The organism is Acidisoma silvae (assembly GCF_020618775.1).
GTDB lineage: Bacteria > Pseudomonadota > Alphaproteobacteria > Acetobacterales > Acetobacteraceae > Acidisoma > Acidisoma silvae.
On sequence record NZ_JAESVB010000023.1, the window covers coordinates 1 to 47,982 of the forward strand.

Annotated in this window: 37 protein-coding genes and 5 pseudogenes; 13 read left to right on the forward strand and 29 right to left on the reverse strand. The window is 58.5% G+C overall.

Annotation, left to right across the window (positions count from 1 at the left end; all coding sequences use genetic code 11):
- Nucleotides 1-646: 646 nt before the first annotated feature.
- The 16 genes from ASILVAE211_RS23020 to ASILVAE211_RS23095 all read right to left on the reverse strand — a co-directional run bounded on the left by ASILVAE211_RS23020 (nucleotide 647) and on the right by ASILVAE211_RS23095 (nucleotide 18,935).
- Nucleotides 647-1,288 (reverse strand): transposase, encoded by a 642-nt coding sequence (locus ASILVAE211_RS23020; protein ID WP_227323750.1) that lies wholly within the window; start codon nucleotides 1,286-1,288, stop codon nucleotides 647-649.
- A 152-nt stretch (nucleotides 1,289-1,440) separates the two neighbouring features.
- Nucleotides 1,441-2,250, reverse strand: coding sequence for an ISL3 family transposase (locus ASILVAE211_RS23025; RefSeq protein WP_319799633.1), 810 nt, complete (start codon nucleotides 2,248-2,250; stop codon nucleotides 1,441-1,443).
- Nucleotides 2,251-3,051: 801 nt separating this feature from the next.
- Nucleotides 3,052-4,587, reverse strand: a complete 1,536-nt coding sequence (locus ASILVAE211_RS23030) for a sugar ABC transporter ATP-binding protein (protein ID WP_227323715.1) — start codon at nucleotides 4,585-4,587, stop codon at nucleotides 3,052-3,054.
- A 26-nt stretch (nucleotides 4,588-4,613) separates the two neighbouring features.
- On the reverse strand, nucleotides 4,614-5,570 hold the full coding sequence (locus ASILVAE211_RS23035; RefSeq protein WP_227323716.1) for a sugar ABC transporter substrate-binding protein: 957 nt from the start codon (nucleotides 5,568-5,570) through the stop codon (nucleotides 4,614-4,616).
- A 28-nt stretch (nucleotides 5,571-5,598) separates the two neighbouring features.
- The gene (locus ASILVAE211_RS23040; protein WP_227323717.1) at nucleotides 5,599-6,621 is read right to left on the reverse strand and encodes an ABC transporter permease; all 1,023 of its coding nucleotides are present in this window, start codon (nucleotides 6,619-6,621) and stop codon (nucleotides 5,599-5,601) included.
- Complete coding sequence (locus tag ASILVAE211_RS23045; protein ID WP_227323718.1) at nucleotides 6,599-7,390, reverse strand: N-acyl homoserine lactonase family protein; 792 nt, start codon at nucleotides 7,388-7,390, stop codon at nucleotides 6,599-6,601. The genes ASILVAE211_RS23040 and ASILVAE211_RS23045 overlap by 23 nt, the downstream gene beginning before the upstream one ends.
- Nucleotides 7,391-7,413: 23 nt before the next feature.
- On the reverse strand, nucleotides 7,414-8,814 hold the full coding sequence (locus ASILVAE211_RS23050; protein ID WP_227323719.1) for an MFS transporter: 1,401 nt from the start codon (nucleotides 8,812-8,814) through the stop codon (nucleotides 7,414-7,416).
- A gap of 81 nt (nucleotides 8,815-8,895) precedes the next feature.
- The gene (locus tag ASILVAE211_RS23055) at nucleotides 8,896-9,621 is read right to left on the reverse strand and encodes an amidohydrolase family protein (RefSeq protein ID WP_227323720.1); all 726 of its coding nucleotides are present in this window, start codon (nucleotides 9,619-9,621) and stop codon (nucleotides 8,896-8,898) included.
- A gap of 23 nt (nucleotides 9,622-9,644) precedes the next feature.
- Entirely contained in the window at nucleotides 9,645-10,637 is a 993-nt protein-coding gene (locus tag ASILVAE211_RS23060) for an ABC transporter permease (protein ID WP_227323721.1), read from the reverse strand.
- A gap of 12 nt (nucleotides 10,638-10,649) precedes the next feature.
- Complete coding sequence (locus ASILVAE211_RS23065) at nucleotides 10,650-13,175, reverse strand: ATP-binding cassette domain-containing protein (protein WP_227323722.1); 2,526 nt, start codon at nucleotides 13,173-13,175, stop codon at nucleotides 10,650-10,652.
- A gap of 32 nt (nucleotides 13,176-13,207) precedes the next feature.
- Nucleotides 13,208-14,251 (reverse strand): substrate-binding domain-containing protein, encoded by a 1,044-nt coding sequence (locus ASILVAE211_RS23070; protein ID WP_227323723.1) that lies wholly within the window; start codon nucleotides 14,249-14,251, stop codon nucleotides 13,208-13,210.
- 43 nt (nucleotides 14,252-14,294) lie between these two features.
- The gene (locus tag ASILVAE211_RS23075) at nucleotides 14,295-15,215 is read right to left on the reverse strand and encodes an SMP-30/gluconolactonase/LRE family protein (protein ID WP_227323724.1); all 921 of its coding nucleotides are present in this window, start codon (nucleotides 15,213-15,215) and stop codon (nucleotides 14,295-14,297) included.
- 50 nt (nucleotides 15,216-15,265) lie between these two features.
- Nucleotides 15,266-16,048, reverse strand: a complete 783-nt coding sequence (locus ASILVAE211_RS23080; RefSeq protein WP_227323725.1) for a carbohydrate ABC transporter permease — start codon at nucleotides 16,046-16,048, stop codon at nucleotides 15,266-15,268.
- Nucleotides 16,045-16,938 carry a carbohydrate ABC transporter permease gene (locus tag ASILVAE211_RS23085; protein WP_227323726.1) on the reverse strand — a complete coding sequence of 298 codons (894 nt, stop codon included), beginning with the start codon at nucleotides 16,936-16,938 and terminating at the stop codon, nucleotides 16,045-16,047. Before ASILVAE211_RS23085 ends, ASILVAE211_RS23080 begins: the two co-directional genes overlap by 4 nt.
- Nucleotides 16,938-18,227: an ABC transporter substrate-binding protein gene (locus ASILVAE211_RS23090; RefSeq protein ID WP_227323727.1), complete on the reverse strand. Its 1,290-nt coding sequence runs from the start codon at nucleotides 18,225-18,227 to the stop codon at nucleotides 16,938-16,940. Before ASILVAE211_RS23090 ends, ASILVAE211_RS23085 begins: the two co-directional genes overlap by 1 nt.
- A gap of 51 nt (nucleotides 18,228-18,278) precedes the next feature.
- Entirely contained in the window at nucleotides 18,279-18,935 is a 657-nt protein-coding gene (locus ASILVAE211_RS23095; RefSeq protein ID WP_227323728.1) for an HD domain-containing protein, read from the reverse strand.
- A 212-nt stretch (nucleotides 18,936-19,147) separates the two neighbouring features.
- Here ASILVAE211_RS23095 and ASILVAE211_RS23100 point away from each other — a divergent pair, with 212 nt between their 5' ends.
- On the forward strand, nucleotides 19,148-20,056 hold the full coding sequence (locus tag ASILVAE211_RS23100) for a LysR family transcriptional regulator (RefSeq protein ID WP_227323729.1): 909 nt from the start codon (nucleotides 19,148-19,150) through the stop codon (nucleotides 20,054-20,056).
- 22 nt (nucleotides 20,057-20,078) lie between these two features.
- On the opposite strand, the gene ASILVAE211_RS23105 is transcribed toward ASILVAE211_RS23100, so the two are convergent.
- Nucleotides 20,079-20,975: a LysR family transcriptional regulator gene (locus tag ASILVAE211_RS23105; protein WP_227323730.1), complete on the reverse strand. Its 897-nt coding sequence runs from the start codon at nucleotides 20,973-20,975 to the stop codon at nucleotides 20,079-20,081.
- Nucleotides 20,976-21,099: 124 nt separating this feature from the next.
- On the opposite strand from ASILVAE211_RS23105, the gene ASILVAE211_RS23110 reads away from it, so the two are divergent.
- Together ASILVAE211_RS23110 and ASILVAE211_RS23115 are read left to right on the forward strand one after the other, a co-directional pair.
- On the forward strand, nucleotides 21,100-22,371 hold the full coding sequence (locus tag ASILVAE211_RS23110) for an MFS transporter (protein ID WP_227323731.1): 1,272 nt from the start codon (nucleotides 21,100-21,102) through the stop codon (nucleotides 22,369-22,371).
- Between the two features lie 52 nt (nucleotides 22,372-22,423).
- Nucleotides 22,424-23,194 carry an SDR family NAD(P)-dependent oxidoreductase gene (locus ASILVAE211_RS23115; RefSeq protein WP_227323732.1) on the forward strand — a complete coding sequence of 257 codons (771 nt, stop codon included), beginning with the start codon at nucleotides 22,424-22,426 and terminating at the stop codon, nucleotides 23,192-23,194.
- Nucleotides 23,195-24,197: 1,003 nt separating this feature from the next.
- Here the strand turns inward: ASILVAE211_RS23115 and ASILVAE211_RS26655 are convergent.
- The 4 genes and pseudogenes from ASILVAE211_RS26655 to ASILVAE211_RS23130 all read right to left on the reverse strand — a co-directional run.
- Nucleotides 24,198-24,395 (reverse strand): annotated as a pseudogene (locus ASILVAE211_RS26655) (IS3 family transposase); the annotation flags it as partial.
- A gap of 28 nt (nucleotides 24,396-24,423) precedes the next feature.
- Nucleotides 24,424-24,628 (reverse strand): annotated as a pseudogene (locus tag ASILVAE211_RS26660) (IS3 family transposase); the annotation flags it as partial.
- 36 nt (nucleotides 24,629-24,664) lie between these two features.
- Nucleotides 24,665-24,790: a hypothetical protein gene (locus ASILVAE211_RS26190; RefSeq protein ID WP_264479075.1), complete on the reverse strand. Its 126-nt coding sequence runs from the start codon at nucleotides 24,788-24,790 to the stop codon at nucleotides 24,665-24,667.
- 408 nt (nucleotides 24,791-25,198) lie between these two features.
- A complete protein-coding gene (locus tag ASILVAE211_RS23130; protein ID WP_227323733.1) occupies nucleotides 25,199-25,825 on the reverse strand; it encodes a helix-turn-helix transcriptional regulator in 627 nt (208 codons plus the stop codon).
- A gap of 1,244 nt (nucleotides 25,826-27,069) precedes the next feature.
- Between ASILVAE211_RS23130 and ASILVAE211_RS23135 the strand changes: the two genes are divergently transcribed.
- Nucleotides 27,070-27,297 carry a hypothetical protein gene (locus ASILVAE211_RS23135; protein WP_227323734.1) on the forward strand — a complete coding sequence of 76 codons (228 nt, stop codon included), beginning with the start codon at nucleotides 27,070-27,072 and terminating at the stop codon, nucleotides 27,295-27,297.
- Between the two features lie 2 nt (nucleotides 27,298-27,299).
- On the opposite strand, the gene ASILVAE211_RS23140 is transcribed toward ASILVAE211_RS23135, so the two are convergent.
- Nucleotides 27,300-27,671, reverse strand: coding sequence for a response regulator (locus tag ASILVAE211_RS23140; protein WP_227323735.1), 372 nt, complete (start codon nucleotides 27,669-27,671; stop codon nucleotides 27,300-27,302).
- Between the two features lie 213 nt (nucleotides 27,672-27,884).
- Between ASILVAE211_RS23140 and ASILVAE211_RS23145 the strand changes: the two genes are divergently transcribed.
- The gene (locus ASILVAE211_RS23145; protein ID WP_227323736.1) at nucleotides 27,885-28,286 is read left to right on the forward strand and encodes a transposase; all 402 of its coding nucleotides are present in this window, start codon (nucleotides 27,885-27,887) and stop codon (nucleotides 28,284-28,286) included.
- 145 nt (nucleotides 28,287-28,431) lie between these two features.
- Here ASILVAE211_RS23145 and ASILVAE211_RS23150 read toward each other — a convergent pair.
- The 4 genes and pseudogenes from ASILVAE211_RS23150 to ASILVAE211_RS23170 all read right to left on the reverse strand — a co-directional run.
- Nucleotides 28,432-29,546 (reverse strand): annotated as a pseudogene (locus ASILVAE211_RS23150) (MFS transporter); the annotation flags it as partial.
- An 89-nt stretch (nucleotides 29,547-29,635) separates the two neighbouring features.
- Entirely contained in the window at nucleotides 29,636-30,457 is an 822-nt protein-coding gene (gene xth, locus ASILVAE211_RS23160; RefSeq protein WP_227323739.1) for an exodeoxyribonuclease III, read from the reverse strand.
- A gap of 71 nt (nucleotides 30,458-30,528) precedes the next feature.
- Entirely contained in the window at nucleotides 30,529-31,551 is a 1,023-nt protein-coding gene (locus tag ASILVAE211_RS23165; RefSeq protein ID WP_227323740.1) for a zinc-dependent alcohol dehydrogenase, read from the reverse strand.
- Between the two features lie 170 nt (nucleotides 31,552-31,721).
- Complete coding sequence (locus ASILVAE211_RS23170; protein ID WP_227323741.1) at nucleotides 31,722-32,291, reverse strand: TetR/AcrR family transcriptional regulator; 570 nt, start codon at nucleotides 32,289-32,291, stop codon at nucleotides 31,722-31,724.
- Nucleotides 32,292-32,505: 214 nt separating this feature from the next.
- Here ASILVAE211_RS23170 and ASILVAE211_RS26420 point away from each other — a divergent pair, with 214 nt between their 5' ends.
- The 8 genes and pseudogenes from ASILVAE211_RS26420 to ASILVAE211_RS23210 all read left to right on the forward strand — a co-directional run bounded on the left by ASILVAE211_RS26420 (nucleotide 32,506) and on the right by ASILVAE211_RS23210 (nucleotide 45,559).
- Nucleotides 32,506-33,456 (forward strand): quinone oxidoreductase family protein, encoded by a 951-nt coding sequence (locus ASILVAE211_RS26420; protein WP_227323742.1) that lies wholly within the window; start codon nucleotides 32,506-32,508, stop codon nucleotides 33,454-33,456.
- Between the two features lie 98 nt (nucleotides 33,457-33,554).
- Nucleotides 33,555-34,193, forward strand: a complete 639-nt coding sequence (locus tag ASILVAE211_RS23180; RefSeq protein WP_227323743.1) for a nitroreductase family protein — start codon at nucleotides 33,555-33,557, stop codon at nucleotides 34,191-34,193.
- Between the two features lie 527 nt (nucleotides 34,194-34,720).
- Nucleotides 34,721-35,899: pseudogene (locus ASILVAE211_RS23185) on the forward strand (IS3 family transposase).
- Between the two features lie 93 nt (nucleotides 35,900-35,992).
- Nucleotides 35,993-36,181 carry a response regulator gene (locus tag ASILVAE211_RS23190; protein WP_227323744.1) on the forward strand — a complete coding sequence of 63 codons (189 nt, stop codon included), beginning with the start codon at nucleotides 35,993-35,995 and terminating at the stop codon, nucleotides 36,179-36,181.
- Between the two features lie 246 nt (nucleotides 36,182-36,427).
- Entirely contained in the window at nucleotides 36,428-36,958 is a 531-nt protein-coding gene (locus ASILVAE211_RS23195; protein WP_227323745.1) for a hypothetical protein, read from the forward strand.
- A 277-nt stretch (nucleotides 36,959-37,235) separates the two neighbouring features.
- Complete coding sequence (locus ASILVAE211_RS23200) at nucleotides 37,236-38,456, forward strand: IS256 family transposase (protein WP_227323746.1); 1,221 nt, start codon at nucleotides 37,236-37,238, stop codon at nucleotides 38,454-38,456.
- Between the two features lie 601 nt (nucleotides 38,457-39,057).
- The gene (locus ASILVAE211_RS23205; RefSeq protein ID WP_227323747.1) at nucleotides 39,058-39,258 is read left to right on the forward strand and encodes a hypothetical protein; all 201 of its coding nucleotides are present in this window, start codon (nucleotides 39,058-39,060) and stop codon (nucleotides 39,256-39,258) included.
- 166 nt (nucleotides 39,259-39,424) lie between these two features.
- A complete protein-coding gene (locus ASILVAE211_RS23210; protein WP_227323748.1) occupies nucleotides 39,425-45,559 on the forward strand; it encodes a Hint domain-containing protein in 6,135 nt (2,044 codons plus the stop codon).
- 25 nt (nucleotides 45,560-45,584) lie between these two features.
- On the opposite strand, the gene ASILVAE211_RS23215 is transcribed toward ASILVAE211_RS23210, so the two are convergent.
- The 3 genes and pseudogenes from ASILVAE211_RS23215 to ASILVAE211_RS23220 all read right to left on the reverse strand — a co-directional run.
- Entirely contained in the window at nucleotides 45,585-46,721 is a 1,137-nt protein-coding gene (locus ASILVAE211_RS23215) for a helix-turn-helix transcriptional regulator (RefSeq protein ID WP_227323749.1), read from the reverse strand.
- Nucleotides 46,722-46,960: 239 nt separating this feature from the next.
- Nucleotides 46,961-47,230: a LysR substrate-binding domain-containing protein gene (locus tag ASILVAE211_RS26570; protein WP_406566093.1), complete on the reverse strand. Its 270-nt coding sequence runs from the start codon at nucleotides 47,228-47,230 to the stop codon at nucleotides 46,961-46,963.
- 610 nt (nucleotides 47,231-47,840) lie between these two features.
- Nucleotides 47,841-47,982 (reverse strand): annotated as a pseudogene (locus tag ASILVAE211_RS23220) (IS110-like element ISEc32 family transposase); the annotation flags it as partial.

Genomic DNA, 47,982 nt, shown 5'->3' on the forward strand with positions numbered 1-47,982 from the left:
TCCGTCTGTCGTTGTAGGGTGTCCACCATGAGCCCTAGAGCTTGGTTCAGGAGCGCCTGCCCGCTCTCGAGCGCTTTGAGACGGGTGGCAATTTGGTCGACAGGACCAGTTAATGGCAAGGGTATCTCCGGAGATGACAGAACATCGTCTGCGGCTCGATCGGCACCGTAACGCGGCCCTGAAGGGGCCGCAACCAAGCACCCGCTAGGGTGCCTTGGTCTGTTACAGATAGACCCTTTTTTCAAAGACGGTAGGATTCGGATTTGAGTTAACGAACGAGTTATCAAATGAGTTAGCAGATGCGTTAACCGATGAGTTAACGAATGTCACAACAAATGAGTTAACGGCGATTAACTACGAGATTGACGAAAGGTTTATCGTGGCCAGGTTAAACCGAGCAGACGATACTTGCTCGTAGACGCTTTAGCCGCCACATTTTCTCGGCAATGCCGTTGAAACGCCAGCCGACACGCGATGAAATTGAAAGTCTCGCAAACGAGTTTCGCCCACTCTGGCGAAATGGCGATGTCGTGCGTCCTTGGCTTCGTCGACACGCCGAGACTTTGAAAGCACTCATCCTGATAGGTTGGTTGTTGATTTTCGCCGAGATCTAGGCTCTTCCGCATAAAGCGTGCAGATCGACTGGCTAGTTTGCATGAAGGATCCGGGCACGTAGGAGTTGGAATCCAGCGCGGCCATACATGGTGCGCTTGATCATCTTCAGCTTGTTAATCTGACCTTCGACCGGACTGGTGGTCCAAGGTGTGGCAAGCGCGTTCTTGATGGCACTGAGATCGCGCCGGAAGCCCATTGCGAATTTGGCCAACAGCGTTCGCTCGCCGATATCAAGTAGGCTGTTGAGGCTCGCTTTCGTCTTCTTGCGCAGAAGCAGGTCCATAGCCTTGACCCAGCGGGAAGTCGCAGCAAGCGCGGGTTCGGCCGCGAGGAACCTGGCCACACACTCGCGCTCCGTCACGGACTGACGCGTGGGAGAGGTCAGCAGCAGACGTGCTAGCCGTCTTCCCAGTGGCACAGATCGGTGTGACGCATCGGCATGTTCTTGTGCCAAGGCACGAGGCTTTTCGAACCATTGGTAGACAACGCTGCGCTGTCCATCAAAACCAAGGGCAACCAGTTCACGCCAAAGCGGAGAGATATTGCGGCATCCCTCTGCCGTTCGCCTGTGAAGATACGCGGCGTGGTCATCAACGATGCTGGATCTCTGCGCGTGCGTCCAATTTGGGGCGTGCCCTCGCTGTAGCCAACGCCGCACGGTCTTTCGCTCCATTCCAAGGTGGCGGCCGATCGCTTGGTGAGAAACACCGTGAGCCTTAAGGGTTTTAACTTCCTCAAATAGCTTGCCCCTGCGGATGGTCGCGGCTTGCGTGGCCGGTTGAGAGAGGGTTCGCGGTCTGCCCACTCGCCGGATTCCATCTCGCCCTATATCATCAGGTTGAGGGCGCGGATAAAGTTCGGCAGCGATGCGCTTAGCACGCCACTATGGCGATCAATCAAAGCGAGAAACGCGTCTGAAAGATTGCGCAGGATATGCAACCGATCCGAGACCTGGATTGCGCTCGGCGCGCCCTGGCGAATGCCATCGGCATAAGCGCCAGCCCGATCACGTGCAACGACCTCGACGCCAGGATTGTCGCGAAGCCAACATGCTAGCGTCTCAGAGTGGCGATCAGGCAGGAGATCGACCACTTTGTTTTGCTCGAGATCGACGAGGATGGTGCCGTAGCGGCGCCCACGACGCCACGCCCAGTCATCAACGCCCAGAACGCGCGGCGGCCCGTGGTCGCCGATAGCCGGCCGTGGGCAGGCAATTCTTCGACCCAGGGTGTCAGCACTAACCGGGCAGGATATGCGGTCGGCCATGCGCGCACCTGCAGAACCGCCGAGTGCAAAAGCGATATATCGCTGAAGATCGACAAGGCGACTTGTGTGCCTGCCGCGTCGGGCAGCCGCATCGTCGAGAGGCTCCGCAAATGTGCGACGCGCGCACGCCGTGTGCGAACACCGAAACCGTCGTGCTGAAACAGCCAAGATCGTCGGACGTCCCTGCCACGGCAGATCAGAGAGACTGCGCCGATAACGACTGTGGACCTGTTGCGATGGATTGCCGTAGTCTGGACAACACGCGGATCTTGCCCGCGATTCAACTTCAATCACGATACTGTCCGGACCAGTCGCCACTCGACAAAGCGCCAAGCCTTTAGGGATTTGGAGAGGGCGAGATATAGACACAGCTTGCGAGATCCGGAAACAGTGCGAATCCCCATGCTGTGGCAAATTTGAGAGCTCAGTACAAGCTCTACCTGCACGCTTTATGCGGAAGAGCCCAGATCTCAACGGAAATCAACATTCGACAATTCGGCGGCGAAGAACTTCAGTCAGTCGCCTAGCCCAAGCGATAGCGACGTCTAACGCTGGTTCAGCTGCCAACATTTGAGAGATGAATATCCGCTCCTCGGCGTTCATCCCTGCTCTAGTTGTCATAAGGAGACGCGCCAGCCGATAGCCAGTGGGGACTGGCCGACTTGGTGGCAGGCTTGTTCCATCGTGTTCCTGGACTGCGCCGCGATGGTTGGCTGCCCAATCTCGAACAATGGTTGGACGCCCCCGGAATCCGAGATCACGAAGTTCACGCCAGAGTTGGGTCGCGTTGCGGCAGCCTTCACTCCAGCGGCGACCGAGTATCGGTTTAAATGGATCCAGCATGCTGTCGCCACTCGGCTGCTTCCACAGAGGAGCCTGCCCGAGCTGAGTGCGTCTGGACGGGGTCTGGCAGCTCGGACAATTGGCCCAGGCAGCTTTTGGAACCGCCGCGATAAAGCCGCGAGTAGATGTTGGCAGCACACACGTCACCCGAAGCGACCGCGGGACGAAAGAGAGCAAGGCGGATGACACGAGCTCGACCACCATGGACGTGGGTCCATGTGTCTCCTCTATCTGGTCTCACAGTACAAGCTCAACAGCACGGAAAGTGCGGGAGAACCCGAAAGCTCCACACATATTGCGCCAGGCCCCCACAATATGAGGAAGAGCCTATCTGGGAAAATCGACACCTGCGATATTAGTTTGGGAAACGCGGCTGATCGCCGAAAGCAACTTGGCCCGGTCCAAATCGGCACGCGAAATCGGCGGCCCGGCCGAACCTGCCGTCATGACGACGACACGATCGGCAAGACCAAGTATCTCATCGAGATCATCGGAGATCAGAACGACCGTTGCTCCTTCCTCCGCCGCGAGCAGGATGAGCTTGTGCAGCTCTGCTTTTGCACCAATATCCACTCCTGCGGTCGGCTGATCCAGGATCATGACCCGAGGACGAGCTGCTACGGCACGCGCGAGCAGCACCTTCTGCGCATTGCCGCCGCTGAGCGTACCGACCGGCTTTTCACGCACGGGCGGATGGATGCGAAAGCTGCCTATCAGCCTCTCCACCATCTGCCGCTGCGCCCGGCGTCTGATGATCCCGTATCGCGACAGAATCTTGCCGAGCGCCGTGACCTCCATATTGGCCTCCACACTTGCCGCCAGCGCCAGACCCGAAATCTTGCGGTCTTCTGGCACCATCACCAGGCCTGCGGCGGCGGAGCGCTGCGGTGAGCGGCGCGTGATCGCGCGTCCGTCGATGCGCAAGGTGCCGTTACTCACCACATCGCCGACCATCGCTCGCGCGAGGCGGGTGCGGCCCGAGCCAACCAGCCCCGCTAGTCCCAGAATCTCCCCCGCAGCCAAGGTCAGAGACACGCCGGGACGCCCGGAGACCGAAAGATGATCCAATTCCAGCACGGGCGGACCCGACTGGGTTTGCTTGGCATTGCGCCGCCCGGGCCGTTGATCCAGCACGATATCCGTATGGCCGACGAGCAAATGCGCCAGATCATCGACGGTGTAATGCGCGACCGCTTTCGTCTCTACCACCCTTCCGTCGCGCATGATGGTGATGCGATCGGCAATGTCGCGCACCTCATCAAGGAAATGGCTGATATAGATGATGCCGACGCCGCGTTCCCGCCCCATCCTTCGCATGACGGCAAACAGATGTGCCCGTTCCGCCGGGGCCAGGCGTGCGGTCGGCTCATCCATGATCAGGATACGTACGTCTTGCGAGCAGGCACGCACGATTTCCGTCAATTGCTGCGCCGCCACACCCAGCCTGCGAATTGGCCGATCCATCGGCAGGTCGATGCCGAGAGATGCCGCCTCGCGCGCTGAACGCTCACGCAAGGCACGATGCGGCATCAACCCAGGCCAAGGCCCTTTCGGCTCCCGCCCGAGAGCAATATTGGCGGCGACCGACATGTCCGGAACGAGCGCGAAATCCTGGTAGATGATGGCAACACCCTGAGCCAGCGCCTCGGCCGGCGTATGAAAAGCCGAGAGGCGCCCTTCGATCAGTATCTCGCCGCTATAATCGGCGAAATTGCCAGCCAGAGTCTTCATCAGGGTGCTTTTGCCGGCGCCATTATGGCCGATCAGCGCATGGATTTCGCCAGCAGCGACGGAGAAGTCGACGCCATGCAGCACCGGACCTGCGGCAAAGCTCTTTGCAATATTCCGCATCTCCAGAAGCATGGCGCTGTCCTATGCCCGATCGGCGCTCAACCGCCCCAGGCGGCTGGCATGGACGCGACATTGGCCTTGGTGATGATCGGCAGCGGCAGATAGTGATCCGGCTGCGGCACCTGGGACTGCTTGCCGTCCAACCAGGCTACAGCGTCGATGATCGCATACTTGCCTTGCGGCGCCGGGTCCTGGTCGACCGTGCCATAGACCGTGCCCTGGATGATGGCATTGCGCACGTCGGCAGGATAATCGCCCATGATAAATTTCACGTCTGTGCGGCCACTGCGCGCAGCGAAGCTGGCACCATTCACACCTTCCGGCCCTTGGTCGATGATCGCGTCCAGCGTCCCTTGCGGATAGCGGCTGAGGAAATCCTGCGTAATGCCGAGCGCTTTCGCGTTATCCCAATCCGCCGCCTGACGCCCCACGATGGTGATGCCCGGATATTTCTTTAATGTGTCCATCAGCCCTGCCTCACGCGCCAGCTGCGCGGAGGTGCCGAGCTTTCCGAGAATATAGGCAATCTTGCCCTTGCCGCCTAAAGCTTGAGCGAGAAGATCCCCCTGACGCTGACCAAACACATAGTCATCGACGCCGACATAGGTGATGACCTTGGCACCGGTACTGGTATCCGCCTTGGTATTGACTGCCATGACCGGAACATTGGCGGCATTCGCCTGCCGAATGACCGGGACGATGCCGCGCGGATCGCTCGGCGCGATCAGGATCATATCGACCTGCTGCGCGATGAACTGCTCGACGATCGATATCTGCGCTGACAGATCACCATTGCCGCTCTGGATATCGAGGCTGACATTGTTGGCCGCCGCCGTCTCCTTCGCCAGCTTGATCAGATTCGAGTAGAAGGGGACCGACGTATTCCAGATCATGAAGCCGATGCGTCGCTTGGCCGCAAAGGCTTTCCCCGTCACACCTAGAAGTCCGGCCGCCGCCAGGCCGCCTAGAACCAGCCGTCGCTGTAAACGCATCATGATTTCCTCCCTTGTTCTTATTTGAAATTTATCGCCGCTCGCTTTGGCGGCGCTGATAGGCATCGACGCCGACCGCTACCAGAATCACGGCCCCCGTCACCGCAGGCTGCCAGAACGGCGAGATGCCCAAGAGGTTCAAGGCATTCGCGATGATCCCCAGCAGCAGCGTGCCGAGGATAGCGCCGCTGACGCGCCCGACGCCGCCGCTGAGCGGCACGCCGCCGACGACGACAGCCGCGATGGCACTCAACGGCCAATCGGTAGCGCTCGCCGGCTGGCCGATGGTCGTCTCTCCCAGCAGAACGATGCCGGCGACACCGGCCAGCAGCCCGCCGATGCCGTAGGTCGCAATCGTCACCCGATCGACATTGATGCCGGCGAGGCGCGCGGCCGTACGATTGCCGCCGACGATGTAGATGTAATGGCCAAAGGTCGTGAACCGCAAAAGTGCCCAGACTAGAAGGGCGATGATCGCAAAGATCAAAGTCGGCACCGGCAAGGGCCCGATCTTGCCCAGACCGAGAAAGGTGAAGGATTCCGGCACGCCATAGATAGGCTGCGCCGCCGTGCCGACGAAAAGAAAGCCCGTCACCAGAACCTGCGTCGCAAGCGTCGCAACGAAGGCATTGATGCCGATCTTGGCGATGCAGAAACCGTTGACGAGCCCGACGACAAGACCCAGCAGCAGGCCGGCCGCAATACCTGCAACCATCGAAACATGCACGATCAGCGCCGCCGCGACGACGGATGACATGGCACCCACCGCCCCCACCGACAGATCAAAGCCAGCGAGGATGATCATCAGCAACATGCCGCAGGCGACGATGCCGATGATCGAATTCCGCTGCAGGACATTCGACAGATTGGCGACCGTCGCGAAATGCGGCACCGTCAGCGAGAAGATCAAAAGCAAAGTGACGAAAATCCCGAGCAGGGCGAAGTTGCCGGCTCGCGCCCAACCGGCAACCACCACCGACAAAATCCCTGACTTTCCGCCAGAATGCTGCATCGAGACCATGGCCTTGCGATCACTCGTAGAATTCTGGGGCATGCTTGAACTCGGCCCAATCTTCGGGGTCATGCAGCATCCAGATCGGCGCATCCAGGCTATGCGCCAATTGCTTCAGCTTGCGGATGGACCTGACGGATTCGAGTGTATTCCAGTCGGAGGGCATCGGCTTGTCCGAATGCAGGCCGGACCGCAGATGCGCGGTATCCGCCGCCAGGATGATCGTCCGGCTGGCCAGACGCACCACGAGGCTGGCATTGCCAGGACTATGACCAGGCAGGTGGATGAATCGCAAGCTGCCGTCGCCGAAGAAATCGTAGTCGGCGCTTTCGACCTCCGTCCAATCGAAACCGAGCGTCGGGTCGATATCTTCCGCCCGGTATTGCGGCGAGGCCGGCAAGGGCCAGCGGGAATAAGCGATCTCGCCGCTCATGATGAAGAACTTCGCCTGCGGAAAGAGATACATGCCGCCGGTATGATCCCAATGGAGATGGGACATGATGACATAGTCGATGTCGGAGGTCTTGAATCCCAAGGCTTCAAGTTGCCGGTCGATTCTATGCTCGGGCTTCAGGGTAATGCCGAGCCTGGTTGCCATATCGCCATAGACGGTTGCCGCATTCTCAGCCGCTGCCGGAACCAGACCGGTATCCAGCAGCACCAGCCCCCGCTCATGCTCGATCAGGAAGGCCGGGCAAGGAATCGTCACCGGCCCCTTTTCGCCCACGACCAAGGCACTGCGGTCATCCTGCAGATAGCCATTCTCCAGCGCCCATAGGCGCTTCGCGAAACCCGGCTGTTTGACTGGCATCGCACGACCTCCCTTATGTTGATTTATTGACCGCTGCGCAGGCAGGAGACTCGGCTGACCAAGGCCCGATCCAGATGGATGAAGGGGCCAGTCGTCTCCCTTGTGAACAAGGCCATGAGCACAGCCGCCAGCACCATGACGCCAGCGAGCAGATACAGGCTGATCATGAAACCGGTTGGCGAGCTATAGCCACCGCCCGCCTGGATGATGTAGCCCACCGCGATCGTGCCGAGGCCGCCCAGGGCCGCACCGCCCATATTGAGGCCATTGGCGATTGCGACCGCACCCTTCTCGGTGGAGTCGGAGGAAATAGCGTAAAGAGCCGGATAGACGCCGTTGATCGCCATGCCGATAAAGAGCTGGATCGCGATCATGATGCCTACGCTCGTCCCGATATAGCGGAAAAGCATATAGGCGACTGCAAGCCAAATGCACATCGCGACCATACTGTATTTGCGGCCGAACCGATCCGCGATCAGGCCCCAGACAATCTGCCCAATGCCGCCGGTGATGGTGAAGATCACGGAATAGGCGGCAACTTTCGCCATCGGGTAATGCGCGACGAAAGCCAGATACAGCGGCAGCCAGAAGCCGAGCCCGTAATAGCTGAAATTGCAAAGCCCGCAGACCAGTGACGAGACGAGAATATTGGGGTTGCGCAGCGCGCGCCCGAAAGCGCCGGGCGCGGCATGCAGCACGCTGCCGTCCGTCGTTTCGATCAGCGGCGGCGTCAGGCCGCGGGCCTTGGTGTCATCAACGAAGGCTGCATAATTGCGCGGCGTCGCGAAGCGCCAATAGATGATCAGAAGCGGTACCAGAATCCAAGGCAGGATCAGAAACACCAGCCGCCAGGCATGATCGCCGAAGATAGAGAGCACGGCGGAGATCGCCAGACCGCCCAGCAGAGAGCCCCAGGGAAAGGCCGTGTGATGTAGGCCTTGCGCGAAGCCGCGCTGCTCTACCGGCCACCATTCCGCCACCGCCGTCACCTCCGCCGTCTCGCCGATGCCGCTAGCGAGGTTCTTGACGAGCTGGAAGGCGAAGATGGCGCCGAAGGTCGTCGTCAGCGGCCCAATGCCGGTCAGGATCGTGAAGACGAAATAGCAAAGAGCGATCGGCAGATGCCGGTATTTGCGGGCCCAGCCATGGCCGCCCCGATCCAGCCAAGGCGCCAGCCCCGTGCCGGAGACGCTGAGCGCGATCATCAGAATGCCGGAATAGAGACCCATCCGCGAGGCATCGAGATGGAATTCCTTGACGAAGGATGGCTGCAGAATCTGAAACCACTGCCGCATATTGGTATTCATGGCATAGATGGACCAAAGACAGCCCATCGCCGCCCAGGACCAGGAACTGCCGAAGACACGGCCGGCGCTTGCCCCGGCGCGTGGGGCCGCCAAGCCTGTCACCTCCCTATCCGGCATCGGTTCCATCCCTCTCAAGTTTCTTGTCTTTGATCAATCGAACGGCAGGCGATCAGCCTGCCGCCATCAGAGCCGCAAGATCTATGCGGCAATATTGAGAATTTCGGCGATCGTGCCGCCGACGACGGCCGCATAGGTTGCGGGGTCTTTCGAGCAGCGCTCCATCTTCTTGAACTCCCATTCATAGTCTACGAAAGGGGAATCCGTGCCCCAAATCACCTTGCCGGGAGGCAGCTCCCGCACTGCCGTCGTGATTTCATGAATGGGCGCGCGCGATGTCTCAAGATAAAGGTTCGGCAGTTCCTGGGCATAGGCGATGGCCTGCTCAACGCCCCAGAAGAAGCCCATATGCGCCATCAGCAGCTTCACGCGCGGAAAGCGCCGCGCCATTTCGGCGAATTCCGGCGGTGCGTTGAACAAGTCGCTGGCGCCATGGACGATGATCGGGATGCCCAGATCTCCGGCTTCCTCGAACAAGGGATTGCAGAGTTTCGGATCGGCCAGATGATAGCCGTTGATCGTCGGATGCAGCTTCAGCCCCTTGAAGCCCCATTCCTTGACACAACGGCGCACTTCCGCCGCCGCCCCCGGTTCCCAGGCATTGACGGCGCAATAAGGAATCAGGCGATCGGGGAATTCGTCATAGGCGACCTTCACGGCGTCATTGGTGAAATTGCCTTCGACGAAGGGAAAGATGACGCCTTTCCGCACGCCGGCCTGATCCATCTTCGCGACCAGTTCCGCGCCCGTTTGCCCCGCGCCCGTGCGCGGGCCGATATGATTATGGGCGTCGATGACAAGGGTCATGTCATTATCCTCTGATTTTGTTTTCAGTGCGGCCGGCGCAGCGCGCCGACGGCCATGGCAAGCAGAATGAACAAGCCATTGAGGGTGAAGCGGAACGGCGCGCCCAGTCCCAGCATGGTCAGGCCGTTGCTGAGGAAAGACACGAACAGCGTGCCGACCAGCGTGCCGGGAATGGTCATGGCGCCGCCGCGAGACGCGAGCGTGCCAAGATAGACGGCCGTGAAGGCATCCAGCAGCAGCGGTTCCGCGCCGCGCGGCATGGCGATGCCGGTACGCGAGACCATGGCGACGCCGGCGATGGCGGCACAGACACCGCTGACCACGAAGCCGGCGGCGAAGACGCGCCGGGTATCGATGCCGGCGAGATAGGCGGCGCGGACGTTGAAGCCGACTGCCCGCGCCTGCCGCCCGAAAGCCGTGCGCGTTGCCAGCGCATAGACAGCGAAGAAGACGATAAGCGCCAGCACGATCAGCGCCGGCACGCCAGCAATCGTATGACGTCCCAGGAAGAAGAAAACCTGCGTGGTGCTGTCTGGCAGGGTAAAGAGAATTTGCGGGTCGGACCCGTGCGTGTAGATCAGCTCGCCGCTGCGCACGACGAACATCATCCCGAGAGTCGCGATGATCGCCGGAATGCCCAAATACGCGGTCAGCAGCCCGTTGAGCAGACCGATGACGACGCCCAGAACCAAGGGCGCGGTGAAGGCGAGCCAGGTCGGCGCGCCATGCACCAAGAGGCCCGCCGACATGATGGCGGCGGCATCGACCGTCTGCGCCACGCATAGGTCGACGCCGCGCATGGCCAAAACCAAGGTCAGGCCGAGCGACATCATCAGCAGAACCGTGCATTGCCGCAGCACGTTTTCGATATTGGCGACATGGCCAAAGCTCGGCTTGATCAGGGCGATGACGATGAAGACGGCGACCATGCCCAGGATCGCGCCATAGGCGCGGAAGGCTTCCACCAGGGATGACAGAAGGCGGTCATGGGAACGCGCCGCGAAATCGATGCTCATGATGCTGCTTCCTTAGAAAATCAGCACCTGGCCGATGCCGCGCTTATGCACGACGCCGAGCAGGATCGAGAGGATGAGGACCAGGCCTTGGATTCCGGGCAGCGCGAGGTTAGAAATGCCCAGCAGCACAAGGCCGTTGGCGAGCCCCGCCAGGAAGATCGCGGCAATGGCGGTGCCGATGACCGAGAGTTCGCCGGTGCGTGACAGGCTGGTGCCGAGGAAGGCCGCCGCCAGCGCCGATATCAGGAAATCGAACCCGGTCGCGAGCGCAGAGGCGCCGTAGCTATAGGCGGCGAGCACAGTGCCAGCGAAGCCCAGAATGATGCCGGCGGTGATGAAGGACGCCAGAACGGCGCGCGGGCGGCTGACGCCGCGCAACTGGGCGGCAGCCAGATTTTCGCCCACCGCATACATCCTGACGCCCGTGCGCGTATGCTTGAACAACATATGCAGGATCGCGACGACGATCAGCAGCAGAATGGCGATGAAGGGGATGGGTCCGAAATAGCCCTGGCCGATGAAGAAGAATTTCGGCTGGTCGTAAAGCGTCAATGCCTGACCGTGATTGTAGAGCAGCGACAGGCCCATGGCGACGAACATGGTGCCGAGCGTCGCGACGAAAGGCGGAATGCGAAAGAGCAGAACCAGACCGGCATTCAGCAGCCCGGCCAGAAACCCCTCGCCCACGCCAAGCCCGATGCCGGCCGCCATGCCGAGGCCACCGCCGATCGTGCCGGAGGCCAGATTGGCCGCGAACTGGCTGACAGCGCCGACCGACATGTCGAACCCGCCAGCGACCAGCGCCGATGTCAGGCCAAGGGCGATGAGCGCCAAAAGGCTGCCCTGCTTGATGACGTCGAAGACATTCTTGGGCGCCAGAAAATCCGGCGCCGCAATGCCGATCGCCGCCAGCACCACCAACATGCCGATCACCGTGCCCCATCGCGTCAGCAGCGCGCCCAGGCTGCGGCGGCCCACGGCCGCTTCATCCTCCAGCGCATCGGCCCGATCCGCTGGCTCGCCGCTCGTCGCGATCGCCATCAGCTGCGGCACGTCCAGCCCTTCTGCGGGCAGCGTTTCCAGAATATGGCCCTTGCGCATGACCGCGACGCGGTCGCACATGCCGACCAGTTCCTCGAAATCCGAGGAAATGAAAATCACCGCCGCACCCGCGCGGGCGACTTCCGTCATCTGGCGGTAGATCTCGACCTTGGAGCCGACATCAACGCCCGTTGTCGGCTCATCGAATATAAAGACCTTGCTGGCCCCGCTTAGCCAGCGGCCGATGACGATCTTCTGCTGATTGCCGCCCGAAAGGTTGCGCGTGATCTGACGGGGGTTGGGCGGCACGATCTTCAGCCGCTCGATCAGCCCGGCCGTCCAGGCGCGCTCGGCGCGGAGATTCAGCCAGCCAAGGCGCGCGAAGCGGCTGATGGTCGGCAGCGACAGGTTTTCCCGCACCGTCAGCTCCGTCACCAGCCCTTCATGCCGGCGATCCTCGGGGATCAGCGCGAAGCCGTCCGCCTTGGCCGCCCGCGGCGAGGACGGGCGCGACACCTGGCCGTGCAGCTGAACAAGGCCATTACGTGGTGCCGCTCCCATCAGCGCCATGGCGAGTTCCGTCCGGCCCGCGCCGACTAGGCCGGCAATGCCCAGAATCTCGCCCCGCCGCACGCTGAGGGAAACGTCGCGCACCTTGCGGCCCTGGCTCAGCCCATCCACCGTCAGCGCCGTCTCGCCAAGCGGGATCGGCTCCTTCGGGTAAAGCTGGGACAAGGCGCGCCCGACCATGGAGTCGATGATCGCCTGCCGGCTGGTCTCATCCACCGCATGCGTCGAAACCAAACGCCCGTCGCGTAAGACGGTGATTCGGTCAACGAGATCAAAAATCTCGTCGAGATAATGCGAAATATAGATGACCGTGACGCCGCTTTCCTTCAGCCCGCGCAGGATGGCGAAAAGCTGCTCGGCTTCGGCGTCGCTGAGGGAGGCGGTCGGCTCGTCCAGAATCAGGATGCGCGGCGCCCGGGTCAGCGCTGCCGCAATGGCCGCCAGGGCCCGCTGCGCTACCGTCAGATCCCGCACCAGGGCCGTCGCCGGGAAGCTGGCACCGACGCGGCTGAGCGCTGCCTCCGTCTCCGCCCGCATGGTCTTGAAGTCCAGCAATCCGCCGGAGACGATTTCCCGGCCGAGGAAGACGTTCCGCGTCACGTCGAACTGACCCACCATCTGCTGGTCCTGGTGGACGATGACGATGCCCGCGGCTTCCGCGTCGGCAGGGGAGGCAAAGCGGACGGGCTTGCCTTCCACCAGAATCGTGCCGCCACTCGGCGCATAGACGCCCGTCAGAACCTTCACGAGCGTCGATTTGCCGGCCCCGTTCTGGCCGACGAAAGCGTGGATTTCACCCTGGCGGATGGAAAGATCCACGCCGTCCAGCGCCAGGACACCCGGAAAGCTTTTCCGGATGCCCCGGCATTCCAGGACGGTGGCGATATCCGTCGCGGGCCGCCTGTCCTGCACGGGGCTGGTGATCATCTTGATTATCCCTTGATCTCTGGCAACGGTGCTCAGGGCAAGGTCGGGCGCACGACCACGACCTGCCCGGTCTGCGGCCATTGCGCGGCGACGGCCTTCGGGTCGAGCTGGATCTTCTGCCAGACATCCGGCCCCCACCGCTTTTCGGCGGCGGCGACCGCATTGTCATGCGTCGCGACATAGGCGTCGGTATACATCGTCGCCGGGAAGTCCTTTTTGCCCGCCAGGGCATCGATCATCGCCTGCCCGGCAAGCTCGCCGATATGCGGCACGTCCTGCACCACGGTCGCGATGAAGGGGCTGCCCTTCTCCATCAGCATCTGGAAGCCGACGCGGTCGCCGTCGATGGACGCGACCTTGATTTCCGGCCGGCCGGCGGCGCGAATGGCCTGCACCGCGCCCGAGGTCAGCAGGTCATAGGCGCCCCAGACGGCAGCGATGCTGCCGGGGTCCGGGTTCGCCGTCAGAATATCTTCCATCTGCGATTGCACCTGCGCCGGATCATGTTGCGTCGGCACGTCATGCAGATGCACCTGCGGATAGTCCTTCACCATTGCTTCCAGAATACGCTTGCGGGTTTCCAGGATAGGCGCGCCGGGAACCGAGAAGACGTAGACATCGCCCTTGTAGTTGATGGAGGAGAGCAAGGCCCGGCTCATCAGCGCCGACATCAGCGCGTCGTCGCCGTCGATATCCGTCACCGCCCCCGGGGTCAGCGCACCGACCGAGGTAGTGACGACCGGAATATGCGCGGCATTGGCCTTGGCGACTTCCGGCGCCAGTTGCTGCGCATTGCCAAGCTGCACGATGATGCCGTCGACATGCGAATTGATGAGGTTTTCGATATCCTCGTTCAGCTTGCGCGGATCGGTCTGCGCATCCGTCACCACAACGCTGTCGCCCGCCGCTTCCAGCACCTTCCGCGCGCCGTCGATAATGCCGCGATTATAGTCGTTGGTGATTTCGCGCGCGGCGATGCCGATCTTTTTGCCGGCAGCCCAGGCGCCGTGCGGCGAAGCCAAAGCCATGGCCGCCAGCCCGATGAACATTGTTGTTTTGCGCAAGATTTTATGCATGAAACGTCTCCCTTTTTTATTTGTTTTTGTGCGGGAAAGCCGATCAGTCGCCGAAAGCGAGCGGCAGCCCCCCCTCCGGCCAGTCAAACGCCACCAGCTCGCCGCGCCCGGCAAGCGTCACATAGGCTGTACGCCGGTCAGGACCGCCGAAGCAGACATTGGTGGTCAGCGGATCGCCGGTATCGATCTCGCGCACGATCTCGCCCTTGGACGAAATCACAGTGATCTTGCCGGTATAGAGCGTGGCTAGGACGATATTGCCGGCTGCATCCACCGCCAGGCTGTCGAATCCCTGGAAGCCCGGCAGGCCCGCGACCAATCGGCCGCCATGAGGCGATGGAAAGGGTAGTTTGCTGACACGGCCGGGTGCAATGATGTCGAAAGCCCAGAGCCGCGACGGGTCCATTTCCGCGACATAAAGCGTGGCACCATCGGGCGAGAGGCCGACGCCGTTCGGCGTCAGCATCGGGTAAGCGACTTCGACAATCATAGACCCATCCGGCTTCGCGTAATACAGGCCGCCATGGTCATGGCTGCGCGCCAGATTTTTGCCGAGATCGGTGAAGTAAAAGCCGCCATGGCGGTCAAAGACGAGGTCGTTCGGTCCGCGCAACGCGTGCTCGCCGCAGCTCTCGTACAGAATCTCGACCTTGCCGTTGGCGGGATCGACGCGCTCGATACGGCCGCTGGTGTAATAGTTGTCGCTCGGGATCGAGCGCAGGATACCGTCTTCTGTAATCCAGTGCGAACCGCCGCTGTTGCAGACATAGAAACAACCGTCCGGGCCGATCGCAAGACCGTTGGGTCCGCCGCCGGTATCGGCCATCACCTGAGTCCGACCGTCGGGAAAGACGCGCGTAATGGTGCCGCGCGCTATCTCGACAAGCGCGATCGATCCATCCTGCAGAACAACGGGACCTTCTGGAAACAACAGACCGGTGGCGATAGTGCGGATATTGGTCATTTTGCTTTTTTGTCTTCTTGTTGGCTTGAGCGTTTCATCCTGCCTGACCGTCATTTGACACTGCCTGCGGTAAAGCTGCCCTCAAGCTGCTTGCGGATGAGGGCGATAGCGATGATCGGCACAATGAAATAGATCGTGGAGCCGGCAAAGATCTGCCCGTAAAGCGGCCCTTGTGGCGGCACGAAGCGCATCAGCAGTGGCAGGAAGGTCAGTGCATTCTGATCGGTCAGGACCAGCGCGAACAGGAACTCGTTCCAGCAGAAGCAGAAGATCAGCACGGCGGTCGTGAGAATCGCCGGTGTCGCGATCGGCATGATGACCTTCCACAACACTGTCCAGGATGATGCGCCATCGATGCGCGCCGCCTCATCGATATCGAGTGGAATCGCTGCGAAGAAACCCCGGATCATCCAGATCGCGAAAGGCAGGGAGAAGGTCAGGTAGATGACCGCGAGACCCGAGATCGTGTCGAGAAGGCCTAGATTGCGGAACAGGAGATAGAAGGGAATGACGAGGACGATGCTCGGGATCATGCGGATCGCCAGGATCACCAAAGCCAGGCGATTGAAGCCCCGGCCGAAGCGCGTCATGCCGTAGGCGGCCATGGAGCCGAGCAGGACGGAAACAACGGTCGCCGACATCGCCGTCGCGAAGGAATGCCACAGCGAGCCCCAGAAGGCCTGCTGCGAAAACACTTCCGCATAATTGTCGAACCCCAGGCCGCCGCCCGAAGGCCGATGCACGACCAGCGAGACATAAAAAGCCCAGAGCGGCGGCAAAACCGCGATGAGGCAGGAGAGGATTGCGACGATATAGAGCAAACGGAGTTTCATGCCTTGCTCTCCGCGCGACTGAAGCGTCGCATGGAGGCCAGAAGCAGCATGACGAGGACCATGATGATGACGAAAACGATGAGTGCGAGTGCCGCACCGCGACCGACCTGAAAATCCTGAAAACTCGTGCTGAAGGCGTAGAAATTCAGAATCTCCGTGCTTGTTCCCGGGCCGCCTTGCGTGATGACGATGAAGAGATCGATATTCTTTAGCGCGTCGATCAGCCGCAGCAAAACGGCAACCAGCAGAACCGGCTGCAGCAAGGGCAGTTCGATCCGCCACAGAATCTGGCGGAAACTGGCGCCATCCACTCGGGCGGCTTCCGTCACGTCCCCTGGCAATGTCAGCAGACCCGCCAGGATGACCGCGAACATGAAGGGCGTCCATTGCCAGACATCGGCAATGACGAGACTGTAAAGAGCCAGCGCCGGACTGTTCACCCAAGGCACGGCGGACAGGCCAAGCCAGCCCAGAACGATATTGAAAAAGCCGAATTGCGGACTGTAGATGCTGCGAAAGTAAAACGCCCAGATCAATGGCGCGATGACGACCGGCAGGCAGAGAATGGCGCGCATGAGCGGAAAGCCCATGAGCTTGCGCGCCAGTCCTTGGCGAATCAGCAAGGCGAGGCCGAAACCCAAAGCCAGTTCCAGCACGACCGACAGCACCGTGTAGATCACCGTGACGACAGCCACCTGCCCCGTCGCGGGATCAGTGAGAATCGAAATATAATTCCCGATCCCGTGCCAGCGATGCAGGCCTGACATCAGATTCCATCGGTAAAGGCTCGCCGAAACGGCAGAGACCAGCGGATAGCCGATAATCAGAGCAAGACAGAGCAGACTCGGCGCCAGAAAGGCATAGGCGCCGAGCCGTGAGGATTTCAGCATCAATAGTAGCCCGCATCCCGCATGATGCCGTCCGCCGCCTTCTGCGCATTCTGCATGGCCTGCTGCGGCGTGATTTCACCGACGAAAGCGCGGCTGAGCTGCACGCCGGCGGCGCTGTCGATCTGGCCCCATTCCGGCAGCTGCGGCCGGATTTTGGCGACCTTCAGACTGGCGGCAACCGCCGGGAACCAGGGCTTGGCCGAGGCATTGGCGGCCCAGGCGGAGTTGCGGCAGGGCTGGCCGCCATGCGGCACCAGATCCTTGCTCTGTACGTCACGACTATTGAACCACGCCAGATACTCTGCCGCCGCCTGAGCGTCCCGCGAGTAGTTAGAGACGGTCAGGCCCATGCCGCCCATAACGGGTGCTTGGCAAACCTTGCCCTTGGGTGAAACGGCGCTGACCAGATTGGGCCGCATATCCGGGCTGGCGGTGACGATCGCATCCGGAATCCAGGCGACCGGGTCGAGCGTGCCGAGGCCCGTCGCCATGGCGCGCGTCTCATCCGCCTCGGTATAGGCAGCGCCGCCGGTCGGCATGGTTTTCATCAGTTCCAGCAGGAATGTCAGTGCATCCACACCCGTCTGGTCACCGAAGATCGGCTTCATCTTGGCATCGAAAAGCTCACCGCCATTAGCCCAGAAAATCGGCAGCCAGACGGAGAAGGCCTTGATCAAACGCTCGGTGCCTGCCACGAAGCCGAATTGCTTGGCCCCCGGATTGACGGTCTTTTGCGACGCCGCCAGCAGATCGTCCCAGGTCTGGGGCACGCCCAGGCCCGCCGCCTTGAGATGCACCGTATTGGCGATCAGGCGTTGGCAATTGGCGACCGTCGCCATGCCATAGGTCTTGCCGTCGGCGGAATACATTTGCCGCAGGGCCGGCGGAATATCACTGAAAAAATCGGCCAACTGCGCCTGCGGAACCAGGTTGTCGAGCTGTTTGAGGTGGCCCGCCTGAACATAGCCTTTGAGATAAATGGAATCGATCTGCACCACGTCATAGGCAGAACTATGGGCCGCGAAAGCGGCCACTTGCTTTTCGATCGATTCGTTATAGCCCATGGTGATCAGGTTGACCTTAATCCCCGTCGCCTTGGTGAATGCCGGCGTCAGCTCAACAAGCGGCTGGCCGAAGATACCCTGGCCCATGGTCAGCGCGGTAATCGACATGTCGCGCGCAATGGCGGGCCGCGCAAGACCGCCAGCCGCAAGGGATGTGGCCGCAGCACCTTTCAAGAGCGTGCGGCGTGTCAAAGCAGATTTGGATAGGCGTGGAGCTTCATTCATGTCAGTTTCCTCCGTTTATTGTTTTTATGAAGGCAGGATCATCCCTACAAACTAGCCACGACGTTCCGAGCGTTGGTGAAACATCTTGGCGAAATCCGGCGGCAGGCTTTCTGGCTGAACAAGACCGGAAGCCGCAGCGATACGCCACCAGGCAACATCGGCTTCATGAATGACAACGCATTCCAGGCTTCGTTTCACATTGTCACCTTCGGGCGAATGGCTGGCGGCAATATGCGCGACCTCTTCCGGCAGACCGGCAAGAAGGCAGATATGGGCCCCGTAAATGGGATGGCGCAGCGAAGGCCAGCCAAAGCGACTGCCGTCCTTGTTCCATCGCTGTTGATTCTCAGGGTCGCATTCAAAGGTCTTGCCGACGTCATGGCAAAGCCCGCCGGCGATGACGATGTCGCGATCAATATCGGCCAGCGGAAAAGCCGCGGCGAAATAGTCGACATAGCCCAGTGCCAGCTTCGTCACGCCGCGCAGATGCAGATCCTGGCCACCTTCCTTCAGAAGGAGCGTTCCGGGGATAGCCTCCCCCGGCAGATCGCGCACACGCTTGAAGCTGGAAAACGACAGGGCAATCGCCCATGCATCGATGCACTGTTCTCTCAGCGACTGCTTCGAGATCAGATCGACTTCCGGAAGATCTTCACGAATGCTTTGCCTGACCGCATCAGGCAGCGCTATGCTGTATCCATTCATCATGATGATGGCTTGTCTCCGGCCAGATATTGCGTCGCACAATAATGCAAACGTCTAAGAAAAGATCAGATGATATTGCCACATGACATGCCAAATATTGGTGTGATGGCGCCTCATGCCGCCGTTTCCTCATTTTTATGCTTGCAGGATAGGCAGGGCCTGGCAGATAAAACAATTTAGAAATTTTGTGTTTTTCGATTCAGGTTTTTAAAATTATGCGCCCTAGCTCAGCCCAGCTTGAAGCCTTTTATTGGGTGGCGCGCCTGGGATCGGTCAAGGAAGCGGCCCGGCACCTCAATGTGGCTCCGCCGACCATCTCGCTGCGCATCGACCAATTGGAAGCCGATCTCGGCCATACGATGTTCGAGCGTCAGGGGCGCCATGTCGTGCTGACTCAGCGCGGAGAGGCGCTGGTGCCGCATGTCGCGGCGGTAATCGAAGACTACAGCAAAATTCACGCAGCTATGGGGGAAGCCTGGCAAAGCCACGGCGTCATTCGCATCGGTGTCACAGAAACCTTCGCTCAGGCCTGCCTTCCGGCCTATATGGCCCGCGTCGCCTCTCGCTACCCAAGCGTGCGACTGGAATTCACCGTCGGTACCAGTGCCGATCTTGAGGGTGAGATCCTGGAGCGGCGGCTTGACCTTGCTTTCGCGATCAATCCGACCGGCGACCCAAAGCTGACTCTGGTGCCACTCGGCACGCAACCCGCCGTCTGGGCTGCCGCGCCGTCCTTCAATCTGCCCGCGCGCCTCCATCCACGGGATCTGGCCGGTATTCTCATTGTCACCAATCCGCCGCCGGCACCGATGTGGTGGCAAATCACGGAATGGTTCCGGCAGGCCGGACTGGAGCCAAGCGCCATCTGTCGCTGCACCAGTCCCACAATGGTCGCGCAGTTGGTGGCCGCCGGTCTTGGCGCCAGCCTGCTGCCCCGCCGGCTGGTACAGGGGGCCATCGTAGCCGGCCGCGTCAAAGCCCTTGGCAGCAAATTACCTTTGCACCCATCTCGGATGTTCGCAGTCTTTCGCTTTGCCGATAATGATCGGCTTATTCAGGACATGGTCGCTCTGGGGCAGGCCGTTATGGATCACGCCCAGTTGATCGAACTACAGCCGTCTTAAACACGTGCCGAAACTTTCGCGGCTATTTTGCTTGATAATGGCGATGCGAAATGACGTTCAGAGCGTCCATGGCGGCCTCGATCTTGTCTCGGTTCCCGCCGCCAAGCTCGCCGATGTAAAGACGGCTGCGGGGTAGCGGCCTCTTTGTTTTGACGATCTTGAGACGGCCAGCTGTGTCGAAGACCTTTACCATCGGCGCCGGGAATATGCCGATGCCGATACCGGCACGGACAAGCTGCATCGCGGCGTTGACGCTGGTACATTGGCAAAGATTGCGCGGCGTCTGTCGGTCCTCGGCGAACCAGTCTAGCGTCTTGCGATACATCGGCGTAGGCGGCGGCGTGGTGATGATCGACAGCGGCAGCAATTGCTCGGGCGTCGCATTTTTCGGAACGGCCATGAAATGCGGCGCCACCCAGACATTGTCCTGCGATGCGAGCGGAACAAGACGCAAAGCGCGGTCGCCCATCGGGTCGACCAGGACGGCGAGATCAAGATTGCCCTCCAGCAGACTATGCTGAAGCAAATAGCTTGTTGCTATCGTCCATTCTGGCTTCAAATGCGGATGCCGCCGAGAGAGTTCCGAAATCAGTTCCGCCAGGCAGGTCACGGCAAAGCCTTCCGCCAAACCGATCCGCAAAGATCCCGCAATCGCCGGCGCGGCATCCATCCGCTCCAGACGATGAAAGGCGTCTAGAACACCCTTCGCATGTTCAAACAGCGCAAAACCCTCATGGGTTGCCTTCACACCACGGCCGGAGGGCACAAGAACTGCCCTTGGCAACTCTTCCTGCAGCTGCCGCAAGCGGAGCGAGATGGTGGATTGCGTCACGCTCAACCGGCTGGCCGCTTTTTGCAGCGAGCCCAGTTCTATCACCCAGTAGAAAGCCTCAATCTGGGGGATGGAAATGCGACTCATTGAAAATTCCAATCATTCACGGCAACGGAAACTCGTTAGACAGAAATTTCCAATAGTCTATAGCTGCAAACTGGGTCACGCTTCACGTTCTCGGGCTTTGGCCCACAAAAAAGTTGAGGAAACCATGATAGCTCGCCGTGCCTGGGTCGCGTTGGTGATTTTTCTTCTAGTCGTCATCAATTTCATGGACCGCATCGCGCTGTCCGTGGCGGCGAAACCCCTGGTGGCAGCCTTCGGCTTTACCTCTGTCCAACTCGGCTATCTCTTTTCAGCCTTCCTGTGGACCTATGTTGTCTGTCTGGTGCCGCTTGGACTTTTGAACGAAACAGTCCGCCCCCGGGCGATGGTCGGCGGCGCCATGGCCGTGTGGTCGGCAGCCACGCTGCTGATGGGCGTCGTCAGCAGCTACGGCGGCATGATCGTGTCGCGACTTCTCATGGGCGCCGGCGAGGCCGCAACATTCCCAGCCTGTGGCCGCGTGATCCGCGACTGGTTCCCCGAGCGCGAGCGCGGCGTCGTCACCGCTTTGTTTAATGGCGGCTGTCAGGCGGGTGCGGCGATCGGTGCTTTGTTCACTGCCGCCCTGGTCGGCTGGGTGGGCTGGCGCGCGCCTTTCATTCTGCTTGGCGTCCTTGGCTTCGGCTGGATGGCGTTCTGGTTCTTGTGGTATGGCGCGCCGGCCGAAGTTAAATGGCTGCCCAAAGCCGAAAAGCTCATGATTTTGGACAATCAGGACCTTGACGAAAGCCGGATTAAGGCGAACCCGACCGCCTCGTCACTGATCTTCCTCCTGTCGCATAGCAGCATCTGGGGACTGATCCTAACGCAGGCTTGTCTTGTCTATACGGCCTTCCTGTTCCTCAGCTGGCTGCCGATGTTCCTGGAAACCACGCGTCATCTGACGGAAATGCAGACGGGGTATCTGACAGCGGCGCCTTATCTGCTCGCTGTCGTCTTCAGCCTCATTATTGCGCGTATCAGCGACCGCAGCCTGTCGACGACCGATATCAAGCGCGGCCGGCGGCGCAACTTTGTGGCGATCTCAGCCGCTCTGTCCTTGCTCATCCTGCTCGCGACCGTTGTCACGAATGTCTGGGCGCTGCTGGCTGTTCTGACCTTCGTTCTGACAGGATGCGCGGGCGGCGCGGGCCTGAATTTCACCCTGGCGAGCGATATTCTGGAAAATCCTCGCGACGTGCCGACGGTCTTCGCGCTGACCGCCTTCGGCGGCAATCTGTTCGGCTTGGCCGCGCCCATCATTACCGGTTATCTGGTGCAGAAGGCCGGCGGCTATATCATCGCCTTTCATGTCGCCGCGGCCTTGCTGCTATGTGGCTTTATCCTCACGCTCACCCTGACGCGAAAGCCGGTTCCATCTCAGCATAGTTTCGCCTAGGTCTCTCCGTCAGCCATGCCCATCGCCTGAAAGCCCCAAGGATCTCTCGCGCATGAAAAACCTTCTTGATGACAAGACCTGCATTATCACGGGCGGGTGCGGCAGTGTCGGTCTTGCCGCCGCGCGGCTGTTCCTGTCGGAAGGGGCGCGCGTGATGCTGGTTGATCTTGACGATGGACGGCTGGCGGCGGCGAAAGCGAGCCTCGGCTCCGACAAAGTCGCCGTCTTCAAGGGGGATGTCGCGGAATCCGCCGATGTAGCGGGCTATCTCGCGGCAACCAACGGGCTGTGGGGTCCTATCGACGTCGTTTTCAGCAATGCCGGAAATCACGGACATATCGCGCCATTGGCCGACTATGATGACGACGCCTTCGATCGGACTTTGCGCATTCACGCACGCGCAGCCTATCTCGTCTGCAAAATGGCGCCGCCATATATGAATGACCAGAGCAGCATCATTGTCACATCAAGCTTGGCGGGTCTTCGCGGGGGCGCCGGTTCTGAAAACAACATCGCCTATACGGTTGCCAAGCACGCGCAGACCGGCGTTGTCCGCGCGGCCGCCCATGCCTGGGCCGGACGCGGCATTCGCGTCAACTCGCTCAATCCCGGTCCGATCGACAATCCCTTCCAGACTAGCATCGAAAATCAGCTGAGCGCCGTCACCGGGCGCAATATCACGCAAGCGATCGATAGCGACATTCCGCTTGGCCGTCACGCCAAGCCTGAGGAGGTGGCCAAAGCCGCTTTGTTTCTTGCATCCTCTATGAGTAGCTTCATCACCGGACATGTGCATGTTGTAGATGGTGGTCTAGGAAGTTAGCCGCCCGCCGCTAACGGGTCTTCCACATGTTGAAGGCGAAGAGGCTTTTGAGGTGCTCGCAAGGATTGAAGTCGTCTTTTCGCATTTTGTCCTGCAATTCGATGAGCCTGCTGGCGCTGAATCCAAATTGTTCAACCGCTACAATTTACCAGGGCCAATGTCATTGTCCTTTAAAATGGCTCTCCCTCACATTGAGGGGGTCTGGCTCAAATGATGTGACGTCAAGTTGAATAAAGGGGAAGCATCCTCGTGCGGAGTAACTCGGCACTAGCACGACCATAAATTGCGCGCTTGAGAGTTTTTAGACGGTTGATTTGCCCCTCTGTCTGACCCTTGCTTCAAGGCTCCACGATAGCGTTGCGGACGGCACCAATGTCCCGACGAAGCGTCGCTGTAAACTGTCCCATCGCATGGATGCCGGAGCTGGCTGCGTTCTGTAGCTAAGGATCCAGCAATTCGATATTGCCGCGCCTCAGAAGCCCACGAAAACGCATGGCGAGGGCACGCATTGCGGCGAACTCAGTGGACGCCTCCTTCAAGTCATCCACTTTTTCGCATTGGGCTTTAGTCAGCAACCCGCGTAGTTTGATGCAAAGCGCTGACGCGACAATCGGTGGCACGTGTGCCCTCGGTTTGCCATCAGGCAACCTAGTCCAATCTGGGGGCGAGGATGTGATTACTGCCGCGAAATGGGCACGGCGCCAGCCGTTGAGGCGCTATTGAAGATGGGTTAGGCTCCCTGTGTAGCCAAGCGGCCGGATCTCCGCGACTAGCTGCCGCCCTATTGTGCATCCTTCGTTCCACCGTTGGGCCAGGTAAGCGCCGAAGCCGGCCGGCATCGTCGATTTTGGTGCCATGGTCGCCTGCGGCTGGACCGCATCCCGCCGAGTCCACTTTCGGACCATGCGCCAGTTGAACGTGAGCGTGCAGTGAGCCAATTTTGATTGGGTGCGAAAGTAGCACAAGTTACGTCGGGGATGCGGATAAAAACTTGGCATACATTTTAAACTCTAATGCCAAGACTCTGTCGATATTCAAGGGGACTGAGAGCCCGAGGGATCTTGACGCGCTTTTCACTATACCAGAGGATGCAGGAATCAACGGCCTCAACGAATTGTTCAATTGTCGAGGTCTTCCAGTCTCGCGGATAGAATAATTCAGTTTTTAGGCGTCCGAAGAAGCCTTCGCACGCCGCGTTGTCGGTATGAGCTTCGTGCCAACTTCAGCTAAGCAAGCAGGTCCGGCAGCCGATAAAGATCTTTGAGGGCGTCAACCAGCACTGTCTTTCCCCGCTTACTCAGGAGGTGCAGGTCGACGCCCAGGCCTTTTTTCTAGCAATTCATTAGCCTTCTTCGAGAGATCATGTTCGAGCTGCAGTTGTCGGATATCGCCCCGCAGGGATTTGAGCTGGCGCTCTAATTTCTCTCGCTCCGGTGTGATTTGTTATTGCTTTTCACAATTGCGGGAGCCTCAGTGCAACATCACAATAAGAGCCAAGCCACTTTCCGCGGGCATGGTCTTGAAGAAAGCCTGAATACCGCCTGCAGATGCACCAATGGCAATCACCGGCACAGGCTGGTCGGCAGCGTCAACCACGAACGGCTCGCTGCACGACTTGGGACCCACATCTATCGGGGATTTCTTTTAGGACTGCCCGGACGGTAGGCGCCATCGGCGCGCTTTCTTCCCGCTGCAGGAGGCGCAAACCTGCTCGCAGTACCTCTGACGCGGTCTGTACCGCCCCGTGCCGACTAAAGCGTCCACATAGGCCATAAGTTGAGGGTCAGTGAGACGTTCAAAGAGGCTTTTGGAAGCATGCAAACGGCTAGCCCGGCTCCCAACGGGTGTCAAAGATTGACTTCCACAATATTGTCGAGATCTTGCTTAGTTCCTCGTATCGATCTCACACTAAGTAATTGCAAGCCGTCGCGTGCTGACAGATGCTAAGCGATAGCTATCTCACGAATGCAAAGTTTTTTTGACGATGGGTTAATCTAGTGGCGCCTAATAGGCCAAAAATACTGCCTGAGTTCGATTGATTGCTCCTAGTTGTTGTAAAATATTTCGAACGTGAATTTTAACTGTCGACTCACTCATGCCAAGCTCATGAGCAATTACTTTGTTCGGCTTTCCTTGCTTAATGCAGGCCAATACTTCGGACTGCCTCACCGTAAGGGAGTTTTGTAAACGTGTGATCATCGCTTGAGAAGGGTTTGTTGAAGTATCGAGGAGCAATGAAGTCGGAACATAAGCTCCTCCATTCGCTACAAATTCGACGGCTGAGCGAAGCATACGAACACCCGTGTCCGCTGTGGAAAAAAAACCATGGGCTCCGCAATCAATAGCGCAACGCGCCGCCCCAGCCACTGCCTCCGTTGTTTCATCCACAAAAATCATAAATTTTGTGGAGTCGTATTTTCGTATAGTCTCAGATATTTTTTGAATTACCTCCTTTGCTCCACTTCCAACATATATCAATGCGACGTCAGGCGGATCATAATCAGGAGAAAATGCATCGGAAACGGATACGTAAGTCTCGACTGTCCAGTGATCCCGAGGTGACGGCATTAAGACTTGACTGAGGCATTCGCGAGCGAGCACACGCCCATGAATGACGGCGATGCGAAGCATGCTAGTCCGAGGATGCACAGGAGTGCTTGGGCTATCCACATCATCAATCGACTCTGAGATAGAAGACCGTGACATGAAATCTGCCCCCGCGTAACGAGCTACTAAAAAGTACGTTTTCCTAAGTCTTGTTGCACTCTAGCGATGAGAATTTTGCCATGACATAAAAAATATCGATTCATCAAGCCTCATTTAGGTCGCTTTTAGCAGTTAGTTCATCACTAACAGGACCATATCCACCAAATTTTTATCTATAATTGTCAGATTTTTCCACAATCTTAGGAGATAAGGCGGGTTTAAATCTGATTGAATTGCCGAAAATCTACATTTCATGCGATTATTTTGACCTCGGTTCAATCGGCACAAGTGGCTTTTCTAGATACGGGAAATGGCAGACTTCAATATTTCCCCACCTCGCACATTGCTTAATTGCAATTACATAAATTTTTACTTTGTTTAATCTGATTAAATTGCCAACAAGGGACGCGGGGCTGTGCCCCCCGTTACGTCAGGCTGACATTTGCTGACCGCTTTTCGCCATGGCTGCGCCGCTTGCAAGGCAGTGCCGCCCAATGGCCGAGTTTGCGAGGCTGACAGCGTATGTTGCGAATATTCAACTGGCAAAACGCTTTTTAAACCGTCTTAGGCTACTTCGCCGCACTAGCTAACCGGTCTGCCGAGGCTGCCGGTGCCGCACCGTTGTTGATTTTCATTGGGAGCTGGGCTCTTCTGCATAAAGCGCGCAGTTGCAAGCCCTGATTTTTAATTTTCTCAGATGCTGCAACAGGATTTCTGTTCCAAAGGGCTGCCTTAATTGCTTCGCACTGAAGCACCCGCGATCAGCCCCGAAAGCTTATACAGAACAATATGTAAGCTTCGATTCGATGGGATTTCTTGCACGCTTTATGCGAAAAAACCCATCTCTCAGTGAAACTCAACAGACTGACATTGTCCTTACGCTGTTAGAGGGGGAGGAGTTTCTCGGCGAAGGAAAGCGACTGATCCTGCAGTCCCCCTTTGCCTGGGCCTACGTAACCGTGCCCTCCTCTGTCTCGAGCAAAGCGCCATCATCCCTGCGAAGCCTGGCGCAATTCACAAATCGCCTATCCGAGGGCAGGGAGGCGCTGGCAGAGCTGTTTACAGCTTGATGACCATTTGGCTAAATCGAACTGAAAAGAACAAAATAGGAACTTTTCTTGACATTCCGGGAAAGCCACCATCTATGGGGCTCTAGCGACGAGGTGACCATGTCTCAAACTGTATATGATGCCCGCTCAGCGGACGCGTGGCGTCTTGTCCACGACGAGGGGATTGCGGCCAAGCGAGCAGCCAGCAAGTTGAACGTAAACTTGGCTGAACTCTACGAGATGCTGGCCGCGAAAAAATTGCGTGTGGAAATGGCGACACATCGGCGTGCCGCGCTAGGTTCGTATTTGGCCATTCAGCGCACCCCTCATAACGCGCAGCAGGCCTAACGTCAGATCTCGGTTCCCAAAAAGCCCCGGATAGCTGCGACCAAAGCGTCCCTGCCAATCGGCTTTTTGAGAATGAGCATTGGCCTCGCGATTTCCTCAACCTTCTCTTCCAAATCTGATAGTTCAGAAAGAAAAACAATCGGCAGATCGGGTTGAGAATTGCGAGCAAGCTTAGCGAGTGCCAAGCCTGAGATTGACTCCTCAGACATCTCAAAATCCGTAATGAGAAGATCTAATCTAAAATTATCGCGCAACGGTTTGACGACATCGCTTGCCATTTCGGCAAAGTGCACCTCGTAGCCGGCCTCTCCAAGTACGAGATCAAGCCAATCTCTCACCTCTTCATCACCATCAACACAAAGCACAACAGGCATTCGGATCTCCTCTGGAAATCCTATCGCAGGATAATTGGCTCGCGGTCCAGTCTTGATGTGCAGAAGGTGCCTCGTCCTGCGGGCCATATCTCACACTCAAATGGCCCATGAGTTGCTCATGGGGCGGCAGTTGCTCCCGGAGATCCGCCCGCTTGGCCACACCGGCAGCCTGACCCACTTCTGAACAGGTAGCGGCAGGCGCATTTCTCGACCATGTCCAGGATCGCCGCTCAAAAGCGACCTCCGGCAGTAGGCGACGCCGTTGCGTGCCGCGTGCCACCGATTGTGGGGGCAGCGCTATGCATCAAGCGGCGTGGATTGCCGACCGATGAACAAGCTGCAAAAATGAAGACGCTAAAAGAAACATCGCCCAAATTTGCCATGATGCGAATATTGGCGCTGCGGTGCCGATGCATTCTGCGAGGCACCGATGCAAGGTCATTAGAGGCCTGGCTGAACGATGCCACAAGCTCGGGCATTTATAGCATGAGGCAATTTACGAACACCCTGCGGCATGATCTCGCCGCAGTCCGCTACGACATCACCGAGCGATGGAGCAATGGACAAACAGAAGGACAGATTAACCGACTCAAAGCACTCAAGCGTGCCATGTAGGGTCGGGCAGGCCTCGACCTTTTGCGAATCCGAATGATTCCGTTTCACGCCAACGGCTATCACACAATCGGATTTGGTCAGCAGCGAGAACAACCATAGGATCACACAGCAAAAAAACATCGTGTGCCTCTGCCTCGGCAGATATTTACCCTTCGCACACAGGCTTCATCCATCTCACCGTGATTAGCCATATGGCGAGTGACAGAAGAGCGAAGGAACCTAACGTGACGAAGGTGATGCGATAACCGAGACCTTCAGCAATCCAGCCGCCCAGCATGGGACTAATCGATGCTCCCAAACCCTGGACAGTCATCACTGCTCCTTGGCCGACATTGACGCGGCCTGTTCCATTCAGGACGCGTGCGACGAGGCCTGGCACAGCAACACTTTGCAGACCTGCACCAACGCCGTCGAGGGCCTGCACTGGAAAGACGCCCCAATGGACGACTAGGAACGACGCGACCACACCGCGAATGGGGAGTGCGATGAACGTAATAAGCAAGATCCACCAATAGCCCTGTCGCTGCGCCATTCGTGTTGCAACGATGGACGCGAGGATCATCACCGCTTGGGCGACCGCGATAGTCTCAGCGACGAAGATTGTCGGGTTACCTGGGTGAGCGGACACAACGGCCAAGCCGTAAAGAGGTAGCAAGGCACCATTACCGAGATGGAAGCACGCTAGTGCCGCTGCTAGAACAAGGAGAGGACGGCTCTGCAAGAGGACCTTAAATCCACTTGTCGTCTTTTCATGCTTACGGTCCTCTTTCATCCCTCGTGCTGCGTCATCATCAATGGCATCGCGTGGGATAAGAAATACCGAGATAATCGATAGACCGCCAAACAGCACAGCTAGCCAAAATACGGCAGTGTAGCCATAGCGCCAGCCGAGATACCCAGACAGGCTCGCCCCCACCATGTTCCCGGCATGGTTGAAGACTTGATTGCGACCATTTTGGCGCGGGAAGCCTGCCTGGCGAACGATGCCAAGGTCATACCCGACACCGCTGGTCCAATCGCCGCACCGGCTATTGCGGTTGCCACCTGTGAAAGAGCGATGACCCAAAAGTTCTGCGAAATCAGAACGAGAAGCGATGCCAAAACGGCACACGCACCGGGTATCGCAACGTAAGAGCGCTTCCGCTTCGTGGCATCGATTAGCGCACCGAATGGTGCTGTCATAAGCATTCCAGAAATGCCACCTAACGTCATAACCGTTCCGATGGCGCCGCTATGCCAGTGATGGGCGAGCAGGAAGATGCCGAGAAATGGTCCGATACCCGACTGCATGTCGGCCATGAAGAAGTTGAGCGCTTCGAGAGGGACAAGAACACGCTTCTTCACAGCCATTAGCTTTGCCTCCGTGTCTTGGCCTTTGGAGTGCGTTTCTTTTTGTGGTCACTCCCAAGCTTGATCCATGTTGGTGCGTGGTCGCTGGCTTTTTCCCAACCACGCACCTCGCGGTCGACGCCAGAGCCAATCAGCCGCCCTGCAATGGCCGGGCTCAGAAGAAGGTGGTCGATGCGGAGCCCTGCATTCCGACCGAACGCATTTCGGAAATAGTCCCAGAACGTGAATATCTGTTCGTCTGGATGCATCGAGCGTAATGCGTCCGTCCATCCCTGCTCCAGCAGTCGGCGAAAAGCCTGTCGGACTTCCGGCCTGAATAACGCATCATCGACCCACCGCTCGGGTTTATAGACGTCCAGGTCCGTCGGCATGACGTTAAAGTCGCCCGCCAATACAACGGGATAGTCAGCAGCAATCAAGGTCGCCCCATGAGCCAAGAGCCGCTCGAACCACCGCAGCTTGTAATCAAACTTTGGTCCAGGAGCGGGGTTGCCGTTGGGCAGGTAGAGGCATCCGATTAGAACACCTTCTACGGCACCTTCGATATAGCGACTGTGTAAATCGTCAGGGTCGCCCGGTAGGCCAATACGAGTTTCGATTGGCTTAGCACCACGGGCGAGCAAGGCAACGCCGTTCCAACTTTTTTGGCCATGCCAAATCGCGCCATAACCAGCATCTTGAATAACAGGTTCTGGGAACTTTTCCTGTGGTGCTTTCAGTTCCTGGAGGCAGACAACGTCAGGTCTCGTGCTCTCCAGCCATTTAAGGAGAACAGGGAGACGACCATTGATACCGTTGACGTTAAAGGTGGCGATTTTCATTTCCGTCTTTCGGTGCAGGACGCTTTGGTTATTGCGTCTTTTGTGCGTCGTCCTATTGGCTCTTCACGAGTCTACACCGCTTCTGTCGTAGAAATTAGGTATTTGATAATCGCTCCGCCAGATCTCATCTCGTCAATCGCTTCGACCGCCTCTGCAAGCGGCCGAACACCGGACGTCAGCGACGAGACATCAAGCTTGCCCGTTGCCATCAGGTTTATCGTCTGTCTGAATTCGTCATTGTAGATAAAACTGCCTTTGATTTGGATCTCTTTGAAGAGTAGCTCAGTAGGTGAAAAACCGATGGGGTGCTGCGCGACGCCAACGACGGTGAGGGTGCCATGAGCAGGCAGCACGTGAACTGCAGCTTCCATCACGGCTTTGGAGCCGACGCAGTCGAATGCAAAGCCAGGTCGTCCATCCCCTTCTGGAAGTTCCAGCTCTGGCCCAGCCGCTCGTGGATCCACGACTGCGTCCGCCCCTGACGACCGTGCCATGTCTCGCCTCGCTTCATTTGGCTCGACGACGGTCACCCTTCCAACACCGGCAAGGCGCAGCATTAGGAGGACCAGCAGACCTATCGGACCTGCCCCGAAGACGACCGCTGAATCCCCGACTTGGATTCCGGAGCGCTTCACCGCCCTCAATGCGACCGATGCTGGCTCGATCCAGGCGCCCTGAAGGGGTGTAACCGAATCTGGAAGGCGATGGAGCGTTCTTTCATCGACAGCAGCGAATTCCGCTAAGCCACCAGGTGCGGTGACGCCTACGCTTCTCTGTAGCGCGACCGGACAAAGGTTAAAGAGACCCTTTCGGCAGCTTGCGCAATGACCGCAGTAGGAACCATTCGGATTGACGCAAACCCTGTCTCCAACGCTCCATCCGGTCACATCGCGGCCAATTTCAACAATGCGACCGGAGAATTCGTGACCCATCGTCACGCCGACCTGGAAGAGGTCGAAGGTGGCGGCATGAAGATCGCTTCCGCAAATGCCGCAATAATCGACCTGCAGCATCACCTCGTGCGGCTCTATGCGTGGCTCAGAGAGCGAGATAAGCTCCGGACGTCTTATATCTGATAGGACAACGGCTTTCATAGTTCCTCCTACGTTCGACATTGTTTGTCGACTTGTGAAGGAAGCCTACCGTGAACGTCCTAAGACGCCTACTGGCATGGAGAGGGTTTTTATAGGCCAGATGCCAGCAATTTTGATGGCGGAGGCGGATCAAAACTCTTTGCTTCAGCCAAAACGGCTGTATCTTAGGTTTAGGTGCCTGCAGGACGTAACCCAGCCATGAGTAGGTCGAGGACACGCCCAACCTGCTCTGGATCCGACGAGGTTGTTGCCGCGAACACCGCACCTGCAAAACCCAAGGTCAAATCGTCAGGCCTTACATTGGTTCGAAGACTTCTGTCCCGTGCTCCGGCAGCTAGGAATTTGGCCATGGCCGCGTTAATCCGGGAGCGTGTTTCTGAAATCGCGCCGGTCCGGAATGTTAATGCAATCCGGAATGCCTCATGCATCGCGTGTTTGGTTGCAACAAACTCGGCATAGCGATCAAGCCAAAATCGAAGAGCATCGAAACTCGAATGACTGGCCAGGAGTTGATGCGCTTCCTTCTCTAAGGCATCAAGCTCCAGGCTATATACGGCCTCGATTAATGCTTCCTTGGTCGGGAAGTGCCGATAAAGCGTGCCGATACCTACCCCCGCACCGCGCGCGATCGCTTCCAGGGAGCTGACGGGTGCTACCGTCGAAAATACCCGACGTGCCTCGGCGACAATAAGCGCTCGATTTTTCGCCGCATCAGCGCGCTGGGGAGGCTGTGTTGACAAGCGGACTTACCTACAATTAGATGTTTGTCGAACGGAGGAGCCTCCGCTTACGGCTGTTATCACGGGAGAGAGGGATGTCCCAGGCTTTAGTGGCGAGCTAACCGCATCGACAAGAAAGCTTTTGGTCGGCTTCTCACAGATCTGCCCGAGATACCCCACTTGTTTGGATGCCGTCGCTGAAAGAGGCGGCGCAACGCTTCATCGGGAGTGAAAAGTGACAAATCAGGAACTATCCAGCAAAGCCATCACATATCAGCGGCAAGGTGGTTATGACGTTATCGAAGTAGCCAAACGCTCGGTTCGCATCCCCGGCGAAGGCGAAGTCCGCATTGCGGTTGCCGCGGCAGCCGTCAATCCAACCGATATTTTGCTTCGTGACCCCGGTTATGGCGCTCAGGCCTTCCCTGCAGTCCCGGGCATGGACGCTGCGGGCGTCATCGAAACCGCGGGGCCCGGTGTTTCACGCCTCCAGGCCGGTCAAAAGGTGATGGCGGCTGTCATGCCGCGCCGCCCAGATGGTGGCGCCCAGGCTCAGCATATCGTCGTGCCCGCGGCCTCTGTTGTGGCCATCCCGGAGGGCGCATCCATGGCAGAGGCTGCGACCTTACCAATGAATGGCCTGACCGCCCTGTTTGCACTTGAGCTTGCAGGTCTTCAGCCAGGACAAACACTCGCGGTTAGCGGCGGCGCAGGGCTTCTGGCCCATTACGCGATAGCGATTGCCAAACGCCAGGGCCTGAAAACAATCACCGACGCAAAGCCGGAGGAGTTTGACCTGGTTGCTGGCTACGGTGCTGACATTGTGATCAAGCGTGGACCGGATTTTTCGGGTGCAGTCCGTCAGGAAGCTCCCGCCGGAGCGGATGCCCTCCTCGATACCGCATTGTTAGGCGAGCAGGCGTTCGGTGCCATCCGCGACGACGGCATCTACGTTCCAGTTCGCGGCTGGGCAGATAAGCCTACGGAACGAGGCATTAAGGTGAAGCCGGTATTCGTGTCCAAAGTGCTCGAGCGCACCGACTGGCTTGAATTGCTGCGCGATCTGGTCTCAACCGGGGAAATCAAGCTCCGGGTCGCTGGCGAATATACGCCTGAACAAATTGCGGACGCTCAGAAACTGCTTGCCGCAGGAGGCGTTCGCGGGCGTCCCGTGATTGTCTTTTGACTAAATCAAGGACAGGGGCTGAGTTCTCGCATTTGCGTTCCCAGTGAACGCAACCATTGCCCCCGCCCGGACTATCAGCTTCATCTAGGGAATATACGATGACTATCGTGAACGAAAAATTGGCTTGGCGTTATGCGACAAAGAAGTTCGACCCAACCAAGTCGGTGCCCACCGACAAACTTGAGGTTATCATCGAGGCTGTGCGACTAGCTCCTACGTCAAGCGGGCTTCAGCCGTTCGAACTGTTTGTCATCAGCAATCCGGAAATTCGCGCAAAAATTCGGGAAGTGGCTTGGGACCAAGCGCAAATTACTGATTGCTCGCATCTACTGGTATTTGCCGCCTGGGACGACATCACTGAGGACCGCGTCCATATGATGTTTGACCTGACGAACGACGTTCGTGGTTTCAAGAACGAAGGCTGGGAAAGCTATCGGCAGCAATTGCTGGGCATCGTGGCCGATCGAGGCACAGAAGCGAATTATCAGGCGGCGGCCCGCCAGGCCTATATTGGTCTGGGTGCAGCTTTGATTGCCGCCGCCTTTGAAGAAGTCGATGCAACGCCGATGGAAGGTTTCGATCCTTCAGCAGTCGATAAAATTCTTGATTTGAAATCAAAGAATCTGCGCAGCGTTGTAATGCTCCCCATCGGATACCGGGCCGCTGAGGGTGATTGGCTCGTGAATTTGAAAAAGGTTCGCCGTAGCCGTGAAAACTTTGTCACTGAGATAAAGTGATTTAAAACTTCCTAGATAAGGCGTTTGATAAACGCTTACAGGCCAAGGCGTAAGCAGCAGATTTAAGGGTTATCGCCGCTTACGCTTTGTCAGTATGCATGCCCTGAATTTCGACCCGCACACCATTGCCGAATCCCCACCCTCCGCGCGCATTTGGCTCGGGCATCCAATTCCCCAAGCAGACATTAGCATTTAGCGGTGCCACGGTTATCTACGGCTGAGAGGCGACCCCTCACGTCCAATTTCAGACAATGCGCCAGTAGAAGCTGCTGTCTCTGGCCATTTGGGCCAACATCATACTATCACTGCAGGATGATCTGATTTGATTTCGTAAAAAATGTTTCATATCAATATTTTCAAAGTCTTGAATGCATATATAGATCCTCGTCGCCCACAGGCCGAGCGACTCCTTTTTTTGCAAAGCAGCAATCCATCTTTTTCGGTCTCGAAGTATGGCGTTAAGTGAGATGGCCCTGGTAATTTAGACAGGGTGGCAAGCTATTCGCGCTTGATCGAGACGGGTTTTCATGGGTAAAGTGACTTGCAAGCGCTATGAGGCTGACTTCAATGCAACGGTGGCATTGGAAGCGCTTAGTGGTGGGCTGACGCTGGCGGAATAGTAGCGAAGCATGCTATCCGCCAGACGATCATTGCGACATGGAAACGTCAAGCGATCGAAGAATTGGGCGCGACGTTCTCGGGAAAGGCCGAAGCGGCACAGACGGCCGACGACGCGGACGTCAACCGGCTGCACGCCAAGATAGGTCAATCGGTAGTGGAACGGGATTTTTTTGGCGAAGGCCTCCGGTCGATGAGTGTTCAGCCGCGGCGCGCGGTGATCGAGCCAGCGCATGCGGAGTTATCGATCGTCCAGCAATGCGCGCTGCTGGAGATCAGCCGATCGGGCCGCTTCTATCGGGCGACAGGTGAGAATGCTGGCATGCTGGCGCTGACGCGGCGGATCGACGAGGCGTTTTTAAAATTCCCACTTCATGGCTCACGGCAGATGATGCGCCACCTACAACGGCTGGATCACCGGACTAGTCGCAATCGAGTCGGACGGCTCATGCGCAAGGTGGGGTTGCGGGCGATATATCAGAAGCCGAACACCAGCGCGCCTCACCGGGAGCATCGGATCTGTCCTTAGCTGTTCCGAGATTTGCCGATTGTCAGACCCGACCAGGTCTGGTGCACCGACACTACCCACATCCCGATGCGCCGGGGCTTTTTGTATTTGGTAGCGGTGATGGATTGGCAGAGCCGCAGTGTGTTGTCATGGCGCTTGTCCAATACGATGGACGTGGGGTTCTGTGTCGAAGCTTTGGAGGAGGCCATGGCCCGGCACGGGCGCCCCGAAATCTTCAATACGGATCAGGGGAGCCAATTCACCAGTCCGGCCTTTACCCAGGTTCTGATCACAGCTGGCATCCGAATCCGCATGGATGGCAAGCGCCGCTGGATGGAAAACGTTTTCCATCGAACGGCTGTGATGATCGTTGAAATATGAATGTTTCTATCTACATGCATTCGAAACTGGTCTGGCGTTGCGCGCGGGGCTTGGGTAGTGGATCAACCACTAAAACACCCAGAGGACGCACTCTGCCCTTGCAGGACGAACGCCGGACGAGGCCTATTATCAGGGTTATCTATCGGCGGACGCGGGGCGTGTCCCTGCTGCGGTGTCGGACCTCAAACTGGCGGCGTAATCAGAACCAAGGATTAGCTTAGTGTCGCCGCCAACATGTCTAGCCAAGTGGGGCCACCTCAGACTGTCTCCAGCTATGATTGAGTGTTCGCTGATGAGTTACCGTATTTTGGTCGCAGAACACGACTCGATGATCGCTATGCTGATCGAAGACCTAATTCAAGACGCGGACGGCGAGATTATCGGGCTCTTTGAGACCGTGGCCGATACAGCAGCCTCAGTGCGTAGAAATAAAATCGATATCGCGCTGATCGACCCGAGCCTGAAAGATGGTAATGCTTAGCCAGTCGCCGAGATGCTGGACCCGCAAGCGGTGCCGTTCATTTTCCTGAGTGGTTACGGGGCTAACAGTGGTCCGACTGATCGTCCCGAATGGCAGTGGCACTCGAAACCCTTTGTCGCCGAAGAATTGCTGGCGAAGATAAAGGGGCTTTTGCCTCCTTATCGTGACAATGGCCCGGTATTGCGGCACTCATTCAGAGACTGGCATGTTAATACTAACATCTAAGACAAAAATGCGGGAACTTTGATGATGTCTGCCCCCATGCCTGGTCTTCATCTCGTCAGCTTCAAGGATCCGGCAGCGGCGCTCGGGATCGCGGTCCGGCTGACGATGCGCTATCCAGTCTTTGCCGAAATGCCTTTCGGCACCTGGGCCGATATCCTAGAGGCCCAGGTCAATCGCGGCCATCAAGCTTTCGTTGTTGATGAGGCAATGGAAGTACGCGGGTTTGTAGGCTATGGCCTGACATCCAGAGATAATGCTGAGGCTTGGGCGAATGGCACGCGCACCCTGACTAGTGCCGAATGCCTGGCAGGGGATTGCCTGATCATTAATGTTTGGATTTCAGATAACAGCCACACCCGCAATTTCTTGATACGTGCCATCAGACGTTTGGGACTGAACAAGCAAGCGCTCTACTTCAAACGTTTGTATGCCGACCGAACGGTTCGACCATCATGCATCCGCAACAATGTGACCGTGGCGCGCCATGTCGCTCGGGATAGTGGCGAGGCCGGCGGCACACCACGCGTTGATGAAGCCGAGACGATCTCGTGAATTTTTCCCTCAGGCGATTACAATGATGATCGACCGCCAAGGCAATATACATTGATATCGCAGCATAACTGCCGGATCTTCTCCAAATTTTATATGCGATGTCACAAAGTCTCAAACGAAAGTCAACAACCTGCATTGCCAGAGGTGTTGATGTGGGACAGCAGTAAAATCAGCTTGGTCTCGGAGAGTGATGTGAGATTGCCCGTTTACGCATCTCGGGGGAGTGTCAGGAATTTCGTGTTTGGCCGGAGCATAGTGGGAATGAAGGAGAAGCCCCATGGCGCGCCGCAAAGAGCCTACGATTCCAGATGCGATATTGGATCAACTGCTGGCGGGAGCGGACGCAAAGACCGCCTTTGACCCCGGCGGCCTTCTGGATGGGCTGAAGAAGGCCCTAGCGGAACGGGCCCTGAACGCGGAGATGGACCACCATCTCGGTGGCGAAGGCGGGGTTGAGAACGGCCGCAATGGCTACGGCCGCAAGACCGTGACGACCGACACAGGCCGGTTGGAACTGGAGATCCCGCGGGACCGACAATCGAGCTTCGATCCTCGGCTGATCGCCAAATACCAGCGTCGGTTCCCTGGCTTCGATGACAAGATCATCTCGATGTATGCGCGCGGGATGAGCAACCGGGAGATTGTCGGCCATCTGCGCGATCTCTACGGCATCGACGTGTCTCCGGACCTGATTAGCGCAGTGACGGACGCCGTTCTTGATGAGATCACCGCCTGGCAGGCTCGTCCCCTGGAGCCGGTCTATCCACTGGTTTTCTTTGACGCCTTGCGGGTCAAAATCCGCGACGAGGGCCTGGTTCGCAACAAGGCCGTGCATATCGCTCTCGGCGTCAGACACGATGGTGGCAAAGAAATACTCGGACTTTGGCTGGAGCAGAACGAGGGTGCCAAGTTCTGGCTGCGGGTCATGAATGAGCTTCGCAACCGCGGCGTCGATGACATTTTGCTGGCCGTGGTCGACGGCCTTAAGGGCTTTCCCGAAGCAATAACGGCGGTCTTCCCAGAGGCCACGGTCCAAACCTGTATAGTCCATCTGCTCCGCGGCAGCCTGGACTTCGTCTCCTACAAGGACCGCAAGGTAGTGGCTGGAGCCTTGAAGGATATCTACAGGGCGGTTGACGCGCCGGCGGCTGAGGTCGCGCTCGGCACCTTTGAGGCTGGCTTCTGGGGACAGAAATATCCCGCTATCGGTATGGCGTGGCGGCGGGTCTGGTCCGAAGTCATCCCGTTCTTTGCCTTTCCTACCGACGTTCGCAGGCTGATTTACACCACGAATGCCATAGAGGCCTTGAACTCAAAGCTTCGGCGTGCCGTTCGGGCGAGGGGTCACTTTCCCACCGACGAAGCCGCCCTCAAGCTCCTCTATTTGGTCTTGAACCGCACCGAGAAAGAATGGATCATGCCGCCGCGTGAATGGTCCATGGCGAAGGCCCAGTTTGCTGTCTTGTTCGGCCAACGCTTCAGACGGGCAGCGGCATAACAATGTTCAATCGCCCGGCCAAACACGAAATTCCTGACAGTCCCCATCTCGGGCGTGTCGATCTGGCAAATTGCTGCAGCTCGGATCGCGCGCTATCAAGCATCGCACGCGAGCTGAAGCGCGATACCGGGGCAGGGCTGAAAGCCGAGCCCTACAAGCCTGCTTACGCTTGGGCGCAGGCCTCTGCCCGACACTGGCCGATTAGCCGTTTGGAACGCGACACCACCCTGCGCGATCAGGTTCTGTTGGCCCAAGCAGGTGTCGGGCCGGCTGAAGCAGTAGAAAGGTCAGACGGTCATCAGCCATGAGACCATCTACCGTTTCATCTAAGCCCAACTGAAACGCGCCAACGACCGCGGTTGGCGGCACTACCTGCCCCAGGCCCGCTCTCGGCCAGGCCGCGCGAACGCAAGCTTTATCCAGCAACGCGTCGCAGTCTTTCAGCGCACCGCCGACGTCCTGCCGCTGGCCCAGCCCGGACACTGGGAAGCCGATTTTATGCTTTTCTCAATTTGCGGCCAATCGGTCCTCGTCCTGCACGCGCGAACCTCCTGCCTGACCGCCCTTTAAAGACAAGACCCGGAAAGCCTCGCCCACCGCCATGGCCCTTAAAGACCCGCTTGGTCCGTCGCTGCCCGGCCCCAAGCAATTGCTTGCCTTCGACAACGGCACCCCAAGACAATGCCTGGACTTCGTTACCCCGCCCGAGGTCGTCTCCACGGTGACGCATTTTGAACAAAAGCCCACCATGACTGAAAGCCACAGGCAAATTTGCCCCGGCAAGAGGCTGGGCCAAGGATGACTACATTCTTTGGTCTTGCGCGATGATCTCCCCCAATCGGGGGATGCGCCCGCCGCGGCAGCATGCGTTTACTCGGGCCATCAGAAAACTGCAGGCGTTTGAGACGATCGTTTCAGTTCGGCCGGCCGATAAATTGCTCTGGCAAAGACCGGGAAGGAGCTAGTCGATGTCTCAAGGTGTTGTACCAACCTATCCCCCCAATGTAGCCCTAAATTATTACTATTCGATCATCGACGCTCTTACCAATGCGCAGGGTGTGCCGACCGACCTGATCACGCCTGACAAAGATAGCGTGAAGGTGTCGGGCATCACAGATGCTGGATCACTCAATAATGCGACGATCCAAGTTTACCTGATCGGCTATCAAACTGAGGAAGGCCTGCCCGAACGCGCCTATTATTATTCTGTTTCACTGCCGGTGACGCCCACGGATCTGGACGAGACCGACAGCGTCGGCAATGAGCTTTATAGCTGGACGGCGACTTTGCCGACCACCGGGCTCACGCCCGGCATCTACGCGCTGGAAAGCTTTGTCGACGTCACAGGTTTCCTGGAAACCGGCAGCTCGGATACCCCGGTGCAGGTCTCGGAGGACAATACCCAAACAGTCACCGTAGGCGAGTTCGACCCTTTCACCTATGTCGTACAGGACAATACAGAGGTCGTGACTGTCGGGACCGCGCAATTGGATTCGACCGTTCTTCTCTCCGGCGCGAACGCGACCGTGCAACTATCAACCGATGGGCGCTATGCGGTCTGGACCAGCGGCGATGAATATCAACAGGATCTGCAGACCGGCGCGGTTATCGACCTGACGGCCACAGGCATCGCCGCGCCCACCCTCGCCACCAATCATAGCCCGACGGAGAACACCGTCGATTCGCCCGATCCTTACGGCGCCGAAGGAAACGGTGCCTATGAGGCCATTACCTATCCAACCTTCGTCGAAGGCGGCGTCACCTTCAGCTCAGCGCCCGATTACGACTTCAATGCCAATAACGGATCCGAAAATCCACTGCCGACGGTGACCGATGCCGGCGGCAATACCGCAATCCTAGCGACTTTCGGCGTGTCGCCCACCATGGTCGGCTACGCCACGGCGGCTTCGGACAATGGCAACGCGGTTCTGACAGTCGAGAATTCAGAGGTTACATATTTCACGACCTACGGCACCAGCGGGGTCACGACCGACCCGCAATACTACATCACCTATCGCAGTCCGGCGCCGACGCTCACTCTGGCCGCCGTCAACGGCAGCAACCAGTTCAGTTCCGGCGCCAGCAGCGTCACCCTCACCGGCACGTCCAACGCCATCGGCCAAATCGTGGAGATCGATTTCCAGCAGGCCGGCATCGAAGTCGGGACAGCGACCGTGCAGGCCAATGGCAGCTGGAGCTACACGTTCGACCCCAGCAAGCTGATCGGTTCCTCACTGTTCATCGAAGCAAGCGTCAGCAGCGCCGGAGGAACGCCGGCCGAGGTCAGCGAAACGGCGCAAATCAGCGACCTGCCTCTGCCGACCCTGACCAGCATTACGGGACAGGACGAAAACGGCGGCGGCGCTTTCGGCAGCACCAGCTTCGGCCCGACCGAGACACTGACAGTCACCCTCGATACAAGCGAGACCGTCTACGTCACCGGTACGCCGACCCTCACGCTGAGCAATGGCGCCTATGCCACCTACAGGGGCGGGTCCGGCACCGATCAGATCACGTTCACCTATGTGCCAGCGATCGGGGATGCCGGCAGCAGCAACATCACCGTGACCGGATTGAACCTGCCCGCCGGCGCCACCATCGCCGATGCCGACGGCGACCCGCTGACGGGCGCCTTCAGCCAGGCGCTCGGCCTGACGCTGGTGACCGCGCCGGATATCGCTTCCCTGTCGCCGGTATCGGAGACGAGCAATTTCCTGACCAATTCTGACGAACCGACCGTCACGGTCGGTGCCGAAGTGGGTGAGACGATCACCCTCTATGACAATGGAACGGCGATCGGCTCGGGTATCGTGCCCGATTACGGGGTCCGGGGCATCGGCTATATTGATATCACGACGACCGTGGCACTGCCCGAGGGCAATAGCGCGCTGACCGCAATAGGGACCGATGGTGCGGGCAATAGCAGCCCGACCTCCACCCCGATCACCATCACGGTCGATACGACGCCCCCGGCGGAAAAGCTGCTGAGCCTGATGATCAACGGAACCGACACTGTCGATCTGTCCGATCAGGCCAAGCTCGACGCCACCATCACCGGACGCCTGGATAGCCCGCTGAAGCCAGGCGAGAGTGTCGTGATCGTCTTCCCGGACGGGCAGACCCAGACGGTCACGCCGGCCGCCGGCGTGACCGGGTTTAGCCTCACCGCCAGCGCGTTTCAGGCGGAAAGCTTCGGTGTTAGCGGCGCTATTTCCGCCTCTGTCGTAGATGCGGCGGGCAATAAGGGCATCACGACAACCCAAGCCTATACCGCTGACGGCACCCGCGTGCTCAAGCTGGTCTCAGCGGACCCGGCTGACCCATCGACCGCAAGCGAATCCTTCCCCGCACTCTCCGGTAACGGCCAGATCATTGCCTTTCAGGTGCAGCCCGTCGGCGGCGAAGCAGACGCCTTGTCCCCGTCCACCGATGCTGACCCGAGCATTGCGGCAGGCGTCTATACTGAGAACCTTTCGACCGGGGCGGTGACACTGCAGGCAGCTGGTGGCGGCAATGCGGCCCTGTCCAGTGACGGCACAACCCTCGCCTATGTCGACCAGAGCAGCTATCCAGATCAGCTGTTTACCAAGAGCCTGACGACCGGGACCGTCACGCTAGTTTCAGCGGCGAACGGTGCCGCGAGTGACGGCGCCGCCGCATCACCCAGCCTCTCGGCCGATGGCAGCGAGGTCGCCTTCCTCAGCAATGCGGATAATCTGGTCGCGGGCGTAGGCGCCGGCCAGACTAATGATCAGGTCTATGTCGCGACCCTGTCCGGCGGTGCTTTGGCCGGTATGGTCGCCGTCTCGGTCGCGGCCGACGGCACGCAGAGCAATGGCACAGCCAGCGATGTCTCGCTCTCCGGGGATGGCAGCGAGGTCGCTTTCGCCAGCACCGCCACCAACCTGCTGGCGGCGAGCGACGCCCATAGCGCCACTCTCAACGGCCGGGACGAACAGATCTACGTCAAGGCTCAGACGACGGATACCGCGAGCGGGCTCGTCGCTGGGCAGATCGAATTGGTGACTGGTAATGCCGATGGCAGCGTCGGGGACGGCACCAGCTATGACGGCGCGCTGTCGGCCGATGGCCGCTACCTAGCCTTTATCAGCACATCCGACAATCTGGCCCCCGCCAATCTGCTGCCCGGCACGGTGCTGCCAGCGGGCTATGCGCAGGTCTACGTCAAAGATCTGTTGACCGGCCAGCTGACGCTCGTCTCACAAACTCCGAACGGCATCGTCGGTGATAATTCCGCGCAGAGCGTCAGCATATCGGGCGACGGGCAAACCATCGTCTTCACAGACAATGCCGATAATCTCGGCAATGACCTGGTGGGCGGCCAGCAGGTTTATGAGGCGACGCTTTCGGACGGTGTGGTGACCGGTCTCACGCTGGTATCCGAAGCCGGGGCCATTCCCAGCGACGGGCAGACGGAGGCAGCGGCGCTTTCATCCGACGGCACGAGGGTCGCCTTTCAAAGCAGCGCCGACAATCTGGTCTCCGGGATCGCGGCCAGCGCGTTCGGTACACCCCATGTCTATACCGCGCTGATCTCTCCGGCAGCCCCCCCGGCCACCCAGCCGACCAGCCTGACAGTCACCAATACAAATGATTCCGGGGTGGGATCGCTGCGCGCGTCGCTCTCCGCGGCGCATGACGGAGACACCATCACCTTCGCCTCCAATATCGTGGGCGGCACCATTACACTGGCGTCTTCGCTGACGCTCACCACCGGCGTGACGATCGATGGGCTCGGCTCAAATATCAATGTGAGTGGCGGCAATGCCGTCACCGTTTTCAATGTCGCGCTCGACTCTGAACAGAGCGCCCTGATCGAGGGGCTGACGATCGAGGATGGGGCCGGCATTGGCGCTGCGGGGGCAAACGCATCTGCCGCCGCCAATTCCACCGCGGGCACGGCGGCGGCCGGCGGTATCGATCTCAGCCAGGGTCATCTGTCGCTGGTGCAGGACAGCTTCGTCGGCAATACCGCCATAGGCGGCGATGGCGGCAGCGATATCCAAACCGGTCTCACCGACGACGATGGTGAATCAGGGGCTGATGCGGGTGGTGCCATTCTGGTGGGCGGCGGTGCCACGCTGGCCGGATCGGACTTGACCTTCAGCAGTAACGTGGCGACCGGGGGTGCGGGCGGCGTCGCACAGGATAAGGCGACGGGCGGCGGTGGCGGCGCGGCGGCCGGCGCGATCTTTGCGGAACAAGGGTCCACGGTTTCGCTCGCCAACCTGACCTTGAGCGACAATAGGGGGGTCGGCGGCGATGGCGGCACGAATGACTTTGAGGGCGCGGCGGGCACAGGCGGCAATGCCGCTGGCGGCCTTTTTATACAAGGGAATGCCACCGCATCGGGCAACGGCGTCACGTTCAGCGGCAACACCGGCACGGGCGGCAATGGCGGCCAGCTCAATACGCCCAATGTGGGCTATAAGGCCGCCGGCCTGGCGGGCAATGCCGCTGGCGCGATCTATGCCGACAGCCCAAGCGCGATCACGCCCATAAACTTCGCCTACACCGGCGACAGCGCCACGACCGGCTATGACGGGCAAGGCACGCTCGGCAGCGCAGGCGCGCCCGAAAGCCAGGGCGCCAATAATAACGGTGCCACCACCATCTATGCCTACGCCTATTCCGACACCAACCTGAGCGTCGCCAGTACGACGGGACCAACAGGCGCGACAGGCGAAGATGGCTATCTGGTTGGGGCTACGGTCAGCTACCAGAACGGGTCCGGCACGCCGGTGACGACGGATGCCCTGGGTGGCTTCACGCTGACTGGCGGCACCGGTCCGATCATGCTGACAGGCGGCGTAGATAATGCGACCGGCCTGCCCTTCACCGGAACGCTGACGGCGCCGGCCGGCTCCACGATCATATCGCCGCTGACGACGCTGGTGGAAGCTGTCGCGGTTGCCTCGGGTGATACCAGCGCGGCCGGTATTGCCGCTGCCAATGCCCTGGTGGTGCAGGCCTTTGGCCTGCCCGCCGGGACCGATCTGACAAGCCTTGATGCCGAAGGCAGCCTGTCCGCCACGAGGCTAAATGCGGCGGCCCTGCAGACTGTCGCTGCCGTCTTCGAGGCCGATAACTACCTTGGCAGCGCCGATACGCTGATTACGGCGGCTGGCGGCTCCGCCGACACCACCATGACGGCGATCGCCCAAAGACTGGCCACTGGCCAGACGCTGGACCTGACCGATCCATCCACCCTGGTCTCAAATGCCGGCTTGTCGGCAGCGGCCACCACCGCGATTGTCGACATTGCCACCACCACGATTAACACGGTCGAGACGCAGATCGGAAGTGGCGCCGCACCCGCCGGCATTTTCCAGGCCGTCTCCGGCGCCAGCATTGCTGATCAGAGCAATGCCGCAGAGCAATTAAGCATTGCCGCCCGGACGGGAACCGACGCTGCATTCGAGGAAGCGGATACGACCATCGTGGCGCCTTTGCCGCAAACCATCGCAACGGACGACGGCCAAGTGGCCTGCTTCGCCCGCGGCACGCGGATCGCGACCGGGGACGGTCCGATCGCAATCGAGGATCTCGACGTCGGCGACCTGGTTCTCACTCTCGATGGTCGCGAGCGCGTGACATGGATCGGCTTCCGCGAGGTTCATTGTCATCTCCACTCTGAACCTCGGAAGGTCTATCCGATTTGCATCGAAGCCAACGCTTTCGGCAAAGGACAGCCCAGCCGTGACCTGTTTTTGTCGCCCGATCATGCCATCTACCGGGAGTCCGTGCTGATCCCAGTGAAGCATCTGATCAACGGCACCACTGTCCGACAGGTCCCGATGCAGACAGTAGGCTACTATCATATCGAATTGCCGCGCCACGCCATATTGCTGGCGGACGGTCTCGCCACCGAAAGCTATCTGGAAACCGGCGACAGGCAGGCGTTCGAGGATAGTGACATCATTGAACTGCATCCGGCCTGGGGTTCGGAAGCGCGCGACATCACGCTGGCGATGGATGCCTCGGGATATGCACCTCTGCAAGTGACAGGGCGTAAGGTGGACCGAGTGCGTGCCCTGCTTGCCGCGCAAGCGCGCAGGCAGCGCGATGGCAGGCTCGCCTAATCGTAGCCGCCCGTCACGCTATGGGTCACTTGCCACGACCGAAAGGGCTTGCCGCGCTTGCAACGAGCTTGACGAGATCCACCTGCCGACTTGTGCCGGTTTTGCGAAAAATCGACTTAAGGTGAGATTTCACAGTCTCCGGAGCCAGCCCAAGCACAGCCGCGATTTGCGGAACGCCGCCCAGTTCCACGATGCCAGCAACGACCGCGATCTCGCGCCGCGTCAGTCCGAAATGCGACCTCAACATGTCGACGGAGGCCGGACTATCGAACTGCAATTCTCGAATAAACAAAGCCGCGACCGCACGGTAGCTGCCCCCAAGGGACTTCCTTGACCCGCTGACCAGCGAGATCAAAGTACCCACGATTGCTCGGCCCTCGGCACTACCGAAAATGATGGAAATACCCTCAGTGCCAAGAGCATTATCCCCCTCCCCTGCTTGAATTAGCGCAGTTTCGAAAAGCTCCCGCGTTTGCTGGGCCGATGCCCTGACCTTTCCACCGACGATTGCGATCATTTCAGGATGCTCGGCCAGCAAGGTACGCGCTCCCTGGTTGCTGTGCAGCACGGTCGCCCGCTTATCGAGCAGGAAGATCGCACCGTCCAGTCGGTCGAGCGTGTGTGAAAAGATAGACACTTCAAGGGTTTGCTGATTGAGTACACGGCCAATCGTCGCTGCACGCCGGACGTGCGGGCCAATTAGTTCCAGCTTCTGTCGAAGCAATTCGTCAGCTAGCCCCTGTTCTTTGCTTCTTACGAACGCTAGCACGGTTATGGTTGTAGCCGTTGCCTCCAAAACGGCGACGGCCACATCAACCATCCGACGCGGTGCCAAGAATTCCGTTGCAAAGCGACTTCTAGCGTATTCCTCGATTGCCATAACGTCTGACGTCAGTATGACCATGCCCGCTTCGACCTGACCAATACTCGATAGCCGCATAGGGTTGAGGAGAAGATAGGTTTCAAGATAGCTTTTAACCCATTCTGGATCATTGAATGATACATAAAAGACACTTTTCGTCGGTTCTATCGCGTCCTCAAGGATCAGAATACTCCTTGCCGCGCCGACATAGTCGGTAATTCTTTCAAGGACTCTCGGCCAAGACTCAGGACTAATCACCGTATCGTATATGTCGCCAATGAGCTGTGACAGTTCGTTCAACGAAAGCCGCTCCGACCGTTTGATAAACATGCTCAAGGTAACTGGGATCGCAAACGCAACTTCGCAATTGCTGGAGTTGCCCCCGTTAAACGCTCAGCATCAGAGTTGATGCAGGAGTGGCTTTAGCGGACGCCTCATTGATTGTCACGCGCCGTAGATAGTTTAGTAACATAACCCGACCCAGCTAAGACACAGCTTGGCTTTTGAAGCTGCTCCAGGGGCGCATATTTGTTAAAGTATCAGATCTTTAGCGAGATTGTGTCGACTGGCCAGTCGAGAAAAACCCGCTCGCGGGGCGAAAGTTGACGGATCCTCGGATAGAGCACCGAAATTGACGTGACGGCAGGGGGATAGTCAGGCATCAGCTCGACAAGCGTTCCCTCGGCAATCTCTTGCGCACAGCGATAACGCGGGACCTGGATGAGTCCAAAGCCGCATAACTTTCGGTTTCGGTCACGATCACACGATGAGGCAATGTCACGCTGTGCTCCTCGTTTTTTACCTTGAATTTAAGCGGCAGAACCTGATCGGTGCGTGATGACGCAAAGCCGATCGTCTCATGGCCCTGGACGCCCTCCAATGTGCAAGGGACACCTCGCTGGGCGAGATAGGCATGACCGCTAAGGTCATTTCTCTGGCTAAGCCCAAGCGTCGGACGGTCATGTCGCTGTCAGCGATCGCCGCCACGGATCACGCAATCAAAACCTTTGCGCAGAATATCTGCAAAAACGATCCCCCTCACCGAGGAACAGCGTCAAATTGAGATGACGCGCCATGAATACCGGAAGCTCGGCAGAATGAAGGTTCGAGCGGCTGTCCCGTGCACGCTGACGCGAAGCAAGCCCCGGACTTCGTTTCCGGTGAGAATGGCTTCGGCATCCTCGATTTCCACTAGGACCTGTCATTACTCCTTCAATGGGTCTTCCTCAGACTGTGGGCACCACTACAAGGTGTCGGCTCCCTAAAATACTGTGGTGATTGAACAATTCGGGGCAAAGCAGCAAGTAGGTCGAATTACAAGACGAAACGCACAAAAAGGCGTTTTAGTTCATTTTCTTCAACGACTTACCCGATTATCAAGGCCCTATTTGCCCACAAAATGAGCGACTGTCTTGATCGTCAAGCGGAGATCCATCCTTTTCGGTCCCGCAGCATGGCATTGAGGATAGTCAGTAGCTTTCGCATGCATGCCGTAAGAGCCAGCTTGCCGGGATTGCCTGCGGCCCGCAGGCGTTCATACATCAGGCGAATGATCGGGTTC

Excerpts from the sequence above, each read along its gene's own strand:
- ASILVAE211_RS23210 (WP_227323748.1), top strand. The coding sequence starts at position 39,425 with ATGTCTCAAGGTGTTGTACCAACCTATCCCCCCAATGTAGCCCTAAAT.
- ASILVAE211_RS23055 (WP_227323720.1), bottom strand. The coding sequence starts at position 9,621 with ATGACCCTTGTCATCGACGCCCATAATCATATCGGCCCGCGCACGGGC.
- ASILVAE211_RS23030 (WP_227323715.1), bottom strand. The coding sequence starts at position 4,587 with ATGCTTCTGGAGATGCGGAATATTGCAAAGAGCTTTGCCGCAGGTCCG.
- ASILVAE211_RS23130 (WP_227323733.1), bottom strand. The coding sequence starts at position 25,825 with ATGCTTCGCATCGCCGTCATTCATGGGCGTGTGCTCGCTCGCGAATGC.
- ASILVAE211_RS23115 (WP_227323732.1), top strand. The coding sequence starts at position 22,424 with ATGAAAAACCTTCTTGATGACAAGACCTGCATTATCACGGGCGGGTGC.
- ASILVAE211_RS23090 (WP_227323727.1), bottom strand. The coding sequence starts at position 18,227 with ATGAATGAAGCTCCACGCCTATCCAAATCTGCTTTGACACGCCGCACG.
- ASILVAE211_RS23180 (WP_227323743.1), top strand. The coding sequence starts at position 33,555 with ATGACTATCGTGAACGAAAAATTGGCTTGGCGTTATGCGACAAAGAAG.
- ASILVAE211_RS23205 (WP_227323747.1), top strand. The coding sequence starts at position 39,058 with ATGGCCCTTAAAGACCCGCTTGGTCCGTCGCTGCCCGGCCCCAAGCAA.
- ASILVAE211_RS23070 (WP_227323723.1), bottom strand. The coding sequence starts at position 14,251 with ATGCATAAAATCTTGCGCAAAACAACAATGTTCATCGGGCTGGCGGCC.
- ASILVAE211_RS23080 (WP_227323725.1), bottom strand. The coding sequence starts at position 16,048 with ATGAAACTCCGTTTGCTCTATATCGTCGCAATCCTCTCCTGCCTCATC.
- ASILVAE211_RS23165 (WP_227323740.1), bottom strand. The coding sequence starts at position 31,551 with ATGAAAGCCGTTGTCCTATCAGATATAAGACGTCCGGAGCTTATCTCG.
- ASILVAE211_RS23110 (WP_227323731.1), top strand. The coding sequence starts at position 21,100 with ATGATAGCTCGCCGTGCCTGGGTCGCGTTGGTGATTTTTCTTCTAGTC.
- ASILVAE211_RS23135 (WP_227323734.1), top strand. The coding sequence starts at position 27,070 with ATGTCTCAAACTGTATATGATGCCCGCTCAGCGGACGCGTGGCGTCTT.
- xth (WP_227323739.1), bottom strand. The coding sequence starts at position 30,457 with ATGAAAATCGCCACCTTTAACGTCAACGGTATCAATGGTCGTCTCCCT.
- ASILVAE211_RS23200 (WP_227323746.1), top strand. The coding sequence starts at position 37,236 with ATGGCGCGCCGCAAAGAGCCTACGATTCCAGATGCGATATTGGATCAA.
- ASILVAE211_RS23045 (WP_227323718.1), bottom strand. The coding sequence starts at position 7,390 with ATGCCAGTCAAACAGCCGGGTTTCGCGAAGCGCCTATGGGCGCTGGAG.
- ASILVAE211_RS23085 (WP_227323726.1), bottom strand. The coding sequence starts at position 16,938 with ATGCTGAAATCCTCACGGCTCGGCGCCTATGCCTTTCTGGCGCCGAGT.
- ASILVAE211_RS23190 (WP_227323744.1), top strand. The coding sequence starts at position 35,993 with ATGAGTTACCGTATTTTGGTCGCAGAACACGACTCGATGATCGCTATG.
- ASILVAE211_RS23065 (WP_227323722.1), bottom strand. The coding sequence starts at position 13,175 with ATGATCACCAGCCCCGTGCAGGACAGGCGGCCCGCGACGGATATCGCC.
- ASILVAE211_RS23050 (WP_227323719.1), bottom strand. The coding sequence starts at position 8,814 with ATGCCGGATAGGGAGGTGACAGGCTTGGCGGCCCCACGCGCCGGGGCA.
- ASILVAE211_RS23035 (WP_227323716.1), bottom strand. The coding sequence starts at position 5,570 with ATGATGCGTTTACAGCGACGGCTGGTTCTAGGCGGCCTGGCGGCGGCC.
- ASILVAE211_RS23020 (WP_227323750.1), bottom strand. The coding sequence starts at position 1,288 with ATGGAGCGAAAGACCGTGCGGCGTTGGCTACAGCGAGGGCACGCCCCA.
- ASILVAE211_RS23195 (WP_227323745.1), top strand. The coding sequence starts at position 36,428 with ATGATGTCTGCCCCCATGCCTGGTCTTCATCTCGTCAGCTTCAAGGAT.
- ASILVAE211_RS23105 (WP_227323730.1), bottom strand. The coding sequence starts at position 20,975 with ATGAGTCGCATTTCCATCCCCCAGATTGAGGCTTTCTACTGGGTGATA.
- ASILVAE211_RS23140 (WP_227323735.1), bottom strand. The coding sequence starts at position 27,671 with ATGCCTGTTGTGCTTTGTGTTGATGGTGATGAAGAGGTGAGAGATTGG.
- ASILVAE211_RS23145 (WP_227323736.1), top strand. The coding sequence starts at position 27,885 with ATGTCCAGGATCGCCGCTCAAAAGCGACCTCCGGCAGTAGGCGACGCC.
- ASILVAE211_RS23040 (WP_227323717.1), bottom strand. The coding sequence starts at position 6,621 with ATGCCCCAGAATTCTACGAGTGATCGCAAGGCCATGGTCTCGATGCAG.
- ASILVAE211_RS23075 (WP_227323724.1), bottom strand. The coding sequence starts at position 15,215 with ATGACCAATATCCGCACTATCGCCACCGGTCTGTTGTTTCCAGAAGGT.
- ASILVAE211_RS23095 (WP_227323728.1), bottom strand. The coding sequence starts at position 18,935 with ATGATGAATGGATACAGCATAGCGCTGCCTGATGCGGTCAGGCAAAGC.
- ASILVAE211_RS23060 (WP_227323721.1), bottom strand. The coding sequence starts at position 10,637 with ATGAGCATCGATTTCGCGGCGCGTTCCCATGACCGCCTTCTGTCATCC.
- ASILVAE211_RS23100 (WP_227323729.1), top strand. The coding sequence starts at position 19,148 with ATGCGCCCTAGCTCAGCCCAGCTTGAAGCCTTTTATTGGGTGGCGCGC.